Below are 56433 nucleotides of genomic sequence, written 5' to 3'. Positions count from 1 at the left end.
AAACAGAAAGATCAACTGGTAGTAATCCGTACTGAACATATTATACATTATTTTCAGTATAGTTGAGCTTATTATTGACTAGAGTCATGCTCCATCGCGCGGGTTGGCAGTTCCAACTCAGTCTGCCTTAGGGGGCCGGGAACTCTCTTGGATCCCTTGCCCCGGCTCTCCCTGAGAGCTAGAAGGAATGGGCCCCAGAGTCACCGGATGTATTCCTTCAACACGCTGTTGCGGTTGGGGTGGCGCAACTTGCGCAGAGCCTTAGCCTCGATCTGCCGGATTCGCTCACGGGTGACATTAAAGATCTGGCCGATTTCCTCCAGAGTTTTCATGCGGCCATCATCCAAGCCGTAGCGCAACTTCAACACATCCCGTTCGCGGGCGGTGAGGGTTTCCAAAACGCTTTCCAGATCTTCTCTGAGCAAGACTTTGGCCACCCGATCCTCCGGCGTCTCCCCATCCGACTCGATAAAGTCTCCCAGCCGAGAATCCTCTTCCTTGCCGATGGGGGTTTCCAAAGAGATGGGAAGCTGGGCCGACTTGGCGATAAAGCGCAACTTCTCGATGGTGATCTCCATGCGGGTGGCGATCTCCTCTTCGGTGGGCTTGCGGCCCAATTCCTGGGAAAGCAACTTGGTTACCTTTTTGATGCGGGAGATCGTCTCGTAGAGGTGGACAGGCAGGCGAATGGTGCGGGATTGGTCGGCAATGGCGCGGGTGATGGCCTGTCGAATCCACCACGTCGCATAGGTGGAGAACTTGTAGCCCTTCTCGTGGTCGAATTTCTCGGCTGCCCGAATCAGGCCCAGGGATCCCTCCTGAATCAAATCCTGAAAAGACAGGCCCCGGTTCATGTACTTTTTGGCGATGGACACCACCAAACGCAGATTAGACTGCACCATCTTTTCTTTGGCCCGCCGCCCCCGATGCAACCGCCGCCGAAATTCCGGCAAGGACATCTTGACCTCTTCTGCCCAGAGGGTGTCCGGCACCTCTTCTGGGTCTGACCAGAGGCCCATACGCTGAAAAACGGCCTCGCGAGCGCGCTCTAGCTCCAGCAGATCGGCAATTTTTCGGGCCAACTCGATTTCTTCATCGGCCCGCAGCAGCCGAATACGCCCAATTTCCTGTAAGTAGACCCGGATAGAGTCATCGGTGTAGGGCTTTTTCTTACTGGCAGCTTTGCGCTTTGAGCGACCTTTGGCACCGGCGGCGGCAGCCTCTCCATCCTCCTCTGCTGCCTCTTCGTCGTCGTCATCCTCATCAAAAGCATCAGTGTCACCGGTATCCAGTTCGCTCTCGAGGGTATCTGTCTCGGTGTCCAACTCCAGGGTGCCAGAAGGTGGATTTTCCAGATCCGATTCGAGAAGAGCTGTTTGACCAGATTTCACCAATTCCTTTGCTTGAGCCATGCTGAGTTCCTCGTGATCCTAATCACAGACAACTAAAGGTGACTAAGGGAGCTTAGACGCCAAAGGGAGAGGAGCAAGTTGCAGCCCTGCTGCATCCCACAACGCCAGAGTGAGGGAGCCGATATCCGCAAGCCAAAGCCTGAGTTGCCCTAGGCAAGCCTGCCCGCTTCTGGATAACCGATTGCTCGGGTCAATCTGGAAGCAGATATCGCTCATGGGGCTCAACTGAACTGGCGCAAGACCCGTCATCTTGGTGGGCGGAACCTCTCAAGATGGCGAGAGGTGGATCTTTCTCTTCGCCAATCCTGCGACGGGGTGCGAGGCACTTCACTGGGGGGGCGGAACATTCAGCACCTTAACCACTCCAACCCGCGAGGAGAAGATCGCTCTACAGCAGGCGGCAAGTGACCCTGGGAGGAACACTTGCGAGCAACTGTAGCCGTTCACACCAAAACGTCTTCCCTAAATTAGCCCGACCTGGGGGAAACAGCAACGGGGCAGGCAAAGAAAATGTTAAATTCACCTCAACAATGGCCAAGATGGGATCCCTGGCCCCTCGGTCTAGTCCGGGCAAATGGCTCGATGCTAACTTAAATCAGACTCTAGGTCGATGACACCCTGCCTGTCTTTGACTTCTATGACCCATCCCTTCCTGCACTGTCTCCAGGAACGTGTAATTGTCTTCGATGGGGCGATGGGATCCTCCCTCCAGGCCCAGAACCTGACGGCAGCGGATTTTGGTGGGCCGGAACTGGAGGGCTGCAATGAGATGCTGGTGCTGACCAAGCCGGAGGCGGTGGAACAGGTGCACCGGGGCTTTCTGGAGGTGGGGGCAGACGTCATCGAGACCAATACCTTTGGGGCTACCTCCATTGTTTTGGCCGAATATGGGATCCCGGAAAAAGCCTACGAGCTGAACGTGGCGGCGGCGCGACTGGCCAAGCGGGTAGCAGCCGAGTTTGCGACGCCGGAAAAGCCCCGTTTTGTGGCCGGCTCCATTGGCCCCACCACCAAGCTGCCCACCCTGGGGCACATCAGCTTTGATGAGATGCGGGCTGCCTACGAGGAGCAGGTGCAGGGGCTAGTTGACGGTGGGGCGGATCTGCTGATCATCGAGACCTGCCAGGACATTTTGCAGACCAAGGCGGCCCTGGTGGCCGTGCAGCAGGAGTTTGCCCGACGCGGGATCCGCCTGCCGGTGGTGGTGTCCCTGACCTTTGAGGTGCAGGGGACAATGCTGGTGGGCACGGAGATCGGGGCGGCCCTGGCCATCCTGGAGCCCTATCCCATCGATGTGCTGGGCCTCAACTGTGCCACTGGCCCAGACAAGATGGTCGAACACATCCGCTATCTGTCCCGCCATTCTCCTTTCCCCATCTCCTGCATCCCCAACGCTGGCCTGCCGGAAAACATCGGCGGCAAAGCCCACTACAAGCTCACCCCGGAGCAGTTGCGCTTCCACCTGGAGCACTTTGTGCGGGATCTGGGGGTGGCAGTGGTGGGAGGCTGCTGTGGCACCCGTCCGGAGCACATCGCCGCCTTGGTGGAAGCCGTGCAGGGGTTGCGGCCCAAACGTCGTAGCATCGAACGGATCCAGGCTGCTGCCTCGATTTATGCCCCTCAGCCCTACCTGCAGGAGAACTCTTTTTTGATCATCGGCGAGCGGCTGAATGCCAGCGGCTCCAAAAAGATGCGGGAGCTGCTCAACGCCGAAGACTGGGACGGCCTGGTGGCCCTAGCGCGGGAGCAGGTGCGGGAGGGAGCCCACATCCTGGACGTGAATGTGGACTACGTGGGCCGGGATGGCGTGCGGGATATGCGGGAGCTGGTCTCGCGGCTGGTTACCCAAATCCCAATTCCCCTGATGCTGGACTCCACCGATTGGCAAAAGATGGAAGCGGGCCTCAAGGTGGCGGGGGGCAAGTGCCTGCTCAACTCCACCAACTACGAAGACGGGGAAGAGCGCTTCTTCAAGGTGCTGGAGCTAGCTAAAACCTACGGCGCCGGGGTGGTCATCGGCACCATCGACGAAGAGGGCATGGCCCGCACCGCCGACAAGAAGTTCCAGATTGCCGAGCGGGCCTATCGCCAGGCGGTTGAGTACGGGATCCCGCCCTACGAGATTTTCTTTGACCCTTTGGCCTTGCCCATTTCCACCGGCATCGAGGAAGACCGGGCCAACGGGGCAGCCACCCTGGAGGCCATCCGCCGCATCCGCCAGGCTTTCCCGGAGACCCACATTCTCTTGGGCATTTCCAACATCTCCTTTGGGCTCTCGCCGGCAGCCCGCGTGGTGTTGAACTCGGTGTTTTTGCACGAGTGCCGTGAAGCTGGGCTGGATGCCGCCATCGTCAGTGCCGCCAAGATCCTGCCCCTGAACAAGATCCCCGAAGAGCAGCAGCAGGTGTGTCGGGATCTGATCTGGGATCGGCGGCAGTTTAACGCCGTTCGCGTTAGCGGGACGGAGTCCTCGGGCATTTGCACCTACGATCCTCTGGCGCGGCTGACGGAGCTGTTTGCGGGAGTTTCCGGGAAGGAACTGCGCTCTGGCGGATCTTTTGCAGATTTACCCCTGGAGGAGCGGCTGCGGCGGCACATCATCGACGGCGAGCGGATTGGCCTGGAAGAAACCTTGGCAGAGGCGCTGCAGAACTATCCCCCCCTGGAGATCATCAACACCTTTTTGCTGGACGGCATGAAGGAGGTGGGGGAGCTCTTCGGCGCTGGCAAAATGCAACTGCCCTTTGTGCTGCAATCGGCAGAAACCATGAAAGCGGCGGTGAAATACCTGGAGCCCTTCATGGAAAAGGTGGGAGGGGAAGTGTGCAAAGGCACTCTTTTGATTGCCACCGTCAAGGGGGATGTCCACGACATCGGCAAAAACTTGGTGGACATCATCCTCACCAACAACGGCTACAGGGTAATTAACTTGGGCATCAAGCAGCCGGTGGAGAACATCATCGAAGCCTATGAAAAGAGCAAGGCCGACTGCATTGCCATGAGCGGCCTGTTGGTAAAATCCACCGCCTTTATGAAGGAGAACTTGGAGGTGTTTAACGAGCGGGGCATCACGGTTCCCGTCATTTTGGGAGGGGCTGCCCTCACCCGCCGCTTTGTGGAAGAAGACTGCCGCCAGACCTACAAAGGCCAGGTGATCTATGGCCGCGATGCCTTTACTGATCTGAACTTTATGGATCGGCTAATGCAGGCCAAGGCTGCTGGCCGCTGGGATGACCGGCTGGGTTTTCTGGACGACCTAGAGCTGGGATCCCCCTCTGCCAATGGCCAGAAAGAGGCTTCTTGGGTTCCAGAGGAAACGGATCCCAGCCTGCCCCCTGCGGAGACCACCGTGGGAGCTGCTCCCGCCCTCACCCTCTCCGAGTCCCAAGACACCCGCCGCTCTGAAGCCGTTGCCCTGGAGACCGAGCGACCCATCCCGCCTTTCTGGGGATCCAAACTTCTCGCCTCGGATCAGATCCCCTGGCCGGAAGTCTTCTTCTACATCGACAAGCAGGCCCTGGTAGCCGGCCAGTGGCAGATTCGCAAGCCCCGCGACCAGTCGGCGGAGGAGTTTGCCGAGTTTATCGCCACCCAGGTGGAGCCGGTGATCGAGCGCTGGAAAGAGCGGATCCTGGCAGAAGATCTGCTGCACCCCCAGATTGTCTACGGCTATTTCCCGGCGCAGGCGGAAGGAAATACTCTAATCCTGTTCGACCCGGCCAGCTTCCCGGAGCTGTTTGCCCTGGAGCCAGGCTCCACCACCTATTTCCAACTGCCCACGGTGGAGCGCCCGCAACTCTCTCCAGGGGTGCGGGAATTGGCCCGCTTCACCTTCCCCCGCCAAAAGAGCGGCCACCGCTACTGTATCGCCGACTTCTTTGCCGATCGCTCCACTGGCCTAGTAGATGTCTTCCCCATGCAGGCGGTTACGGTGGGCCCAGAGGCCACCGCCTATGCCCAGCGCCTGTTTGCCGAAGGCCAGTACACCGACTACCTGTATTTCCACGGCCTGGCTGTGACCCTGGCGGAAGCCCTGGCGGAATGGTGCCATGCCCGCATCCGGCGGGAGCTGGGGTTCGGCCACGAAGATAGCCCCGACATCCGCAAGATCCTGCACCAGGGCTATCGGGGATCCCGCTACAGCTTCGGCTATCCCGCCTGCCCCAACATCGCCGACCAACGGGTTCTGCTGCAGGTGCTCCAGGCCGAGCGCATTGGCCTCACCATGGACGAAAGCGATCAATTGGATCCGGAACAGTCCACCACCGCCATCGTTGCTTACCATCCGGCAGCCCGCTACTTCAACACTTAGGCTTAGCTTGTCGGGGTGTGGGGGTAGCTAAGCCCCGCACTGTACTCGTAGAGTCAGTGTCGGGATACAGATACCCCCACATGGTGTATGATGGGAGTACTTGCACAAAACGGCTTTTGCCGGAATCTGGTGCAACTACGCGGTAGGGCATTCCGTGTCTGCTCGTGGAGGGTTCTTGCGTAGGCTCCCCGATGAAGCGAGAAGCCCACGCTGTACCCGTAGGGTCAGCGATGGGAGTATGTCACGCCCTCATCTCCAACCTCTCTCAGGGGAAGAGGGGGAACTGTCGAGAACGGCTAGCGGGATCCCAGGCGGGAGCGGCTGTTCGCGTCAGCGGTGCGGAGCACTCCGCAGGGGGAAGCCCACGACCAAGATCAAGGTAACCAGAATGATCAAGGTGGAGAGGGCATTGATTTCCGGGGTAACTCCTCGTCGCGCCGTGCTGTAGATCAAAATTGGCAAGGTCAGGCTCTCCGGCCCACTGGTGAAAAAGGAGATGACGAAATCATCTATCGAAAGCGTAAAAGCTAGCAAAGCGGCAGCCTGGATCCCTGGCATGGCCAAGGGCAAGGTGACATAGCGTAGCTTTTGCCAGGTGTTTGCATAGAGGTCATAGGCGGCTTCCTCCAACGCAGGATCCAAAAGTTGGAGACGGCTGCGCACCACAATAGCCACAAAAGCAATCTGAAACGTAATGTGGGCCAAGATCATCGTCCCCAAGCCCAGCTCAAAGAGGCCCGTGTAAAAGCGCACAAACTGGTAGAACAGCAGCAGCGCGATGGCCATCACAATATCGGGGACGATCACCGGCAACAGCATCAGCCCCTGCAGGATCTTTTTACCGGGGAAGCGATAGCGATATAGCCCATAGCCCAGCAGGGATCCCAGCAGCGTGCTGACCAGGGTGCTGACCAACGCCAGGACGAGGGTATTTTGCGTGGCCTGCCAGACCAGGGCATTCTGAAACAGGGAAAGGTACCAATCGAAGGTAAAACCTGTCCACGCCAGGCCAAAGCGGGCTCGGTTAAAGGAGTAGACGGCGATCAGCAGAATTGGCAGGTAGAGAAAACCATAGATGGCGTAGCTCACGCCCCGCAGCCAGCTAGGTATCCTTGCCAACATTCGCGTGTGCTATCTCAGTTGCGTCTATCCCACTGTAGAGCAGGCTGCCAAAATTGCAGCAACTCCCTAGGCTTTATACACCCGCCTACAACCCTGTCCATCACGCTAAAGTCCGTTATCAATGGGATACGTTATCAATGGGATATCAATGTGAGGTTATCTGTGGCTGGATTTGTTGAATTGATGATGGGATCCCTGAAGCTGTAAAGACGGCAATCAAAGAACGTGAGCCAAACGAAATGTTTTGCTGTTCGCGTTAGGGGGACGGAGTCCTTGCCTTATTCGGGCAACCCGATACCTGTGACTGGGAAATTGGCAGCACAGGCATTCCCCAACGCCGGCAGTGGGCACTTCCGCGAGGATTGCTAAACTTAGGCTCGGAGTGGTGTGAAAAAGCTGCAACCCATGCCCAAAAGCAGTTCTGGTCGTCTTCGAGAAAAACAAAATCCAGAGGAACCGCACGCGAAAACCAAGGGTATGTCTCGGCCTGTCGGTCGCGTCAGCGGGACGGAGTCCAAACCGTTGCGGTGGGGCAATACAGCCTACTGGGAGGCGGTTGGGTTGATGTTGCTAGGGATCCTGCTGATCGTTTATCGCTGGCGGGGCACCCTGCTGATGTTGATCAATCCCGGCTACGTGAATGTGGCGCTGTTGGCTGGGCTATGTCTGTTGGGCTTGGGGATTGGCCGTTGGCGAGGAGCCAAAGTCCCTTCTTCTGAAGTCCATTCCTCGCTACTGGGGCCGCGGCTGGGCGCAGGACTGTTGATCCTGACAGCACTGCTGGGGTTTTGGGTCGAGCCACGACCACTCTCCAGCCAAACTGCCCTCAACCGAGGGGTATCTCCCTATCTGGGAGCATCTCGTAGCCAGCCGCAGGCTTTTCGCCCCAAGCTCGACCCCCGTCAGCGAACTCTGCTGGACTGGGTGCGCACCTTGGATGTCTACCCGGATCCCTACACCTATGAAGACCAGCCGGTGCGGGTGCAGGGGTTCGTCATTCCTGACGAGCGACCCGACCACTTTGTTATTGCTCGGTTTTTGGTTAGCTGCTGTGCTGCCGATGCTTACCCTGTGGGCTTGCCGGTGCGCTGGCCAGAGGCAGAGCAGTTAACTGCCGACAGTTGGCTGCGTCTGGAGGGGCGCATGGCTGTGGAGCAGCGGGATGGATTATCTCAGTTGGTGATCGTTGCCGAGCGGCTGGAGCCGATACCGGTGCCGCCAAACCCCTATGCCGACGAATAAGAGCAGGCGCTTAGATATCGGTTTAGATATCGGTTTCGCTCAGCTTGGCGCTCAGGTAATCGAAGGGCTCGGCCACAAAGCTATAGTCTTCGCCAGAGCCAAGCAGCTCCAGGGTGCGGGTTTTCATGTTTTGAATGCCAATCACCGTCGGGGCGATGGGCACGCCGAGGGAGTTGTAGGTCTCCCGCAAGCCCGCCAACACCCGCTCATCCAGAATACTGTTATCGGCAGCCACCAGCGCGTAGGAAGCGTAGCGCAAGAAGTAGTCCATATCCCGCAAACAGGTGGCATAGCGGCGGGTGGTGTAGGCGTTGCCTCCCGGACGAATGAGATCTGGCACCTGGGCGAACATGGCCGCAGCAGCCGTTTTGACGATATCCACTGAGTTGAGATTGATCACGTTCACGGCCTTGATGCGCCGCAGCCCCGAGTCATAAAAAGCCTTGAGCGCATCCATTGCCTCCCGATCCAAGTAGCGGCCCGTCAGGTCGTAGGTTTTGATCAGTGTGGTTACGGCATCCCGCATATCCCCAGCTCCATTCTTGTGACTTTATTTTGTAAAGTAGCTTGAGATGAAAAAATGAGAAGAGATTTTGCCGGACAACATCCAAAGGTCAACCTTGGAAAATCGAGCCAGAGCCCGGCAACGGCGACGCTTCAGGCTCCCCTTCGCCCTCAGAAGTTTAGCATGCAGGGGTTTCTTTCCCACTTCCCTCTGAGACAATGGCCAATGTTGTTACGAAAATGTAACCTTTCTGCAACACTCTAGGGATCCGGCGACAACACCCGCAGCGGCTTGAGCTGACCTGCCTGACCGTACCCCAAGCCCAAAAACTTGCCCGCCTCGTCCAGCACCCGCAAAGTAGGGGCATCGACAACAGGCCGGTCGAGGAGAATGGCCCGACCCTGCAGCCACTGCTTCGCTTCGGCGGAAGAGAGCTGTACCGCACCCCAATCGGCAAATCCCCACTCGATGGGCAGCAGGGCAGCAGCGGGATCCGCGGATCCCCGCCATTTCTCCAGGGGCAGGCTTTCTGCGATGCGAAAGGGGCCACTTTGCAGCCGTCGCAGCCGGCTCATCAGCCCTCCACAGCCCAATTTTTCCCCCACATCGCGGGCAAGGGCACGAATGTAGGTGCCGGGGCCACAGGCAACTTCCAGATCCACTTCCGGAAAGTCTCCGGCTCGCCAGCCCAGGATGCGCAGTTGCCGAATGACCACCCGTCGGGGTTCCAACTGGAGTTCCGCAGCCTCCACGCCGGCACGGGCCAACTGGTAGAGCTTTTTCCCCTGGCGCTTAAGGGCGCTGTAGAGGGGCGGCACCTGCCAGATCTCGCCGGTAAACTCCCGCAAGCACTGCTCTACCTGCTCGCGACTCAACCCAGGACAAGGGGATCCCACCCGGATCTGCCCTTCGGCATCGTCGGTGTCGCTGCGCTGTCCCAATCGGAAGGTTGCTTGATACACCTTATCCCCCGACAAAAACGACAAAAAGCGTGTTGCCCGTCCCACCGCAATCGGCAAAACCCCCGTTGCCGCCGGATCCAAGGTGCCCCCATGCCCCACCTTGCGGGTGCGCAAGACCCGCCGCACCACTGCCACACAGTCGTGGGAGGTGAGCCCCGCCGGCTTGTCCAGGTTGAGAAAGCCCTCCAGGGATCCCATGCCAGGCATAATATGCATCAACAGTTAAGATTTGTAACTGAGCTGCCCTAGCGCTTAACATGGGGTTAACTTCCGTCTCTGAGTTTGAAGCACCCATGGCTCAGTCTGACCTGTTCTTTCAGCCTATCTGGCAACGCCTCCTGATGATTGCCCCCTTTTTCCTGTGGGGCTCAGCAATGGTGGTGATGCGAGACGCCCTCTCCGAGACCACCCCCCTCTTTATTGCCATTCTGCGGTTGTTGCCGGCAGGGATCCTGGTTCTGGCCTTTCGGCTCTGGCAGGGGCGGGGCTCTGCGGCCTCTCACGCCTGGCATCCCAGAGGGCTGCGCGGCTGGCTATGGGTGTTGGCGTTTGCGCTAGTGGACGGCACTTGTTTTCAGGGATTTTTGGCCCAAGGGCTGAAAGAGACAGGGGCAGGCCTGGGATCCGTGCTAATCGACTCGCAGCCGCTGGCGGTGGCTCTGATGGCCACCTGGTTTTACCGCGAGCGGATGGGATCCCTAGGCTGGCTGAGCTTGGGGCTGGGAGTTTTCGGCATTGGCCTCATCGGCCTATCCGGCGAGGGATCCCTGCAGTTGGGGGCCGGCGTCGTTTGGATGTTGATGGCCTCCCTGTCGATGGCCATCGGCACCGTGATGATGCCCAAGGTGGCGGAGGTGGCGGATCCGGTGCTGGCGACGGGCTGGCACATGGTGTTGGGCAGCCTGCCCTTGATCCTGCTGTCGGGACTGACGGAGACTCAGCAATGGCAACACCTGAGCGGAACCCACTGGCTGGGCCTTCTCTACGCTTCGGTGATGGGGAGCGCCTTGGCCTATGCCCTCTTCTTCTATTTCGCCTCTCAGGAAAACCTCACCGAGTTCAGCTCCCTGACCTTCCTCACCCCCATCTTTGCCCTGCTGTTTGGCAGCACCTTTCTGGGGGAATCGCTGACGCGGCTGCAATGGCTGGGAGTGGGCATCACTCTGGTCTGCGTGTATTTGATTAACCACCGGCAAGAATGGCAGGAGCGCCTCCACCTGGGCTGGAAAGGGATCCTCTCAGAGCTGGGTTTAGACTGGCTGGTGAGCGCCTTGAGCACCGTCGAGATCCGCGATGGCAACCCCGACTGATCAAAGCTTGGGCAGGGCTCCCTTAGGGGGGCAAGAACCCCATGGCCTCTCTCACCCTTTGTAGCGTTTGCTCGGCGATGGCCCGGGCCTTAGCGGCATTCTCCCGTATCAGAACGAGCAGGTGGTCGGGGTTGCTCCACAGTTCCCGGTAGCGCTGCTGAATGGGCTCCAGGGCAGCGATGATGCTGTCGGCAAGGAGGGGCTTGAACTGCCCCCACCCCATCTCGGCACACTCAGCCGCCACCACCTCCTTGCTTTTGCCGGAGGTGAGCATGTAAATCGTCAACAAATTGTGGGCTTCGGGACGAGCCGGATCGTCAAAAGTAATGCCCCGAATGGGGTCGGTCTTGCATTTTTGGATCTTCTTGCGGATGGTATCCGGGTCATCCAGCAGATGAATACGGCTGAAATCCGAGGGATCCGACTTGGACATCTTCCGCGTACCGTCGGTTAAGCTCATCACCCGCGCCCCCTCCGGACGAATCAGGGCCTCTGGGATCGGAAACACCTCTCCAAAACGGTCATTGAAGCGGCGGGCAATATCCCGACACAGCTCAATATGCTGCCGCTGATCCTCCCCCACTGGCACATACTTGGGTTGGTAGAGCAAAATATCCGCCGCCTGCAAAATCGGGTAGCTGAACAAGCCAACGCTGGTCTCCTCTCCCTGTTTTTCTTTCTTCTCCTTGTATTGGATCATGCGCTCCGCCCAGTTCATGGGGGTGATGGTGTTGAACAGCCAGGCCAGCTCCGTATGGGCAGGCACGTGGGACTGGACGAATAGCACGCAATGCTCCAGGCTGAGACCGCAGGCCAAATAAAGGGCAAACAGCGAACGGGTTCGCTCCCTCAGCAGCTTAGGATCCTGAGGAACGGTGATGGCGTGTTGATCGACGATGCAAAAAAAGTTCTCGTAGTGCTCCTGCTCGGCCACCCAGTTTTTAATTGCCCCCAAGTAGTTGCCCAAATGCAGTTCGCCAGAGGGCTGAATGCCAGAGAGGGTGCGCGGCTTGGCCATAGGGAAAGCAAATCTCAAACGCCAACAAGACGGAGGACAAGAGCAAGGAAAGTCTTTTTCAGGATATCAAGAGAGGCGCAACCCGTTGGTTCATGATGGAAAAAAGACGCCCAACCCCACACCATGTTAGACTCAGAACCCGAACTGTTACGTGCTGCCAACCACTATGTGCTGCTGATCCCGGGCTTGCCGGAGCAATTTCTCAGCCCTGAGGAATTGCAGGAGTTTCTCGTGCGGCTGTTGCAGGAACATCCCCACCTGGTGGATGCAGATCTGGCCCGCTATCCCACCCCTCAAGCGCAGGCACAGCGGCTGATCGACACCGCCTGTGAGATCGAAGTTTCCCCCGGCGAAACTGTGCAGTGGCATCCTGTGCGCCTGAGCAAGCGCTCTTCGACACAGTCTTGACAGGTCGGAAGTTCCTTGACAAGGCCGTTTGTGGCCTCGTCGCGACAGCGTTGCAGTTCCCCTGCCGTAGCCTGAGACAGAGCCCTCATGGAGTTGTGTTTCGGATCCCGCCTTGGGCGTGATACAACGCAAGAAAGAAATCCTGAGTTCTAAGTTCTAAAAGAGGTCAGCCATGCCGCGCAGCATGAAGAACGACAACTTCATCGACAAAACCTTCACCGTCATGGCCGATCTGATCCTGAAGCTGCTGCCAGGGGTGAGTTCTGAGCAAAAGAAAGCCTTTGCCTACTACCGGGATGGCATGGCCGCTCAGAGCGAAGGAGAATATGCCGAGGCCCTAGAAAACTACAGAGAAGCCCTTGCCCTGGAGCAAGGGGAAGAAGACCGCAGCTACATCCTCTACAACATGGGCCTGATCTACCAGAGCAACGGCGAACTGGACAAGGCTCTGGAGTACTATCACCAAGCTCTGGAGTTGAACCCAAGACTTTGCTCTGCTCTGAACAACATTGCCGTGCTGCTGCACCACAAGGGCGAGCTGAGCCTGCAAGCCGGGGATGAGGAAACAGCAGAGTCCCTGTTCGACGAGGCTGCCCAGTACTGGATTCGGGCCATTCGCATTGCGCCCAACAACTACATCGAGGCCCAAAACTGGCTGAAAACCACCGGGCGCGCCAACCTGGAAGTGTACTGAGCCTTCCTGCAGAAGGACTCCGTCCCGCTAACGCGAACGGTTGCGCTCAACTACCCTAGACTAAGTTAAGTCGATAACCTGCGAGCCGGAGGAGAGGATGCTGCAACGGGAAGAAGTCCAACATGTTGCTCACTTGGCTCGTCTGGAGCTGACCGAGGAGGAAGAGATCCAGTTCACAGAGCAGCTAGCAGACATCTTGGCCTATGTGGAGCAACTGAAGGAGCTGGACACGGAGGGGGTAGAGCCCACCTTTCACGTCCTGGACATGGAACTGCCCACTCGCCCCGATGAAGTTGAGCCCTACCCGGATATCGAAGGGATCCTGGCCAACGCCCCTGATCGAGCTGACATGTTCTTCAAGGTGCCTCGCATTTTGGAAGAAGAAGACTGACATGGGTCGGCAGGGATTCGAACCCTGGGCCAATCGGTTAAAAGCCGAGTGCTCTACCGCTGAGCTACCGACCCAAGTTTGCAGCTTCGTCATATTAGCAAAGCTTCTGTCACATTCGCAAAGGTTCTGGCCGTATCCCCAAAAATCTTGCTATGCTGGACTCAAGTCAACCCTGGGGCTGTAACGGTTTCGACGGGGTGGCGAACATGGGTTCATGATGCAGGTCGGGATTGAGCTTCTCCCGTTACTACCAGGCTCAAAACAGTACGTGCGAACAACGTCGTACCCTTTGCTCGTAAAGCAGCTGCTTTGGCTGCCTAAGGCTCAGTAACCGAAAACTTACTCTGAGCTCGAGGATCTGCTCACGACCCCGTTAAGTGGGCGGATCACAACCCCAACGGGTGCAGCTCTCTACTCCGGCTCCGTCGAGGGAGAGACCAAGATCAGGCGGAGAACTCCCATCGCCGGGATCCAAACGGCGATTCCCGCCTCGAGGGTCAAAGAGGCTAAACCTGTGAATGAGTGATCCCTCAGTACCCATCTCGGACACGGGTTCGACTCCCGTCAGCTCCATCTCCCAGCAGTTAACTACGAGCCAAAAACTGCCAGCTTTCAGCCATGCCCTAGGAGCAGATCCTGCTCAGTTTCTAAAGGTTTTACGGAGCGTGGGCGAGTTTGATGACAAGGTGCCGGTTTTTGTCCACCGCAACCCAGCCCTGCTGGCGAAAGCGGTTTAGGAGACGGGTAATGGTGACCCGGGTAGTGCCGATGGCATTGGCCAAGTCCTGGTGGGTAAGGCGCACTTGCAGGCGCACCCCTGTTGCAACCGGGGATCCCAGCTCCACAGCCAAAAGGGAGAGCAACTGGCGCAGCCGATCCTCTACCCGCCGCCGTCCGGCCAAGGCGAGCAATGCTTCGGTTTGGCGCAGCCGACGCACCACCTGCTTGAGCAGCCCTTGACTCAGGATCTCTGAGGCTTCCACCTCTGCTGCCGGCAGCCGCAGCACATCAACTGCCGTCAAAGCCTTAGCTTGGTAGGGATCCAGCATCGTCAGAGGGGATCCCAGGGGCATGGAGGGGCCGGCAAACCCCAACAACGCCTCACCGCCATTGGGATAGAGGGTGGTCAACTGTACCACGCCCCGACAGACGATCACCCATTCCTCAGGAAACAGAGGGATAACCTGGCCGGGAGTGTAGGGGGATAAACTGCGGCTTCGGTAGAGGTCTTCCAGCAGTTGGCGCTCCCGTGTGGACAGGCCGGCAGCAAAATGGCTAGGCATTGCTTCAGGCATAAGCTGGCTCCGCTAGGAAAACTGGGCGCACCGGTCGTTGGGCTCCCCCTTGCAAACCAACAGCAATGGGTTGGCCGTCAATGCTGAGGTGGGGGCGAGAGCATGACTCTAGTCAATAATAAGCTCAACTATACTGAAAATAATGAATGTATAATATGTTCAGTACGGATTACTACCAGTTGATCTTTCTGTTTACTTTCGAGTCTGCCAACATGGTAGCCAAAGCAAAGCAGAAAATTGGTAGTAAGACGACACGGAAACTGCGCTTTGGGTATTCTACTCAAAGCTTTGCGGGATACCGCCATTCTGTTTGGACTCCGTCCCGCTAACGCGAATGGAAACAAACAGAATGCTATCGCTGCATAGTTGAACAGTGATGTTCAGCAGTGTTCAGCGTAAATGTATCAGATAAGTGTTCCCGACAACACCTTAGCGCTTGCCTTCCAGCCTGAGGTAAAGGCAAAGTTATGCACAGGTTAAGTGTGGCTGCCTCGAGAGAAGAGACAAAAGGAGAACCCGGCAAAGCTGCAGGGATCCGGATCCGGTAGGATCGGAAGCAGGGTGCTCCGCACCGCCAACGCGAAAGTGTTCAAGCCCTCAGGAGATCTGTCGTGACGCTGATGGTTCGTGTGATTACCCCCGACCGCACGGTTTGGGATGCCCCCAGCGAGGAAGTGATCCTCCCTGCCACTTCGGGCCAATTGGGCATTCTCACTGGGCACGCCCCCCTCTTGACCGCCATCGGCAATGGCGTTATGCGGGTCAAAGCCGATGGAAAGTGGTTGGCCATTGCGGTCATGGGCGGATTTGCAGAAGTCGAAAATAACGAGGTAACCGTCCTGGTCAACCGAGCAGAGCGGGGTGAAAAAGTGGATAAGGCAGCGGCTCAGGCCCTCTTGGACGAAGCAAGCAAAGTTTTGAATACCAGCAGCGACAAGCAAGAGCGCTTGCAAGCCAAGTTGGATCAACAGCGAGCCAGGGCCTTGATCCAAGCTGCCGAGATGGGCAGCAAGACTGGAAGCTGACCCTGTCCCGGCGCGGGATCTGCAGATGGAGCTCAAGCTGCAGGAGAGATGGAGGGGCTGAGGCGCAGCCAGGGGGCCATTTTCGATCTTTGGGGATTGGCTTTGTTAGCTAGACCGCCGGGAAGCCCCGCCCTCCGTTAGTGACTAGTGACTAGTGGCTGGTCACTATCCACTCACCACTATCCAGGGTAAGGGTCGGGATAAAAGGCGAGGACACGATGCTTCGTCCTTACTGGTGCTATGACCGGCGTAGCAGGATTTTATACCCTCATCATGAGAACTGCTTACCAGTATCGCTTACGCCCTACCTCCAGCCAAGTTGCTCTAATGGAGCAATGGCTAGACTTGTTACGCAAGCAGTACAACTACCGCTTGGCAGAGCGCTTTGCGTGGTGGGAACACAATCGCTGTGCTATCAATGCTTGTCCCCTAGTCTGTCATTTGCCCCAGCTGAAAGACAAGCCCGATTTCTACTCCCAGAAACGGGACTTGGTGAGCACGAAAGCCCTGTTTCCGCAGTACAGAGCAGTCCATTCGCAAGTCCTGCAAAACTGCATAGAGCGAGTGCACAAAGCATTCGACCGCTGGCTGAAGGGGGACGGTAACGGCAAGCGGGCAGGGAAACCCAGATTTAAGGGAGTTGGGCGGTATCGCTCCTTCAGTTTCCCCCCGATGCAACAGGACTGCATTTGCGGGCAGTTTATCCATCTGCCCAAAATCGGTGCTGTTCGCATAATTCAGCACCGTCCTTTGCCTGAGGGCTTTGTGATTAAGACCGCTGCCATCACCCGCAAGGCAGACGGGTGGTATGTGACCTTGAGCCTGCAAGATTCATCTGTCCCCGTATTTACCCCTGACCCGCCAACACTGGAGAACACGATGGGGATCGACGTGGGGCTGGACTCCTTTTTGGTGACCGATGCGGGGGAGTCTGTTCCAGTTCCCCAGTACTATCGCAAGGCAGAGCTCAGGCTCAAGAGGTTGCAGCGAGCCTTGTCTCGCGAGAAGAAGGGGTCAAACCGCCTATGGCTAGTGACTAGTGGATAGTGACCAGTGGATAGTGAATAGTGACTATCCACTAACCACTATCTCAGCGCAAAGATTTTCATGACAAAACAGCGAACTGGCTGGTAAGCAAAGGCAAGCATATTGGGTACGAAGCCCTGAATATCAAAGGTATTGCGAGGACCCGACTAGCAAAATCTACCTATGATGCTGGGTGGGGACAATTTCTGCAAATGCTGGCAGTCAAGGCTGAAAGAGCTGGGCTGAGGGCGATTGCAGTGAATCCCAACGGCAGCAGTCAAAACTGCTCTCGGTGCGGTCAAAGAGTACCGAAAGCGATTCAAGACAGGTGGCATTCTTGTTCCCATTGTGGGCTAGAACTAGGGCGCGACCACCATGCGGCCATCAACATCAAGCACAGGGCGGTGGGGCATCCCGTTCTTTTCGCGTCAGCGGGACGTAGTCCTCAAGCGCAGGAAACGTCCTTTTCGCGCTAGCGGCGCGGAGCGCTTTGCGTCAGCATGAGTGCGGGAGTATGTCACAACAGCTCAAGTTGGAATAGAACTGTTTCGTCGCGGTATCCATAGCACCCCTCTCCTTTTGGAAGAAGGGCTGGGAGTGAGGGAGAAAGGCTCAGGTCAAAGGCTGCCAATGGCCCGTTTCAGTTGCACCAAGGCGCGATTGTAGGCGATTACAGCATTGGAAAGGTTGCCACGGGCAGTGGTGAGAGCAGCTTCAGCATTGATCACCTCGGTTTGGGTGCCCACCCCTGCTTGCAAACGCAGCCGGGCCAAGCGCAGGCTCTCTTCTGCCGAGGCAATTGCCACTTTGGCCGAGTCGATCTGTTCACGGCTGGAGCTGAGGGTCAGGAAGGCTTCTTCCACCCCCCGCTGGATTTCGTTGCGGGTGCCGACGAAGTTGCTCACGGCCACCTGCCCGTCGATCTGAGCTTGGCGGGCTTGGGCAGCCGCTTCTCCCCCATCGAACCAAGTCAAGCTGAAATTGGCTCCGACCGAATAGCCAACATCAAAGCTATCGCGGCTGGCGTTGAAATCGTTAACGGCATCGAGGCTGGCGAATAAGCCAATTCGGGGGCCATTGCGGGCCTGTGCTAGGCGCACACGGCTTTGGGCCTGCTCCAATTCTCGGCGTCGGCGCTCCAATTCCTGTCGTTGGGCAAAGGCAGCAATGATGGTCTCTTCCAGGCTGAGATCCCACTCTCCCATCGGCTCGATGCGGTCGCTGGCCAACACGTCGGTGGGGCTGGGGAAATTCAGCAGTTCGGCCAGGCGGCGGCGATTCAGTTGTTGGGTGTTTTGAGCCGCCAGCAAGGTTTGTCGATTGTTGGCCAATTCCGTCTCTGCCTGGAGAATCTCAAAGCGGGTACCCAGCCCGGCCCGTTCTCGGGCTTGAGCATCCCGCAGGGTGGCTTCGGAACTTTCGACGGCAGCTTGGCTGATGGCAACCCTGGCATCTGCGCTTTGCAGATCGTAGTAGGCATTGGCCACAGCTTGTTTGACCGTCTGCAGCGTTTGCTCCAGTTGCAGTTGGGCGATGCGCAGAGCTTCCTGGGCCAGCTTCAGGTTTTGCTCCCTGAGGCCACTGTCAAAGGCGGTATACTCCACCCGCACCACACTGGCCGAGAGGGTGTGGGATTCGCGCCTTGGCCCACCACCAGGAGAGGGAGCCTCACTGTACTGGTAGTTGGCACGGCTGGAGAGGGTGGGAGCAAAGGCAGCTTGAGCTAGAGCTACCCCGGCCTCGGCCCGCTCGACAGTCAGTCTGGCCTGCTGCACAGCCGGGTTCTGGGCAACGGCGATCTCCAGAGCTTCTTCCAAAGACAAGCCCTCCCTTCGCTCGATGCGCACCTGCAAGGGGGATTGGGGCACCACCAATTCTTCAGCCGTCAAAGCCCCCTTTAGAGTCAGGTCAGCCGCAGGGGTGGAGTCAGCAGGGTTGGGGGGAATCGATAGGGTGGGGGGGGGTGGGGGGGTGAGGATTTCGCGGCTGTTGGGCAGAGCAAAGGCAGCAGAGCTGGGAGATTCCGGCTGAGCAAGAGCAGGGACAACCCAGAGCAGGCTCAACAGTAGGCCACAGGGAGCAGAACAGGCAAGGCACAACTGGGATCCCGCCGAGTTTGTCTGCCGTTGAGGAAGTTGAAGCGGATCCCTGGCTCCATTTTGCATCGCCATCGTGCGGTCATTCTCAACATCACCCCTAGCAGTATCGCAAAAGAAAGGACAAAGATAAGACGGTTTTCCGCAGGCTCGCTGGCTGCCCTGTTCGGGCCATTGGAAGGGGATCCCCGCATCATTTGCCCCCGCAGCAACGAGGCCAGTCTGCTTCTGCCGGGATTTGGATCCCTGGGCCCAGGCGAGGCGCCTCTACACCTAGGCAGAGATGTTTTGGAAGGCAACCAATGCATCTACAACGCATCTACACTTGAGTCACAGTCGCCAGACTGCTGAGTTCAAGGCTTACGGCCCGCCCGCGCGAACAGAGCGGTTGACTACCCTGCCGCTGCCTTGAGTCCATCACAAAGTTGTCTTACAGGACAGGGCTTTAGGCCCAGTTTTTTGGTAGATTTTTTGAGGTGGTGCAGCCATTTGTCCGCGATGGCGATGGTGGGTGGTGTGGGTGATGAGAGGGGGCAATGTGGCAGGTTCTCAGAGCAGCAGCGGGCCGGAGTTCATATCGAAGGATGAGGAAATCTCTTCCCGTCGGCCTCGCGCCCCGCGACCGAAAAAAAGCGAGCCGAACCCTCCTGCCCAGCTCCGAGATTTGGGAACTGCGGAAGCAAAAGCGCAGCCAAAACGGCCAGATAACACTCCGTGCCGTGCGGAGCGGGAGCGGCAAGAGCAAGATCAGCCTTCTGGCTTGAACCCGCCCAAAAATCTCTCTATACTGCAGGGAACTTTATCATTTGCTCCCGCTTCTTCATCTCTCCTTCAATCTATGCGTGCTCCCTCTTCAGGTGACTCGGATCCCATCCTTTCAGAGACTCATGCGGGCTGTTCAGCATCCGAACCGGATCCCAGCACGGAGCGCCATTTGGCCCTGAGGCAGCAACAGCCCTTGGAGAGCCGTCTGCTCAAAGCCGAAGCCGAGCTCCAAGAGCGGCGAGTTCTTCAGGAACAACTGCAGGCTTTGCACCAGAAGGTGGCCGAACAAGAGAAGGCGCTGCAGGAGCGGGAGCATCTCTTGCAACAGTTGCAGCAGGCTTTGGCGGATCAGAAAGTCCAGATCTCGGAGCAGGAAGCTCAACTGGCGGCTCGGCAACGCTTAAATGAACGGCAGCGGCAGGATATCGAGGCCCTGCAGGAGCAGATTGAGCAGCTACGCTTGGCCCACGCTCAGGAGCGCCGTCAATGGGAACAGCGCCAGCAGGAGCTGCAGGCCTCTCTGCTGGAAGCCCAGGATGTGGCGGAAAAGCGGGTGGAAATGCTGCAACGCTTTAAGGCAGAGCTTTCTCTGGCCCGCACTCAAATTGCCGAAACTCAGGCGGAGCTGAGCAGCCTGCGGGCTTTGTACAGCGACCAACAGGCAGCCTGGCAGGAGCAACGGGAACACCTCGAGGCCCGTTTGGCGGGCTATGCCGAGACGGAAGCCGAGGCCGAGCAGCGCTGGCGGGAACAACGGCAAGAGCTAGAAGCAGCCCTGGCCGAAGCCCAAGCTCAATTGGCGGCTTTGCAAGCTCAGCAGGAGCATCTGCGCCAGGGATCCCTGGCGCAGCAACAGCTTCAACAGCAGTGGCAAGCCCAGGCCGAAGCGCTGCAAGTGGCCCTCTCCCAAGCCCAAGCAGAAGTTGCCCGTTGGCAGCAAGAGCACCGCCATCTGCAGGAACAGTATGCCCAAGCCCAGCAGCATCTCTCCGCCTTGGAGCAGCAGTTGCAAGCTGCCTTGGAGCAGTTGGCCGCCCAACCCGACTGGCAGCCACAGTTGCGCTCTGCGCAGGCAACCATTCTCCATCTGCAAGAAGAAATTGCAACCTTGTCCACGCAACTGGAGAAGCAAGCAGAGCAGATCAAAGCCCTGCAAGGGGAGCGTGCTGCCCTGTGGGAAGAAAACCGCTCTCTCCGAGAAAAATACGAGCAGCAGCAGATGCATGTGCTGAGCTTGAAGGCGGCTTTGGAACGCAAAGGCTTGGATGTCCCACCTCGGGCCGATACCTCCAGCGCCCTCACGCGAACAGAGTCCCTTGGCCAGGCTCTGTCTCCAACCCCTGCTGCCAAGCCTACAATTCAGCCCCTGGCCCAACCTCTACCGTCTCGGGCAAGCAAGCGGGCGGTCGATCTGCCGAGGTTTCTGCCCCGTCCGTGAGGGATCCCGTGTTGCAGCCTGTTCCTCCCCGCTGGCTGGAAGTGTGGGTGGATCATCCCCATTTGGGGGGTTGCTTTACCTATCGTGTGCCAGAGGGATCCGCGCCAGAAGCGGGCGACCTGCTCAGCGTACCCTTTGGTCAGCAAATGGCGGGGGCAGTGGCCTTGGGTTGGCGCTCCGAGCTGCCGGCAGGGGTGGATCCGCAGTCGGTGCGGGAGATCGAGGCGGTGGTGGCCAAAGGGATCCTGCCCAAGGAGTTCTGGCCCCTGCTGCAGCGGGTGGCCGACTATTACCTCACCCCTCTGGCCCAGGTGGTGCGCACGGTATTGCCCCCCGGCTTGCTCAGCCGTTCTCAGCGGCGTGTCCGCTTGCTCAGGCTCCCTGCCGAAGGGGAGGAATGTTCGCCGGCTGCCCGCACCCTGCTGCAGCTGCTTCAGGCCAAAGGGGGAGAGCTGTCTTGGCGCTATGTGCAACAGCAGGTGCCCACTGCCGCCCTCGCCCTGCGGGAACTGCAGCGACGGGGTTGGGTGGAGAGCTTTTGGCAGGAGCAACAGGGGGGCAGGGTGAAAACCCAGCTGGCCGCCAGTCTGGCCGACGACTCCCCAGAGGGGCTGAGCCTCCCTCAGCAGAAGGCGCTGCAGATCCTCAAGCAGAAGGGGGGAGAGCTGCTGCTCGCCGAGTGGGAGCGCCTGGCAGGAGTGAGCCGAGCGGTTCTGCAGGGGTTGGCCCGCAAAGGCCGTGTCCACCTCTACGAGCGCCCACTGCTGCGGCTGGGAGATGCCAGCCTGCCGGGGTGGCGGGATCCGCCCAGGCCCTTGACGGCCGCCCAGGCCCAGGCGGTAGAGGCGATCCGGCAAGCTTTGGGCCGGTTCCAGCGGTTTTTACTGCACGGGGTCACCGGTTCTGGGAAAACGGAAGTGTACCTGCAGGTGATCGCCCAGGTGCTGCAGCAAGGACGGTCGGCGCTGGTGCTGGTGCCCGAGATCGGCCTTACCCCGCAACTGATGGATCGGTTTCGGGCGCGGCTGGGATCCCAGGTGTGGGCCTACCACAGCGGCCTCTCGGAAGGCGAGCGCTACGACACCTGGCGGCAGATGCTGTCCTCCACCCCCCAAGTGGTGATCGGCACCCGCTCGGCGGTGTTTGCCCCCTTGTCCAAGCTGGGCCTGATCGTCTTGGACGAAGAGCACGACGACAGCTTCAAGCAGGATCAGCCCCAGCCCTGCTACCACGCCCGTCAGGTGGCCGAGTGGCGGGCCGAGCTGGCCGGTTGTCCCCTGGTCCTGGGCAGTGCAACCCCAGCGGTGGAAACCTATGCCGCCCATCTGCAGGATCCGCAACGGTGGATCCGGCTGGCCCTGCCGCAGCGCATCCCCCAAGCTGGGATCCCGGCCACCCTGCCCCAACTGGAGCTGGTGGACATGCGCCAGGAGCTCCAAGCCGGCAACCGCAGCATCCTCAGCCGCCGTCTACACCAGGCCCTGCAGCAGACGCTGGACAGAGGGGAACAGGCCATTCTCTTTGTCCCCCGCCGCGGCCACAGCACCTTCGTCTTGTGCCGGAGCTGCGGGTTTGTCCTCACCTGCGAGCACTGTGATGTTTCTCTCACCTTTCACCTGGCCCATCTTGGCGGACAAGAACTGCGCTGCCACTACTGCGGCGCCCGCCAACCCCATCCGCAGCGCTGCCCCGCCTGTGGATCCCCCTACCTGAAGCACTTCGGCACCGGCACCCAAAAAGTGGTGGAAGTGCTGCACCAGCATTGGCCCCAGCTCTCGATTTTGCGCTACGACAGCGACGCCACCCGCCGCAAGGGATCCCATCGCGATTTGCTGGAGCAGTTTCGCAGCGGCAAGGCCCAGGTGCTGGTGGGCACGCAAATGCTCACCAAAGGGCTGGACATACCCCAGGTGACCTTGGTGGGCGTGATGGCCGCCGATGGGCTGTTGCACCAAGCCGACTATCGCGCCGGCGAGCGCAGCTTTCAACTGCTCACCCAGGTGGCAGGGCGCTCGGGCCGGGGATCCCTGCCAGGACAGGCGATTATCCAGACCTATCTGCCGGAGCACCCGATTTTGAGGGCGGTACTGGCCCAAAATTACGAGGGCTTCTTGCGGGCAGAACTGCAACAACGGCAAGAGGGGGGCTATCCTCCCCATCGAGCCTTGATTTTGATCCGCTTGAGCAGCACCCGCCTGGAAGCCCTGGAGCGCTACTGCTATCGGGTGGCCGAACGCCTACAGGGGATCCCAGCAGAGGTGTTGGGGCCGGGGCCAGCTCAGGTGGAGCGGGTTGCCGGACGCTACCGCTGGCAGATCCTGCTGAAGCAACTGCCCGACCAAGATTGGGATCGCCCGAAGCTGGCTGCGCAGATCCAGGCCGCAATTGGCCATCCCCCCCAAGGGATCCGCGTCAGCCTGGATGTGGATCCCCTGCGGATTCTCTAGGAACAGTTGACCCGGCGCGCGGCAAGCCCGCCGATCCCGCGAGATCTTAAGGTAGTCTGGTTTCGGGGCCACCCGTATCCAACTCAACTCTGGCAAAGCATGGCTGAAAACCGGACTGGTGCGTTTATCGGTGGGCTGTTGCTGGGAACTGCTGTGGGCACCGCCATTGGCCTGCTCTTGGCTCCCCGCAGCGGACGGGAAACGCGGCGACTGCTGAAGAAATCGGCAGAGGCTCTGCCAGAGGTGGCAGAAGATGTGACCAGCAGTCTGCAATATCAATCGGAAAAGTTGTTCGACGCTGCCCAACGCAGTTTGGATGAGGCTCTGCTGCGGCTGCAGCAGGCAGTGGCGGTGGGCAAAGAAGCCATGTTGCAGAAGCGAAGGGAGCTGCTCCAAGCCCAGAACTCGCGTCCCTTTGGCGGGGAAGAAGCTGACCTAGAAGCTCGGGATGGGGAGGAGGCGGCGGGATGAACGACCCGGTCTTTTGGCTCGGCCTCTCGGTAGGCCTGGTGGCAGTGGGCATTTTGGCGGTGATCCTGACCCTGCTGCCCGCCGTCATCCAACTGGGTCGAGCCGCTCAAAGTGTAGAACGCTTTTTCGATACCCTGCTGCGGGAATTGCCGCCCACGCTGGAGGCCCTGCGCCTGACCAGCCTGGAAGTGAGCGAGATTGCCGACAGCCTCGACGAAGGGGTGAAAGGGGCTGGGCAAGTGGTGAAGCAGGTCAACCGCTCCATCGAAGGAGCACGCACCCAAGCCCAGGGCGCCCAAGTCAATATCCGCAGCCTTTGGGCAGGGGTACGGGCAGCCTGGCAGACGCTGTCCGGCGAAGTGCCCCCCACCACTGGCGCGATTCACAACCCGCGGCTGCGCCCATCCGACCCATCCAACCGTTCTTTCTCCGCTGCTTCATCAACACTTCCCCTGGGAGGTGACCGCCCTTTTGCCGGCGGAGCCACACCAGAGGGATCCCAAGCCGCTGCCCAATCTTCCCGACCGGACATCGCCAATCCCTAGGCGTTCCTCAGGATCTTCTGAAAGACAGGCGTAGGAGGCTGGGGCTCTTGCCCGGGGGGAAGCTGGCCCCAAGTCGCATCGGGATCCCAGCGCAGTTGCAGGGTGTCGGTGAGGGAGAACCCCAGTTGCTGCAGGATCTTGAGGCTGAGAGCGGGAATGAGGGGCGAGAGCAGCACTGCCACCCAGCGCACACTTTCCAAAACGGCGTAGAGAATCTGGGCCACCCGTTCGTTTTGCCCTTGCTTGTGCAGCGTCCAAGGAGCCTGCTCATCAAGGTATTTGTTGCTGGCCTGGGCTAAGCTGAGGGCTTTGCGGGCAGCAGAGCTGGGATCCAGCCGCTCGTAGGCGTTGGCCACTGCCGGGGCAAGGCGCTCGGCCAGGGTTTTGAGGGGGTGATCTGCAGGGATCCCGACGGCGGGAATGCGGTAGTCCGGTTGATATTTCTTGAGCATGGTGAGGGTGCGGTTGAGCAGATTGCCCAGATCGTTGGCCAGATCGGCGTTGAGCACGTCAACGAAGCGGCCCTCGCTGAAATCGCCATCCTTGCCCAGCTCGATTTCCGTCAGGAAGTAGTAGCGCACGGCATCGGCGCCGTACTGGCGCACCAGCTCAAAGGGATCCACCGTGTTCCCCAAGCTTTTGCTCATCTTGAGGCCATCTTTGGTGAGAAAGCCGTGGCCAAAGATTTGTTTGGGCAGAGGCAGACCGGCCGACATGAGCATAGCCGGCCAGTAGATGGCATGAAAGCGGACGATGTCCTTGCCCACCAGGTGGACATCCGCAGGCCAGTAGCGGCGTAGGGCATTTGCCAAGGTGGGCTCGTCGTCAGGATCCAGAGCGGCACTGATGTAGTTGATCAGGGCGTCAAACCAGACGTAGAGGGTTTGGCCGGGATCCGCCGGAAAAGGGATCCCCCAGGAGACGCTGGGGCGAGAGATGGAAAAGTCCCGCAGGCCCTGCTTGACAAAGTTAATCACCTCATTGCGGCGGCTTTCTGGTTGGATAAACTCCGGCTGCTCGGCATAGAGGGCTTCCAGCTTTTCCTGGTAGCGGGAGAGGCGAAAAAAGTAGTTTTCCTCGTCTTTCCACTCCACCTTCTTGGTGGGGTGCAGGGGGCAAAACCCACCTTCTAGCAGCTCCGCCTCGTCTTTAAACTCTTCGCAGGCAACGCAGTACCACCCCTGCTGCCGGCCAATGAAAATATCTCCCTGATCCCAGACCCGCTGAAAAAACTCCCGCACAATGGCCTTGTGGCGGGGATCCGTGGTGCGGATGAAGCGGTCGTGGCGGATGTGGAGTAGGTGCCACAGTTTCGCAAACTCGGCAGAAAACTCATCACAGTGCTGCTGCGGCGGAACGCCCCGTTCTTCGGCGGTACGCTGGATCTTCTGGCCGTGCTCGTCAGTTCCCGTCACCATCAGCACATCCTTGCCCCGCAGGCGGTGGTAACGGGCGATGGCATCCGCCACTAGGGTGGTGTAGGCGCTGCCAATATGGGGGGCAGCGTTGACGTAGTAGATGGGGGTGGTGATGACAAAGGTGGAATCCGGCATGAGCATCCGCAAGGCTTTCTCCCATGATAGAGGTTGCCGGAAAGTCCAAAAGGCCAAGCCAGAGCGTGGGTGGGGAGAGGCTCATTCGATGAAACTTCAGGTTAACCTTCCGGGGTGGAGCAGGGTAGCCTTGGGAGCAGGGATCCTGGGCGCCGGAGCGGCTCTGGCCCAGCCCTTGCCGGAAACCCGCACCCCCTGTGAGATCTTCATTGCCGGGGGTGGGCTGGGGGGGGTGGCGGCGGCCTATGACGCGCTGCAACTGGGCCGGCAGGTGTGCATGACGGAGATCACCGATTGGATCGGGGGGCAGGTGAGCGCCCAGGGAGTCTCCGCTTTGGACGAGCGACCCCTGCAACGAGAAAATGACATCTTCCCCAAAGGCTACAGCGAGTTTCGCCGGCGGGTACGGGAAAAATACGGCGGGGATCCCAATCCGGGCAAATGCTGGGTGAGCGTGCTCTGCTTTTCCCCTCAGGTGGGCCACCAGGTGATTCGGGAGATGTTGGATCCCTATCTGCAGTCGGGGCAGTTGCGGCTATTTACGGAGACGGTGGTCAAAGACTTGGAGATTGCGGATTACCAGATCCGCAGTGTGCAGGCCATCCGCAACATCCCCAAACACGCCGGCGTCCAGCCAGAGAATCGAGGGGATCTCTCCAGCTACTTTCTCGATTTTTATCGTCTAGAACCCACCGAGGACTGGGACAAGGAGATCCTGCGCTTTGAGCCGCCGCCAGAACGCCAGGGGAAAACCCTGCCCTGGGTGGTGATCGACGCTACTGAAACCGGCGAGCTGCTGCCCCTGGCGCGGGTGCCCTACCGCCTGGGAACCGATGGCCAAAGCCGCTGGGAACCCAGCTCCAAGCCCTACGTGGATCCCTACTGTACCCAGGGCTTCACCTACACCTTTGTCATGGAGCGCTTCCCCGTGCCGCAGGTGCCGGTCAAGCCGGAGTTCTACAACGATCCCCTGCACGGCCCCTACTACAGTTACGAACACCCTCGCTTCAACTTTGCGCTGATCTTCACCTACCGCCGCATCCGGGGGCAGGTGTTCGGCTTTGGGGAAGAGGCCATTCGGGTGGGGGATCAGTCAATGCAAAACTGGACTTGGGGCAACGACTGGCGCATCACAGGGCCGGATAAGAATTTCATCCTCACCCACGAGCAACTGCAGGCCTCAGGCCAACTGCAGCCGGGCGGCTGGATGGGGGGCTTGCGGGTGGAAGCCCTGCGGCGAGCTGAGCAGCATGCTAAGGGCTTTTTCTACTGGCTGGTGGCGGGAAGGACGGATTTTCTCCTGCAACAGGAGGATCCCAACTTTCAAAAAGACTTCTACTTGCGCTATGCCTACCTACGGGGGCCCAATACCCCCATGGGAACTGCCAGCGGCCTCTCCAAGTACCCTTATATCCGCGAGTCGCGGCGCATCATTGGTCGGCCCAGCCTCTCCTACCCAGAAGGATTTACCATCTACGAGTCGGACATCACCACACGGGAATCGGAGCTAAACCGCGGGCGGCCCTTCATCTTCTACGACTCGGTGGGGGTGGGCCAGTACCCCATCGACTTTCACGATTGCCTGCTGCCGGGTTTTTCCCCGCCCCCCAGCAACAACAAAGACGCGCAGGCCCCCAGCTACCCTTACCAGATCCCCCTGCGGGCGCTGATCCCCCAGCGCATTGACAATCTGCTAGCCGGCAACAAAAATATCGCCACCAGCCGCATTGCCAGTGCCTCCTACCGGGTGCATCCGGTGGAATGGGCCATTGGCACCGCCGCCGGCCACGCGGCCCACTTTGCCCTAGAACGGGATCTGATCCCGGCAGAGATCGTGGAGGAGCCGCTTTTGGATTTGCGGCTGTTGCCGGCTCTCCAGGCCCAAATCCAGAGCTTGGGCAACCCCATTCAATTTCCTGGCACCACCATTACCGCCACCGATTGGGCCCAATCCCGCTAGCCTAGAAAGGCAGGGTTGGGAGTTGACCGGTGGATCCCGTTGGGGTTGGACTTGTGGGCTGGGAGATGCTTCGCCCCTCTTTATGGGCCGCCACGGCTCTGTGGGGCTTGGGACTGATGTGGGGGTTTTCGCCGCTGCATCAAAAGCTGCAGGAGAGCTGGGAAAAGCAATTGCTATGGGATCCCAGTGGAGCTTTGGCTTCCTTGCTGAGCACCCTTCCCTTTTTGCTGGCAGCAGGCTTGGTGGTAGCCCTGACGGAGATCTCCTTGGGCAAAAGCTGGGCCGTCTCCTGCGGCCTGATCGCCTGCGTCGGCGGAGGCCTCTATGAACTGGGCCGGCGGGACAATGCCAGGTAACTCAAGCGCTCCGTGTTGTTAACGCAACTACCCCCAGTCTCCTCCCCTAGGGAGCGGATAAGCAACGCCAAGTTAGAGCGGCTTCAAGCGATGACCCCCCTCCAAGAAGCAGCAGAAGCAGCGGCCAAGCTGCTGGTATTCCGGGACATCTGCACCCACCCCCTAGCCCTAGCCTGGCAGGAGCTAATCCAGCAGTTGATGAGTGGGGATCCCCTGCCGTGCTGGAGGGCCTACGGGCGCTGGTTTGAGCTTTTGGCCCGGCAGGGCCTGAGCTGGCGGCAATGGCTGATCCGGGAGATCCGCTGGGCCGATAACCCCTTTGCCCGTGCAGCGCTGCAGCCCCAAGGGATCCCAGAGCCTCTTATGCAGGCGGCCCGCCACGACCTGCGCTGTCTGCAAACCCTAGCGGACAGTCAGGAGACCATTGCCGAGCAGATGCAGGCGTTGGGGTTGGGGATCCCCTGGCCCGATGGGGAAACCGATAGCGCTGGCTGGGATCCCCGCTCTTTTGCCGATTGGGGCCAGAGCTTGGAGACCTTAATTGCCCACTACCGCCAAAGGGGGGTAGGGCTCTGTGGTCGCTACTGGGCCTTTCGCTGGGGGCCAGCAGGGCTAGAAGGGATCCCTGCTCCCGATCTGTCTGACTGGGAGGAGATCTACGGCTACGAACGGCAGAAACAGCAGTTGGCGGCCAACACCGAAGCCCTGCTGCGGGGGGATCCGGCTTTGCATGTGTTGCTCTACGGGGCGCGGGGCACCGGCAAGTCTTCTCTGGTGAAGGCGTTGTTGCGCCGCTACGGCCTGCAGGGGCTGCGCCTATTGGAGCTGAGGCGAACAGACTTGATTCAGTTGCCGGAAATTTTGGCAGAGCTGCGGGCGCAGGTGTTGCCTTTCATCTTGTTTGTGGACGATCTCTCCTTTGAGGCAGAGGAAACCGAGTTCAAGCAGCTCAAGGTGCTCCTGGAGGGGGATCTCGTTGCGCCGCCCCCCAACGTGCGCCTTTATGCCACCAGCAACCGCCGCCATCTCATCCGCGAGTTTTTTGGCGACCGTCCCAATCCCCAAGATCAAGAAGTCCACGCCTGGGATACAGTCCAGGAAAAGCTGTCGCTGCGGGATCGCTTCGGCCTCACCCTCACCTTCACCCCCTTCACCCAGGGAGATTACCTGGCAACCGTAGAACACTTGGCCCAGCGGCTGGGTTTCACCCAATCTCTGGATGCCCTGCGCCGCCAGGCCTTAATCTGGGCCCAACAGCAAAACGGCTTTTCCGGTCGCACTGCCCGCCAGTTCTTGGATGCCGTTCGGGCAGGGCTGGTGAAAGGCAACGATGGACTTCCGAGCTAGAGGTGGTGACTATTCCAAACTGATACATTTACGCTGAACACTGCTGAACATCACTGTTCAACTATGCAGCGATAGCATTCTGTTTGTTTCCATTCGCGTTAGCGGGACGGAGTCCAAACAGAATGGCGGTATCCCGCAAAGCTTTGAGTAGAATACCCAAAGCGCAGTTTCCGTGTCGTCTTACTACCAATTTTCTGCTTTGCTTTGGCTACCATGTTGGCAGACTCGAAAGTAAACAGAAAGATCAACTGGTAGTAACCGTACTGAACATATTATACATTATTTTCAGTATAGTTGAGCTTATTATTGACTAGAGTCATGCTCAAAAAAAGACAGAAGTTGCTGAGCTACACTCGCTACACGAAGGGGCGCCGGTCAGCCTGTCTCTGCCGTTACAAAAGCCAGGCGTCATAGCCATAGTCCGACCAAGGGCTGGCCCCAGAAGAAGGCAAAAGAAATGCACGATGGAAGCCATGGTCGCATCAGCGTTGGGTAGCAACCTCGATCCGGCCAATCTGGATCAGACGGAAGCAAGCCGCAGCTTGGCCCGCCTGGGGATCGATGTGGGGGGCACCTTTACCGATCTGGTGCTCCTGCGCGACGGCCAGATGCAGACGGCGAAGGTGCTGTCTACCCCCAGCCCTGAGGAGGGAGTCTTTGCGGCGCTGGACAAGCTGGGGGCGCTCCAAGGAGAGCTCCGGGTTGACCTGTTCTGCCATGGCATGACGGTGGCCACCAACGCGCTGCTGGAGCGCAAGGGATCCCCCACCCTGTTTTTGACCACGGCGGGCTTTCGGGATGTGCTGGCCATTGCCCGTCAAAACCGCCCCTCTCTGTATGACCTGACACAGCCCAAGCCGGAGCCGGTGGTGCCCCGCCACCACTGCCTGGAGGTGAAGGAGCGCTGCAGCGTGGGTGGAGTGTTGGAGCCGCTCACCGATGCCGAAATCCGGCGGGTGGTGCAGGAGGTGGGGGAACGGGTGCAGCGGGATGGGATCCGCGCTATTGGGGTGGGGTTTTTGTTTTCTTTTCTCTACCCGGAGCACGAACAGCGGCTGGGGACGGCCTTGCGGCAGGCTTTTCCCGATCTGCACCTTTCCCTGTCTTGCGAGGTGGCGCCGGAGTTCCGAGAATACGAGCGCTTCAGCACCACCGCCATCGATGCCTACCTCAGCCCGGCACTGGCGGGCTACCTGCACCGCTTGGCCCAAGGATGTCGGGAGCGAGGGATCCCCCAGCCCTTGATCATGCAGTCTTCCGGCGGGGTGACCTCCATCCCTCAGGCGGCGGCCCATGCTTCGGTGGCTTTGCTCTCAGGGCCGGCAGGCGGGGTTTATGGGGCGGCCTATCTGGGTCGGCTGAGTGGCTACCCCCACTTGCTCAGCTTCGATATGGGGGGAACCAGCACAGATGTGGCCTTGATCCAAGATGGGATCCCCCAGGTTACTCCCGCAGCGGTGGTGTGTGGCTTGCCCGTGCAACAGCCCCAAATTGATATCCACACCGTCAGTGCCGGCGGCGGATCCCTGGCCTATTTGCTGCCCGGCGGTGGGCTTCAGGTGGGGCCAGAGAGTGCCGGATCCAACCCCGGGCCGGCCTGCTACGGTCGGGGGGGAAGGGCTCCGACGGTTACCGATGCCAACCTCTGGCTGGGGTACCTGCCGGATGGCGGTCGGCTGGGCGACTCGGTGCAGCTACGGCGGGGGCTAGCGGAACAGGCTATTGCCACGCTGGCGGATCCCTTGGGCTTGAGCTTGCAGGAAACTGCCGTTGGCATTCGCACCTTGGCGAATGTCGCCATGTCGCGGGCCCTGCGGGTGATCAGCGTGGAGCGGGGTTTGGATCCCGCCGATTTTGCCCTGTTGGCCTTCGGCGGAGCCGGGCCCATGCATGCCTGTGCTTTGGCAGAAGAGCTGGGCATCCGCACGATCTTGATCCCGGCTGCCTGTGGGGTGCTCTCGGCGCTGGGAATGGCTTTGGCAGATCTGCGGCGAGACTATCGGCGGGCCATCCTCCAACCTCTGCGGCAGCTCACGTCCCCTTCAGGGGGATCCCTGCTGGCCCAATGGGCAGAACCCCTGATCCGCCAGGCGAGAGCCGATCTGCAGGAGCCGGCGTTGCACTTCAGCTTGGACTTGCGCTATCGCGGCCAGTCTTTTGAGTTGGGGATCCCAGTGCGGTTGTCGGATCCGATTGCTCATCTGGAACAGCAGTTTCACCAGGCCCACCAACAACGCTATGGATGGCAAGATTCAGCCCAGCCGGTGGAGGCAATTCAGTTGCGTCTACAGGCGGTGCAGGCCCTACCCACCGTGCCTTTGACTGCACCCCACCCTTTGCCAGGGGATCCCCTCAAGGGTCGGCGAGAGGCATGGTTTGGGGGCAGGATGTGCTCGGTGCCGGTCTACGATCGGCAGCCCATGGATGTGGGGTTTCAACTGCGCGGGCCGGCAATTGTCGAGATGCCGGAGGCAACGGCGGTGATCGAAGCCGATTGGACGGGGGTCATTGACGAAGTGGGAACCCTAATCTTGAGCTGTGTTCGCGATAGCGGGACAAAGTCCTGGTGAGTCCATCCGCAAGCAGAGCGTCATGGTCATTTCGATTCAAACTAGGATGCTGTGCCCACACCCAAAACGTTGCTCGCGTCGGCGTTGCGGAGCAATAATGCAGGGGGCCAGAAGCTCACCCTAACCTGAAAGACCACAGCAGAGCTTGTTTTGAGAGGGAGAGGCAGGTGCTCCAGATCACCTTGACGAATACCTTCACGATTTTTGCGTCCAGATAGGGTGTTGTCTGTTTTCGTTTGTCAGGGTCTAGATAGATGGACTGGCCTCTGCAGCCCTTGCCCTGACTGGATTTTCGCGATTTCCCTCAAGGGCGGACGATGGGACTCGAACCCACGAATGGAGGATCCACAATCCTCTGCCTTAACCGCTTGGCTACGCCCGCCGCGATTCCGGCTATCTAGCTTAGCATGGGAAAAACGGGACTGAACTACAAAGGTCGAAGCGCCTCAAAATGCTACCCAGAGCCGATTTGTTGCAAGGGGCAGAGTATCGAGAAACCTTGGCACGGGTCTTGGATTTGGGAGAGCAAGCCCTCAAGACCTGGCAAGTGGTCTGGAGCGACTTCCTTTCCCCACCCGAAATAGCGGAGGTGCAAGCTCGGCTGCGCAACTTGACCGAACTACAAGTGGGGGCCTGGGGAGGGTACCCCCAAGCAGAACGCCAACGCATAGCCCTGGCCCGCTCTGAGGTGGGCCTAGATGTCCGGGATCCCAAGCCCGACCAAGAAGGGATCCCATTGGCCGCCATTCAGATTCAGGGCAACTTTCTGTTCGACCCGGCCACTCACCGCGATTTTCTGGGAGCCCTGTTGGCGTCCGGCATCGCCCGCGAGAAAGTGGGAGACATCCTTGTGTTGGGAGACTCAGGCGCCCAGGCCATCGTTGTGCCCGAAATGGTGGATTACCTCACCCTAAACCTGACGCAGGTGCGCACAGTGCCTGTCAAAGTAGGCCGGATCCCCCTGAGCCAGTTGAACATTCAACCCCCCCGCGTCAAATCCATCACCAGCGTGGAAGCCTCTTTGCGCCTGGATGCGGTAGCCTCAGCTGGGTTTGGCATCTCCCGCAGCAAGATGGTGGAAGAAATCCAACGGGGGGAAGTGCGGGTCAACTGGAAGCCCATTACCCAAGCCAGCTACACCGTTGGCCCTCAGGATTGGATTGCCATTCGCGGTCGTGGTCGGCTGCAAATCGAAGAGGTAGCCGAAACAAAAAAAGGCCGCTTTCGGGTGCAAATGAGGCGGTATCTCTAGATTTTTTCCTGTCTGAGTTTGGGGAGATCGTTACCTCCAGGAAAATGCTCTAGAAAAAAGAGAAAAAGGCCCAGGGATAAAGCAAATACTCCAAGTAAAACAACTTCCAGATCAGTTGATAATAGCCAACGATCGCATCTCGGCGGTTGAGATCCAGATGAACACCATAGCCCAAGAGGATCCCCAGCCCCAACACATGGCCCACCAACAGCCAGAAGCCGTTGCCCGCAAGGAGAAAGGAGATTCCCACCCCGATAAATCCCAGATAGCAAAAGGCCAAAATGCCGATACAAAACCTTGAGATCCGCTCTGGCCCAAAGCGCAGCGAGAAGGTGGCAATGGCAAACTGGCGATCCCCTTCCATGTCGGGAATATCTTTGAAAAGGGCGATCACCAACCCAAAAATCGACATAAACCCCGTCAGCCAAACAATCGGGGCTGAAAGCTCGACCCTTCCCTGCATCACCTGCTGAAAATGGCTGTAAAGGCCCAAATTGACGATCAAACCCCGCACGCTGTAGATGCAAGCCGAGGCCGCCAGCGGAAAACGCTTCAACCGCAAGGGGGGCAACGAATAGGCCGTGCCGATCCCATTGCTCAAAAGCACCGTCAGCAGCAGGTAGGGGATCCCGGCCATGGCCAGCAGGACGGACGCCACCCCACAACCCACGACGATCCCCACCCCCTGTCGCCAACCCAGGGATCCAGCAGCTAAGGGCAAATGGGGCTTGTTGATGCGGTCGATTTCAACATCCGTCAGTTGATTCAAGCCGACGATGTAGACATTGGCCGCCAGACAGGCCGCCCAAGCCCAGACCAACTGGGGCAGCGCCGAGAGAACCGGTTGCAGGGATCCGGCAGCCACAAACCCCGCCAACAGGTAGAGGCCCACCACGCTGGCGCTGGTGCCGTAGACGGTGTGGGGTCGAGCAAAACGCCAGAGAACTTGTGGGCGCAACATCAAAAAAGCTAGGGAGAGTCTTCCAGGAGAGAAGCTAGGGCTGCCCAGCGGGGATCCGCCGTTGGTGCTGTAGCTTCCACCGCAATGCCCGGACAATCGGGACGGCAGGGCAACTGGCGGGGCATCTCCAAATGCAGGTGCTGGTACATCCAGTCTTCGACATCCAGCTCACCATTGGGGGGCAGGCTCTCCAGCAGATCTTCTTCGTCTTGCAATTCCAGCTCCAAGGGGAGAGGTTCGGGATCCCGAATCAAAATGATCTCCTCAACTTCCAGGTGCAGCCGGTGGTTGAACTGCTGGAGGCAGCGGTGGCAGGTGAGGGTGACAATGGTACGAGCTTCAGCACTCACTTCGAGAAAATGGCCCCGATGGCTGACTTCCAGGGATCCCTCCACAGGGGTCAAACTCTCAAAGCCCGAAAAAAACTGCCTAAACTGCAATTCTTGGGTTTGACCGGGCATCTGCCGCAGATCCGATAGACGAATTGGCCTCAGCATGGCACCCCCCTTCACGCGTTTTGGGTAGCAGGGATCCCTGTCGTCACCGTAGCAAGAGGGCCAACTTGTTCCCAGCCCTCTGCCCACTCTCAAGATGGGGAAGCTGCCCGACGGATAACCAAGCGCCGGTCAGGCTCTTTGCCACGGCTGAAAGTTTCCAGATCGGCATAGGCAGGGTCATTCAAAAGAGTATGAATTTGCCGACGCTCGGCAGCCGAGAGATCGGGAAACTCGTATTCCCGGCCAGTGGCCCTCACCTTTTCCACAGCAGCGGCAACCAAAACCTTCAGCTCCTGCAAACGCCGCTGCCGATAGCCGTCCAAATCCAAAATGTAGGGCTGCTGCTGGTCTTCCGGCTGGTTCAGGTTGAGAAGGGTGTTGGCCAGGTACTGCAACGCATCCAGCACCACGGGGGAGCGATCCTCCTCTTGAGGGGAATCTCTGGAAGATGGAGAGGGCAAGGGGGGGGCTTTCGCCAACAGCAGCTGCTTCTGAGCTGGGGTCAAAGAGTCTGCCTCAATTTCCAGCACCCCCCCCACCACCCGCACCGCCGCTGGGATCCCCATAGCCGCCAGCACCTGCTGTAACCACTGCCTGGCTCGCTCTTGATTGGCCGCAAAGGTGGACTTGTTTGGCGAAGGGGCAACGGTTCCCTCAGATTTCTTAGCAGCAGATCCCGTAGAAGACTTAGGACGGCTCATCCTGGGCAGCTTCCAACTTTGAAGAGGTATCAACACTCAACCACAAGTCCACCCCAACAGCGAGGATCCCCTAGGGCTCAAAGGGCAAGGATTCCCGTCCCTCCTTGGCTGCTCTGGGCTTGGTCGATTTTTGCACTTCCTTGGCCTCCACCGTTATCGTCTGGGCAGCCCGACGACGCTCCTCTTCCACCAACTGCTGTAAGTTCTCCGGCAACGGCTCCCGCGAGAGCAGGAAAGTCTGCACCGTTTGGAAGATATTAGAGACGAGGATGTAGAGCAAAACCCCTGCCGGCAAAGGGAAGAACAGGAACATCGCCGAGAACAGCACAGGGGTGATCCGAGCCATGGAACTTTGGCTGGGATCCTCTTTGCCGGTATCCTGTCCGGCATTGGTTAGGTACTGGTTCAAGTAAATGGACACCCCAAAGATGACGATCATGGCGATGATATCCCAGTGGATGGTGCCATCCTCGTCGAAGGCCCCCACACGGCCCAACTTGTCGATGAACAGAAAGCCGGTGTCAGAGGCCAAACCGGGAATAGACACCTGCACGGTCACATCCCCCGGCTGCAGAGCCAGCAAGGTGCCATCCGGCTTTATCTGGGCACGATCTTCCCCTTTGGTGATCTTCCAGGTGGGCTGTAACAGATTGGGATCCCCGCCCGCTTCGGCCACCAACTGCTCAAAAGGTTTGCCCCCCGGCCCTTGAAGCAAAAATTGCACCTCTTCCCCGACGGCAATCTTGGTGCCTTTGGGTTCCACCAGCACCACCGGCTTGTGAAGAGAGTCGGTGACAAAAATGTTCTTGCTGGGGCTGACGTAGGGAGCTGGCACCACCTCAGCCGCCACTTCCGCCGGCAGGATCTGCAAGTTGACATCGTAGGTTGCTGCCGCAAAAGGGGATCCCCGCAGGGTGGCAAACAGGGCAAACAGTACCGGCATTTGAATGAGCAGTGGCAGGCAGCCCCCCAAAGGATTGGCCCCCAGCTCGCTGTAAAGCTTGGCCTGGGCTTCCCGAAGCTTCTGCGGGTCGTCTCGGTATTTCTCCTGGAGTTCTCGCATCCGCCGCTGCATCACCGGGCTGATCACCTTCATGCGCCGCATGTTGCGGATGGATCCCACATTGAGCGGGTAGAGGGCAAAGCGGATCACCAACGTCAGGAAGATAATGGCCAGTCCATAGCTGGGCACGATCCCATAGAAAAAATCCAGGATCGGCAGCATGACGTTGTTGGAGAGAAATCCGACTCCGAAGTCCATGAGGGGCGCTGGCAAATGTCCGTAACCATTGTAATGGCTTCCGTTCGGTTGACGAGGGCGTTTTCAGGGTTTGTCCCCTGGATCCGTCAGATAGACCTGAGAAAGGCGAGCAATTGAGCAAAATCAAGCCCGCTCCACTGAACAGGGATCCCAAGGCCCAACAAGAACCCCCCGCCGGCAGTTGCCTAGCAGTCCTTTTTTCCCCTATGATGAGAAACGCTTGATCCTCGGTAGCTCAGCGGTAGAGCGGTCGGCTGTTAACCGATTGGTCGCAAGTTCGAATCTTGCCCGGGGAGTATGTCCAAGCTGATCAAAGTCGATCAAAAAAACCGGATCTGGAATCCTCTCCTTCCAAGACAGCTCTGAGCATGCTGAGCGAAAGGAGGAGACAAAAACCAAGTCTCTTGCCGAGGATGGGGCGTCTCCCAGCGTTGAGCCAGACGTGGGTGGAGAGAATGGAAGCTGGCTGAGGATTCCGTCCCGCCGACGTGAACTGTTCCCGGCGAAGTGTCAAGAGTCTCTGTCCTTTGGGGCAAGGAGTATGTCAGAATACCCTCTGGCTGTCTATTCCCAATCCGAGGGTGCTTGCTGTGATCGACCTGTCGCGGATCCCTGCCCAACCCAAGCCCGGCCTGCTCAACCTCTTGATTGAGATTCCCGGCGGCAGCAAAAACAAGTATGAGTTCGACAAAGACATGGGAGCGATGGCGCTGGATCGGGTGCTCTATTCCTCGGTGCAGTACCCTTACGACTACGGCTTTGTGCCCAATACGCTGGCCGGGGATGGGGATCCCTTGGATGGCTTGGTGATCATGGATCAGCCCACCTTCCCAGGGTGTGTGGTCACGGTGCGCCCCTTGGGCATGTTGCAGATGATCGACGGCGGGGATCCGGATGAGAAGCTGCTGTGTGTGCCTGCCAAGGATCCCCGCTATGCTGCAGTGACCAAGCTGGAAGACATCGCCCAGCACCGCCTGGATGAGATTGCGGAGTTTTTCGCCACCTACAAGCGCTTGGAAAAGAAAGAAACCCAGATCTTGGGCTGGAAAGGTTTGGCCGAAACCGAGGCGGTCATTGCCAGCAGCATTGCGGCCTGCAAACAACCCCAATAGACATCTCTAAGGGATGCGAACAGAAAGAGCTTCCTGGCGATGTTGCAACAGTCGCTCTGGGGTGAGGGGCCCTTCGATGTGTTGCCAAGGCAAGGGATCCCCTGGATCCCAGTGGCTGTGCACGTAGTAATCCAGAGGCGGCAGTTGCCCTTTAAGCTCTTTGAAAGCCCGCCGGTAGCTCCCCAAGGATTCCCCAAAGTCCCGCGCCAACTGCAAGACTTTTCCCACCCGCCGATCCCCTCGCGAGATGAGGGCCTGGATCACGGACCAGCTATAGCTTTCCGGGCGAAACTCCACCCCCAGGGGACGCAGATGTTTCTGGAAAAACTGCAGTTTTTTCTCGGCTTGGGGATCCACCCCGTGCCACTGAAAAGGAGTGTGGGCTTTGGGCACAAAGGTGCTGCAACCCAGCGTTAGGCGCAGGCCGGGAGCCGCTTTTTTGAGCTCTTGGAAAAGGGCTACTGTGGCCTCCAGATCTGCCTGGGTTTCCGCCGGGATCCCTACCATGCCGTAGAACTTGATGCCCTTCAGACCTCCAGCCTGGGCGTGGGCTGCTGCTGCCAAGATTTCCGGGTTGCTTAACTTCTTGTTGATGATCTGGCGCAGTTGTTCTGAGCCACTTTCGATGGCCACCGTAATGGACTGGCTGCCCCGGCGGGAGAGTACCTGCGCCAGACGTGGGGTTACGGTAGCGGTGCGCACCGAGGCCAAACTGAGACGCACCTGCTCGAAGCGATCCTGGGCCAAGTGCTCCAGCAACTGCTCGAATTGCGGGTGTTGGGTTACCGAAGCCCCCAGCAACCCAATCCGCTGGGTAACCTGCAGCCCCCGCTCTACCGCCGGGATCAAATGCCCCTCCACATCCGCCACCCGGAAAGGCAACGTTAGGTAGCTGGCCAGGCAAAACCGACACATCTCCGGGCAGCTGCGCACCACCTCCACCATGTAGATGCTCTCCCAGGCCGCTTTGGGGGTGACTACTGTGGAAACCGAGAGGGTGTTGCCGCGGAAGGTGTGTTTGCGAATGGAGCTAGGGATCCCGGCCACTTTGGGGAGCACCTTCTCCACCGGGCCGTCGGGCTCCCGGTATTGGGGTTCATACAAGCCGGGCACATAGATCCCTGGCACCTGCGCTAGCGCCTGCAATTTCTCAGCCCGGGATCCCTGGCGCACCTCCCGATAGACCTCGATCATCTTCTCCAGAAGACCTTCCCCATCCCCCAACAAGATCAGGTCAAAAAACTCGGCAAAGGGCTCAGGGTTGGCTGTCAGTACCGGGCCGCCGCCAAAGACCAAGGGGTGGGCTTCTTCCCGCTCCTCAGATCTGGGAGGGATCCCGTGCCGTTCCAGCAGAGCCAGGATATGGACATAATCCAGCTCCCAGGATAGGGAAAAGCCGAACAGCTCCGGCTCCCGGGGCAGGGGTTCAGCCAGATCTGTAAAGAGGCGGGAGACGGCCACATCTCGGCAGCTGGCCAGCAGACTCCAGATGACTTGATAGCCCAGGCTGGTGATCCCCACTGCGTAGGTGTTGGGGAAGGCGTAGATTACCCGCACTGCGTCGGGGTCAGGCGTGGCCGGGGTAAAGAGCAACTGCTCCAGGGCAAACTCTGGGGTAGCCAAGGGATCCCGCTGTGTTGGATTGAGGTTTGGGTTCCGGCTCGGAAGAGTTTTGATTTGCCTGCCGAACTTTTTTGGCTCCTGCATGCTAACAAAAGCTAGCATCTTTCACCAATGCAGATTGCCGGAACAGGGCAGTTCTGCCCAAGCAGGCAGGAAAACCCCACATGCGCCATTGCGGTCTCGGTGCAACCGCGATCCCCTGCAGCAAAACTCATTCCAAAGCCCAGACTTCCGGCAGAAGCCGCCCTCTACGAGCAAAGTGTACGGGCAAAGTGAGGGTAGAGCGTATATCATTACCCCTTCGGCTGGGCAATGTCGAACTCGGCGTCGTAGTCGAAGTCCTCCTCTTCGTCAGCCCAGTCTTCTTCCAGCCTATCGTCCCCCGCCAGCTCCTCTTCCTCCAGGCGGCGCTTTTCTTCGTATTCCTCATCCTCTAGGCCCAAAGCAGCCCGCTCTGCCCGCCGCCGGAAGCGCTCCAGTGCCGCTGGAGTGATGAAGGGATAGGGCAACCCTTGCGCTTGGGCCTCCTCCAGCGCTGCGCGGTAGCTCTCCACTTCCTTGATGTCGATTTTCCAACCGGTGAGGCGGGCTGCCAGGCGCACATTTTGCCCCTCTTTGCCAATGGCCAAACTGAGCTGGTCGCTGTTGACCAACACATGAGCTTGCTGGATTTCCGGATCCACTAGCCGCACCTCCACCACCTTGGCCGGGCTGAGGGCGTTGGCAATGTAGGTGGCAGGATCCGGCGACCAGCGGATGACATCGATTTTCTCGTTGCGCAGCTCTGCTACCACCGCCTGAATCCGGGATCCCCTCGCGCCAATACAGGCCCCCACTGGATCCACGTCCCGCTCCACCGTATCGACCGCAATCTTGGTACGTGGCCCCACATTTCGGGAAGGGGGGTTGGCCTCCCGCGCCACTGCCACAATCCGCACGATATCCTCTTCAATTTCTGGCACCTCGTTGGCAAACAGGTTCACCACCAAGCCAGCATCGGCCCGGGAAACCAAAAGCTGTGGCCCCCGCCGGGATCCCTCATAGACTTTCTTGAGATAGACCTTCATCACCGCGTTGGGAGTGTAGCGATCGCTGGCCAGCTGTTCCTTCTTGGGCAGTTCTGCTTCCACCTCAGGTTGTCCGAAACCGCTGGATACCGACATGATCACCGTCTGCCGCTCGGTGCGCAGCACCCGTGCCTGCAGTACGGTTTTTTCCAGATCGCGGAACTCTTCCTGAATCAGACGGCGCTGCTGATCCCGTAACTTTTGCGCCAGCACCTGCTTGGTTTGGATGGCCGCCATGCGGCCAAATTCCGCCTGTTGTGGGGTGACATCATCTGTGACTTCCCAGCCTACTTCGGCTTCTGGGTAATCCTGCTGCACATCGTACAGAGAGATCTCGTGATCCGGATCCTGTACCTGCTCAACGATGGCTTTGGTGGCCAAAACGCGAAAGCCTCCTGCCTCCACATCCAACTCCACATCGAAATTGCGGAAGTGGTCTTCTGCAAAGACCACATCTCGCTGGATGGTTTTGCGGTAGCGTTCGTAGCCCTTGAGCAGCGCCTCTCGCAGGGCATCGGTGACCACATGGCGGGGCAAGTTGCGCTCCCGCGAGATCATCTCCACCATTTCCGCCAAACCCGGCAGAGGCACCATCGCCATAACCACTGTCCTCCTGCACAAACTTCGTGAAACTTGCTGTTGCTATTGCTCCACAGCGGGAACTGAACCCGCATCTCTGATGCGAAGGGAGGGCCGCACCACCTGCGGTCAAACGCTCTCTCTATCTCCGGTCTCCTAGTCAGTTTCCGATGAGAGGGCAACCCGCTGCACCGAAGCGCGGGGCAACTGAACTCGCCGCCCCTTGAGGGATAAGGCAACCCTCTCCTCATCCCGACCCAGCAGGTGTCCTGACCAAACGGCTTTGCCCTTGTAGGGTGGATCCAAGGTCACCTCCACCGCAAACCCTTTGAAAACCACAAAGTCGCGATCGCTGGTGAGAAGGTTGCTGATGCCAGGGCTGGACACCTCCAACACGTACTGGCCTGGGATCAGATCCACCCGATCCAGCTCGACTTCTAAGGCTTGGCTCATGGCTTCGCAATCGGCATGGCTGGTTTCTCGGTCGGGATCCAGTGGGCGGATATCCACCCGCAGAACTGGCGGATGCTGGTTGGTGTGGAAAACCATTTGCACCAACTGGTATCCCAGTTGAGCGGCCAAGGGACGGGCCAAGCTCTCCAACTGCGGAATAAGAGGGTGAACCATAACCTACTCGTCACCAACCGGGTGTTGCCGCCAGATCCAAACCCCTTTGAGCCGGAGCTGGCAAAGGGGACAGTAAGCCCCCTCAAAAAGCAAAGAAGTGGGTACCACCCACTCCCCGTTGCTATCGCGGAGCTCCTTGAGGCTCGCCCGGAATCAGTACAGACTTCGAGCGCATCCCCCCTACCTCCTAATTTAGAAGATCTCCTCCGGTTTTGTCATGGGGATCCCCAAAAGGCAACATCTATAATGTGGACAACTGCGGATTTGCCCAGATATCCAGCCGCGTTTTGTGGGGTTTCCTATGACTGTTGCCTTTTCCTACCCGATCTTCGGCCCCAGCATTCAGTGCCCCCACTGTCGGCAAACGATTGCGGCCCTCACCCTGACCGATACCTACCTCTGCCCTCGCCATGGTGCATTTGAGGCGGATGCTGAACAAGAGGAGCTGGTACACCTGCAATCCGGACGGCGCTGGCGCTTTTGGGAAGGTCGCTGGTTTCGTCAGCACACCCACGCCGATGGGATCCGTTTTGAGATTCATGAAGAATTGGATCGGCTGCGCATGCAAGGGATGCGAGCCACTCAGGTGATTGTGGCCGAACGCTACCGCCAGTTGCTCACCCCTTATCTGGAGCAGGGATCCCACCGTCGCCCTGGCCCACCTCGCCTCTATGGCTTGCCCGTCAGCTTCAGCTCCCAAATCCCAGAGGATAGGGGTGGATCCCCTCAGCGCTGGCGGGTGATCAACTTTGAGCTGACCTACGAGATCGACCCGGCCATGCGGCAGCCGCAATCCCGTCTGCAACTGTGTGATTAGACTGTGTGATTAGAAAGGCGAACAGGTAGAGAGCTGTTGGAAAATTGGTGGCTGCTCAAGTCTTCTAGAACTGGAAGTTTCCTTCCGCGGCGGGAAGCGCTATGCCTTGATAGGTGTAGCCAATGAATCTCGGCTGGTCAGGCATATAAAACCGCTCCAGTTGCTCAAACCGAAACCCCGCTCCCTGGATCAACCGAGCCATATCTCGGTTTAGGTTGCAGCCATCTGCGATTACCTTTTGTATAGAGTTAAGACAATTTTGCCATCTTTGCACCTGGGGATCCTCGCTGAGGCCGTGTTCGAGAAAAAACAGCTTTCCCCCTGCTCGCAACACCCGCCGGATCTCTCTCAAAGCCTTGGCCACATTGGGAATGCTGCACAATGTCCAGGTGCTAACCACGCTATCAAAACTCTGGCTTGGAAAAGGCAGTTCCTGGGCATCCGCCACCTGCCAATCAACGGCGATGGGAGAAGAGGCAATGCGCCGACGAGCCAGGGATCCCATGCCGGGATTGGGGTCTACCCCTGTGATCTTGCGAATGTGCTCTGGGTAGCAGGGTAGGTTGAGGCCGGTGCCAAAACCAATCTCCAGAACGGATCCCTGCACATGAGCCAGAAGCTGCCGCCGATAGCGCTCCATCCCTTCCCCCGAGAGGGCCAGATCCAACAGCCGCGGGAAGATTATTCGGCGATAGAGCATGCCTCTAACCCCCAAACCCTGAACTTTGCTGAATTTACTGAGCTTTAGGCGGTTTGGCAAAAGTCATTGAGAGGGATATAGTAGACCAAGTTTCCCCCTGATCCTTGAGTCCACCGCAACGGTTGCCGGGAAGTGAAGGGGGAAAGCGCTCGGGGGGTATTCCTCAGGGCTTTGCGGGATACCGCCTTCCTGTTTGGACTCCGTCCCGCTGACGCGAACAGAGATAGGCAGGATGCGATCGCTTCTTTCCTGAACCATGTTCAGGAGAGTTCAGCGTGAATGTATCAGGTTCATGCAACCATTTCCAGATATTCAGGCATTCATCTTTGAGCAGCTTAAACCGTCTGGACAGGTTGCGGTTGAGCGGTCACCTTCAGGGAGTGGAGGGCATAGCAGGCCAGCAACCAATTGAGCAGGCGGGCCACCACGCGAGCAGTTTGCCGTGTTGCGGATCCCACCGCCACCCCTCCCAGCGAAAGGCCAACCACAGGACGAGCAGCAAAGATGGCCTCACAGGTCTGCAACAGTTGCAACCAACTCACCCCCCCTGGCTCTGGGTGATGCACGGCGGGCGCTAAGGAAGGATCCAGCACACTGCAGTCCACCACCAAAAACACCGGTTGATCCGGCAAAGAGGCCACCACCTGCTGGGGATCCCAGCCATCTTGGGCCCAGAATATTGGGCTGTGGTGGGCTTTCAGCCATGCGTAGGCCCGCGCACTGCCGCTGCGCAATCCCACATGGATCACCGGCAGCTTGTGCTGATAGAGCAACTCCACCCAGGCAGCACTGCCATAGCTTGTATCTTGATCCGGCTGGGTCATCTCTGGGGGCGGCATCAGGTTGGCATGAGCGCTGCAATGCACCACACTCAGAGTTGGGTGGTGCTTCCAGAGGGCACGAATGGCCCCCCAACTGGCGGCCAAGACCGAAGGCAACAGCACCGGCCATTGTTGTCGTCTCCAAGCTTGAGTCACCGCCGCCTCACACATGCCGTAGGGAGGCTCATCCACCAGCCCCGGCAACTGCGCCACCGCCAGCTTATCCACATCGATCCCCAACCTCGGCTCGAAGGCACACAGCTCCGAACCGGCATTGAGAATGGCCATCGGAGCCTGAGTATCGTGGCCAAAGGCGGTGGGAATGAGAATGACCCTAGCATTGGATTGCGAGCTGGGATGGAGTGACCACTGGGCCATGGGCGCTATTCCTTTTCCAGAAAGCTGTGGGTCTCCGGCTTGTTCTATGGTGGCTTACAGGGTGCCTAGGGATCCGTCTGAGGGCCAGCCAGTCTGCTACGAAAGATTACAGTTCCCAGGCGGAACTGGGGCCAAAAATCGAGTCAGTGGTAGATTCAAAGTGCTTCGCGCCGCAAACCGCGGTTTGGACAAGGCAAACCACCGCAAACCACAACGAGTTGAGAAAGGTAGACTATGGCTGTGATGGAAGGCGATCCTCGTCAGGGAGCAAAGCTGCCTCTATTTGGGGGATCCACCGGGGGGCTGTTGAGCGCAGCCGAAACCGAAGAAAAATACGTCATCACCTGGACGGGCAAGCCGGGGCAGGTGTTTGAAATGCCCACTGGCGGCGCTGCTGAGATGGTGGAAGGCAAAAACTTTCTCACCTTTGCCCGCAAAGAGCAGTGTTTGGCGCTGGGTGCCCAGTTGAGATCCGACTACAAGATCAACGACTACCAGATCTTCCGCATTCCGGCGGGTGGAGAGCCTGTGTTGGTGCATCCCAAAGACGGCGTCTTTCCCGAGAAGGTCAACGAAGGCCGTGAGCCCGTCGGCAAAGTGGATCGCAACATCGGCAAAAACAAGGAGCCGATTACCTACAAGTTCACCGGCGGGAAACCCTGGGACTAAGTCCAGCGGCCCTTGTCTTGTCGGATCCCCTGGTCAATTCAGGGGATCTTTATTTGTTCGCGGGCACCTGGTTCTGGAGCGGTTGCCGACGGCCCTCACCCCCAGCCCCTCTGCTGTTGCTTGTCCCTTTTGGGAAGAGTCGGGCTGCCCCTGGCGAAGAAAAGCCCCAGCCCACCCGGGGCTGGAGCCATACCCGAAAAAGCCCGGGATCCCTGAGGCAGGATCTGGGCCAGACTACTTGGCAATCGCCGCGAAGAACTCCTTGGATTTCACTGGGTCGGGGTGCATGGTTTTCTGGCCGGGCTGCCAGTTGGCCGGGCAAACTTCATCGGGGTGAGATTGCACGTATTGGATAGCTTGCAGGGTGCGCAAGGTTTCATCCACACTGCGGCCAAAGGCCAGGTTGTTAATGGTGGCGTGCTGGATGATCCCTTCTTTGTCGATGATGAACAGGCCGCGCAGTGCCACACCCGCTTCCGGATCCAGGACATTGTAGGCAGCGCTGATCTCCTTTTTCAGGTCAGAGACCAGAGGATACCTCAGCTCACCCACCCCTCCAGCCTTGCGGTCGGTTTGAATCCAGGCCAGGTGAGAGTATTCGCTATCCACCGAGACGCCCAGGATCTCGGTATCCAGCTTGGCAAAGTCGTCATAGCGGTCGCTGAAGGCCGTGATCTCCGTTGGGCAGACAAAGGTGAAGTCCAAGGGGTAGAAAAACAACACCACATACTTCTTACCCCTGTAGTCGGAGAGCTTCACCGTCTTGAATTCCATGTCATAGACGGCGGTGGCCGAAAAATCGGGAGCAGCTTGGCCAACCCGCAGACATCCTTCCTGAGACATCAATCCACGCTCCTTGCGGTAAAGTGCAAATGTAAACCAAACCTAACATACCATACTCATAATGACTCTGCCTTAACTCGATAGATAGCGACGGATCCCAACTGCCGGGATCCGGATAATGCCCATTTTTCCATGCTGATCGGTTCGGCTCTGCAAGGGATCCCATGAGAGTGGCGCTGGAGTTCCTCTATCACTTTTGTTGTGACCGCTGTCGGCGGTGGTGGAGCCAGGCCGATGTGGAGCCCCAACCTGGGGATCGCCTGTATTGCCCCTATTGCGGCCATCAAAATTGCGTGGAGCGCATCGATACCTTTCGCGACGCTGCGCGGGGCAGTTGCCTGACCCGTCCCCCCGATGCCCCTTCTCCAGAGCCGCGTCCGCCCTCTGAAAAATCCGGGGATCGGCCTCAGGAGAAGCGATCCCCAATCTAGTTATCCTGGGCAAACCCAGTCCTCTTGCCCCTATGGGGCAGCCAGCCGCTAGAGCCTGTCAACCATTCAACGCATCCGCCAGAGTTCCCCGTTGCGAAGATGACCACAGGTAGAGGTCAACCTCAGGCGAGGAAGAATCCACCAGATAGCGACAGAGGCGGCGCTCTTCCAGGATGGCGGTGGAGCAGCAGCAACTGTAGACTTCCAGATAGTCGTCCGGCTCCGCCTCAAAAATCGCCTGCTGGCCGGGAAAGAGGGTGCGCTCCCAGTGGCCGGGGATCGTTCGGATCACCTGAACCTGTCCGGAACGGTTGACGAAAGCGTATCTTTTCATTGCGTTTTTTTAATTGCGTTAAGAAAAACTTATTGCCCTTAAAATAGGCTACCATCCCTGATCCCCAAGCGACAATAGCGAGCCACCAAGACGGGGATCGCTCTTTCTGTCTAGCTTTGGGGGATTTGTTCTCTCAGCTTATAGGGGTTGAGAGAATCGGATCTCGAGGAGAAGCCTGCCCTGGTAAACTGAGAGGAAGAGTCTGAAGATATCCTTAAGTTGGCCTTCACCATTCCGAGATCAGCAAGGGGGCACATCGTGGACAACAAGTTGGGGCTAGAGATCATCGAAGTCGTGGAGCAGGCTGCCATTGCCGCCGCCTGCTGGATGGGCAAAGGGGACAACAAGACCGCCGACCAGGTGGCTGTAGAGGCCATGCGGGAGAAACTCAACCAGATCCCTATGCGCGGTCGCATCGTCATCGGGGAAGGAACCCGCGATGAGGCCCCAATGCTCTACATCGGCGAAGAGGTGGGCATCTGTACCCGCCCGGATGCTGAGCAGTTCTGCCGCGTGGAAGAGCTGGTGGAGATTGACATCGCTGTGGATCCCTGTGAGGGCACCAACCTGGTGGCCAAAGGCCAAAATGGCTCCATGGCGGTGCTGGCCATCTCTGAGAAAGGTGGCCTTCTCCATGCCCCGGACATCTACATGCAGAAGCTGGCAGCTCCGCCCCAGGCCAAGGGCAAGGTGCACATCGACTATCCGCCAGAGAAAAATCTCAAGATCATCGCCGAAAGCCTGGATCGGGAGATCTCCGATCTGACGGTGGTGGTCATGGATCGCAAGCGCCACCTCGATCTGATTCGCCAAATTCGAGAGGCGGGGGCGCGGGTGAAGCTGATTACCGATGGCGACATCTCGGCGGCTCTCTCGGCAGGCTTCAACGGCACCGGCATTCATGCCCTGATGGGGATCGGGGCTGCTCCTGAGGGAGTGATCTCGGCAGCTGCTCTGCGGTGCTTGGGCGCCCACTTCCAAGGTCGGCTGATCTACGATCCCGAAGTAGTTCAGGCAGGCACCTACTTGCCACCCGTGGAGGAAACGCGACGGGAACTCAAAGAAAAAGGCATCGAGGATCCGGACAAGGTGTGGGAGTGTGAGGAGCTGGCCAGTGGCAAGGAAGTGCTCTTTGCTGCCACCGGGATCACGGATGGCGACTTGATGCGCGGGGTGCGCTTCTTCGGGGGCGGGGCCCGCACCGAGACCTTGGTGATCTCCAGCCAATCCCGCACGGTGCGCTTTGTGGACACCATCCACATGAAAGATGGCCAGCAGCCCCGCGGCCTGCAACTGCGCTGAGGGATCCCCTACCCAACATCCTCGGAGATCGGGGCGGCTTTCCCCTGCTGGAGGTCGCCCTTGCCTTTTTGGGAAAGTTACGAAATCTATCAAGCCCCAACCCGTGAAAACGTAATAACTCTTCAGCAAAATCCGGCAAAACCGGTTCGATACTGGTCTTAGGGTTTAGGTAGGCTGAGAAAAGTTACCTAAGCTTGCTGGAACCGAGTCAAGGGATCCCCCATATCGGTTACAGCTCTTGCTTTCTCTCTGAAACAATATTTGCTTTTGTTCAGAGTTTTTGTTTTTAATAACTTTTGCTGTTGCTGTACAGACGACGGAGAGGCATGTTTATCGCGGTTGTCGGTCTTAGCCATCGCACAGCTCCCGTAGAGATTCGGGAGCGCCTCAGCATCGCGGAGGCGGAGGTGGGAGAGACGATCCAGCAGCTTCGCACCCACCCCCACATTGAGGAGGCTGCGATCCTCAGCACCTGTAACCGGCTGGAGGTCTACATCGTCACCTCAGAAATGGAGAGTGGTGTCCGGCAGACGATGCAGTTCTTGGCTGAGCTGAAAGGGATCCCCTTGCCCCAACTGCGTCCGCACCTGTTTACCCTTCTCTACCAAGATGCCGTAACCCACCTGATGCGGGTGGCTGCCGGGCTAGATAGCTTGGTGCTGGGAGAAGGGCAGATCCTCTCGCAGGTGAAAAAAGCCCAGCAACTGGGCCAAGCCTGCAACGGCATGGATCGCATCCTCAATCGCCTCTTTAAGGCGGCCATTACCGCCGGCAAACGCGTCCGTACCGAAACGGAGATCGGCACCGGCGCCATGTCCATCAGCTCGGCAGCGGTGGAGTTGGCCCTGCAAGAGCAGGGATCCCTCTCTCAGGGCAAAGTTACCGTGGTGGGGGCGGGGAGAATGGCCCGTCTGTTGGTGCAGCACCTGTTGGCCAAAGGGGCAGTCGATATCACGGTGGTGAACCGCTCCCTGGAGCGGGCCGAAGCCCTGGCCAAGCAATTCGAGCAGCCGATCCAGGTGCTGCCTTGGGAGTCGCTGCTGAACAGTGTGGCCGAGTCCAACTTGGTCTTCACCAGCACCGGTGCCACCCAGCCGATCCTCACCTACCAGCAACTGGCAGGGGTGCTGCAGCCAGATCAGCCGCTGTTGTTGGTGGATATCTCTGTGCCCCGCAACATCGATCCCGACGTGGAAAAGCTGAAGGGGGTACAGGTGTTCAATGTGGATCACCTCTCCCGCATCGTGGAAGAAAACCGCGCCCAACGGCAAAAGCTGGCTCTGGCTGCCGAAGCCCTGGTGGAAGAGGAGGTGGATCAATTCATGGAGTGGTGGCGTTCTCTGGAGACGGTGCCCACCATTTCCAGCCTGCGCCACAAGGTGGAGTCTATCCGCGAACAGGAGATGGAAAAAGCTCTCTCCCGCCTGGGCAAGGACTTTGCCGAGAAGCACCTGGAGGTGATCGACGCCTTGACCCGCGGCATCGTCAACAAGATCCTGCACGACCCGATGGTGCAACTGCGGGCCAAACGGGATATTGAGGCGCGGCGGGCAGCCATGCGGATCTTGCAGGAACTGTTCAACCTGGATCCGGTGGTGTTTCAAGCCCAGCAAGAGCGCTAGGGATCCCTTGGCGAAGAGCGCATGACTTGAAGAATTGTAACAGCTCTCCCATCTGGGGTGGAGGGCACCCCTTAGGATACAAAGCGTAAGCCACAGGATCTGGGATTATGTTCGGACAATACGAAGTTTTTGTGCAGTTGGCTCTGCTGGCCTTGATTGTCTTGGCAGGCCCGGCGGTCATCCTAGTGCTTTACCTGCGCGGCGCCGATATGTAGGGGATCCCTCTGGATATTGAGGCAGTCGGGATAACCCTTTGGGAGTGCTGGGGCTAAGCCCAAAGCCAGGAGTGTTTAGCAACGTAACGCTCCTTTGCGTTAGAGCCTTTGCGTTAGAGTTGTAAAGAAATCCCTAAGGCACTCCTGCTTGTAGGGCGACATCCTGCTGGTCTAATATGTCACTCCCCATCCGCAACGTTGCCATCATTGCCCACGTCGACCACGGCAAAACCACCCTCGTGGATGCCCTGTTACGCCAGGCGGGCATCTTTCGGGAGGGGGAAGACATTCCCACCTGTGTGATGGACTGCAACACGCTGGAGCGGGAGCGGGGCATCACCATCTTGGCCAAAAACACAGCCGTCCGCTACGGCGAAACCTTGATCAACATCGTCGATACTCCTGGCCACGCCGACTTTGGGGGCGAGGTGGAGCGGGTGCTGGGGATGGTGGAGGGCTGCCTGTTGATCGTGGATGCCAACGAAGGCCCGATGCCGCAAACCCGCTTTGTGCTGCGCAAAGCCTTGGAGAAGGGCCTGCGCCCAATTGTGGTGGTCAACAAGATTGATCGGCCTCGCGCCGAGCCCTACAAAGCCGTCGACAAGGTGCTGGATTTGTTCTTGGAGCTGGGGGCAGACGAAGACCAGTGCGACTTCCCCTATCTATTTGCCTCTGGGTTGCGCGGCTTTGCCCTGGAAGAAGCCCATCTCAAAGACTTTCTGGAAGGGAAGTACAGCGGATCCCTGGATATGAAGCCTCTTTTCGAGGCCATTCTCAAGCATGTCCCACCTCCCATTGGGGATCCCGGCAAGCCCCTGCAGCTGCAGGTCACCACGCTGGAGTATTCGGAATACCTGGGCCGGATTGTGATCGGCAAGATCCACAACGGCACCATCCGCCTGGGGGATCCATTGGCAGTGGTGAAAGAGGATGGATCCATCGCCAAGGGCAAAGTAACCAAGCTGTTCGGCTTTCAGGGGCTGCAGCGCATCGAGCTGACGGAAGCCACCGCCGGCCACATTGTTGCTGTGGCGGGGTTTGCCGAGGCCAACATTGGCCACACCCTCACCTCTCCCGAGAATCCCCAGGCTTTGCCGCTCATCAAAGTGGACGAGCCCACATTGCAGGTGATGATCTGCGTCAACGACTCCCCCTTCGCCGGCCAGGAGGGTACCTTCGTTACCTCGCGACAGTTGCGGGAGCGCCTGATGCGGGAGCTGGAAACCAACGTGGCGCTGCGGGTGGAAGAAACCGACTCGCCGGATCGCTTTTTGGTGTCGGGGCGAGGCGAGCTGCACCTGGGCATCCTGCTAGAAACCATGCGGCGGGAAGGCTATGAGTTTCAGGTGGGGCAACCGAAGGTAATTTTCCGCGAGGTCAACGGCCAGCCCTATGAGCCCTATGAGTGTTTGGTGCTGGATGTGCCGGAAGCGACAGTGGGGGCCTGCATCGAGCGACTGGGGCAACGGCGGGGAGAAATGCAGAACATGATGGTGGGATCCGATGGTCGGGCTCAGCTGGAGTTTGTCATTCCGGCGCGAGGGCTGATCGGCTTTCGGGGGGAGTTTATCCGCATCACCCGCGGCGAGGGGATCATGAGCCACAGCTTTTTGGAATACCGTCCCCTGACCTCTGAGATGGAAATGCGCCGCAACGGGGTGCTGATTGCTTTTGAAGAAGGGGTGGCCACTACTTATGCCCTCAAGAATGCGGAAGATCGAGGTGTATTCTTTATTACGCCAGGTACCCGCGTTTACAAGGGCATGATCGTGGGCGAGCACAACCGTCCCCAAGACTTGGAGCTGAACGTCTGCAAGACCAAGCAACTGACCAACCACCGGGCTGCGGGCGGGGAGGAGCTGGTGCACTTGCAAGCGCCGGTGGAGATGACCCTGGAGCGGGCTTTGGAATACATCGGCGAGGATGAGCTGGTGGAGATCACGCCCCAGTCGGTGCGCCTGCGCAAGGCACAGTTAACGCCCTCTCGCCGCTAGTTTTCTCAGCCAACTGGAAGAGAGCCTGGCTCACCACCGCCGCAGGTAAGAGGCCAAGTTGGGGAAATAGAACGCCCCCCAAATCCCCAGCAGGATGACTCCCAAGCCGAACACAACCAGCCAAAGGCGCGGTCGGCTGTGCAGCTTATTGGATCCCACCTGGACGTAGGCCAGATCCACCCAAGCAGTATTGCCGCGGCGGAACCAGCCCACCACTTTGACGCGCCGGCCCACCAGGGCGCGGATCCGCTTCAGGCCGGAAAAGACATTGCCCACCGGCCCCAAAGGGGAAGTAAAGCGCACCGGGATCAGCCCTGTGGCCTCTTGCAGCTTCAGCTCTGCCCCCAGTTGATAGCCGGAGGGGCCCAGTCCCACCAACTCCCCCTCCAGCTCCACCCATTGTCCGCGGCAGGGATCCGCGTCGGGATCCGCCAGCAAGCTGAGCACATCCGTCGGCCTTGCCGGCAGGGATCCCCCGTACATCAACCCCGCTTTGGCCCACAAGCCCACCCCGTAGCCCACCACCGCTGCTGCCGCGATCACCTTGGGATCGAGACGGTTTTGCAGCAGCAGGTAGAGGATCAGCCCCACCAGCCAGCCAATGAGGATCCCGACCACTTCGGCAGCATAGATGGCCAGATCCAGCCAAAACCGGCTTTGCAGACGGGCCACATCCAATTTGGACCCGGATCCCAGGCTCAGCTCCGGCAGGAGGCGCAGCCGCTCTCCATATCCCGCCAAGACCTTGAAGCGGTGCCCCGGCAGCGGATGGCTGGAATTGACCTGCATCCAGCGGGCCCAAGGGTTGATTTGATCCCAAAGAAAGACTTGGCCAGCTTGGGAGGGATCCTGGAGGCGGGCGGCAGCACTGGCAGCGGCGATGGTTTTGAAGTCCAAAAAGCTGAACAGGCGGGTGCAGTGCAACAGCGAGGAAGGTCGGCGGTCGTTTTTGTGGGCCTCCTGCAGGCCAGCAGCCGATTTGAGCAGAGCAGCGATCAGCCCGTTCGGGTTGCCGGTTGCCTGTACAGCAAAATGGTCGGCATGGTAGGTGCCCAGGCGGGAGAGGAAAAACAGCGGGTAGGAAAGCACCGTGTAGATGAGGTAGAGCAGCGGGGCCACATGCCCGATGAGATCCCGCCGTTTGCTTCCCAGTTGGCTCACCTGCTCTAGGGCCAGGTAAACCAGTTGAATCGGGGATCCCAGCAGGGTCATGACCAGGATATCTCCATTAACAATTCGCCCCAGGGCCTGGGCGTAGACGGCGGCAATCTCATCCTCAGAAAGCTGCTGCAACAGGGCTTGGGTGACCACAATGCGGCAGCCATCAGAAAAAGTGCCGTAAACAAAGGCCAGCGGCCCGGCATCTGGGATCACCCCCAGTCGGGGCTGTTTTAGCTGGTTTCGGGCACAGATGCGCTGCAGCAGGCGCGCCGTTTCGGGGCTGTGGCGTTCGATTTCGCCAAGCCTGGCCCAACGCAACTTGTGCAGCCGTTGGTGGAGCTGATCCATCAGCCAGGGGGCAAAAAAGAGAAGGCCTACTCCAAAGTTGACCGCCAGGCTGCCGGCCACCAACCACCGCAGGCCATTGCGCAGCCAGGGCAGCAACCCCTGCAAAAACCAAAGCTGCCGCGGAAAACTCAGCCGGCCAAAATCCAGATGGCTGCCTACCAACACAAAGCTCAGCCACCAAAGGAAGACAATGCCCACCCCCAGGGATCCCCACTTGGCCCAATGCAGGGGGCCGGCCCGCTCCGGCAGGGGGATCTTCATACCCAGTTGGGCGGCCCGTTGACGGGTGGACAGGGATCCCGCTCCAGGAGACGGCTCCTCTGGGGGAGCAGAACGCGGTTCGACAGGTTTGGCGGACGGAGCAGCCAGGGACTCTGTTGCAGTGGGCAGGCGAAGCAAGATCTTCTTGGCCCAGCCTTGCGCCTGGGGGTTGGGGTGTTGCAGCAGCTCTAGGCAGAGGGACCGTGCCTTCTCCGTCTGGCCCAACTGGTGGTAGGCCCGCACCAGGTTCATTTGGGCTTCCAGGGCTTCGCCGTCAGATGAGTCTGCCGGGATCCCTAATGCTGCGCTCTGCTGACGGGATTGGGCCAAGTAGCCTTCAAAAAGTTGGATGGCCTCTTGCAGGCGGCCCTGCCGCAGGGCTTCCTTGCCCGCCTGGACGGCATCGGGGATCATCGGCTTGCTCCTTGCCTGGTAGGGTCTGCTTCTGGAGATCGGTTGGATCCATCTGCTCCCCCAGCTTACTCAGGGATCCAACCCCGAGAGACCGGATCCCCCCTAAAGGGGGTAGCAGAGCAAGCGCCGCCGCAAGCGATCCAGAGCCGTCTGGGCGCTCCACCAACGCACCCCCTCTCTGCCGCGCAGGCTGCCAAACCGGTACTCGTGTACTTCCACCTTCCCTTGCGGATCCGCCAAACCCAGATACACAAGACCGACTGGCTTGGTGGCGGTGCCTCCCTCTGGCCCGGCAATGCCGGTGATGCTCAAGGCCCAGTTGGAGCCCAGGACTTGCTTGGCCCCCAGCGCCATTTGGGCGGCCACCGGCTCGCTGACAGCCCCTTGCTGCCGTAGGGTTTCCGGCTTCACCCCCAAAAGCTGTTCCTTGATGCGGTTGTCGTAGGCCACGATCCCCCCCACAAAGTAGCGGGAGCTGCCCGGGATCCCGGTCAACAACTGCCCCAGCAGCCCGCCGGTGCAGGATTCCGCCACTGCCAGAGTTTGCCCCCGCTGCAGCAACAGCTCCCCCACCACACCGGCCAAGGTCGCCTCATCACTGCCGAAGTAGTCTTCTCCAGAAATCTGTAAAATCTGCTCCACCACCGGGGCGATCAAGGCTTGGGCCTCTTCACGACTGGGAGCACGTCCGGTAACCCGCAGGCGTACCTCCCCCTGGCTGGCGTAGGGAGCCACCGTAGGGTTTTCCCCCGCCAACAGGGATCCCAGCCGTTCGGCCAGCGTCGATTCGGGAATGCCCCAATAGCGCAGTACCCGGCTGTAGAACACCTCTTTTCCCCAGCCGATGGAGCGCAGATAAGGCACGGCGGTCTCCCGCCACATGTGTTGCATCTCCCGCGGCACCCCAGGGAAGGTGAGAATGTGCAGGTCGGGCCGGGGCTGCCAGATGAGGCCACAGGCGCTGCCAAGCGGGTTGGGCAACACCCTCGCTCCCCGGGGCAGAAAAGCCTGCTTGCGATTGCTCGGCGAGGGCACAAGGCCCCGCTGCCCGTACTTTTGCAGGATCTCTTCCCACACTTGGGGGTGCTCCACCATCTCCGCCCCAAAAAAGGAAGCCAGCGCCTCATGGGTGAGATCGTCCGGCGTCGGCCCCAAACCCCCGGTGATCAGAATCAAGCTGGAACGACCACAGGCCACCTCCAGCGCGTGGTGAATGCGGGCCTCGTTATCCCCCACCACCGTTTGGTAATAGTGGGGGATCCCCAGTTGCGCCAACTCGGCTGCCAAGTACTGGGCATTGGTATTGGTGATCTCTCCCAAGAGCAATTCCGTGCCAATGCAGAGGATCTCAGCTCCCTGGGGAATAGCGGTTTGCGGTGGGATCATGCTTGGCCTCGAGCTCAGCTCAGCCGCAAGAGAAGTATACAAGCAGGGAGGTCTCGGCCTCCCTGCGCGCCCCCAGATTTTGGGCTTGCAGTTGGCCATTCCAAATGGCGGTGAGACAACCGGCAAGTTTCCATCTCCGGCGCTGGCAAAAAGATTGGGGGACGAGATGTATCCGACAGCACAACAGCGACAGACGCTGCAGCAGTGGTTGGGAACAGCTCGGTTTGTTTATAACCGCACCCTAGATTTTCTGAAGTCTTTAGAAGGCGAGCGTCCACCTGGATGCAAGTAGCTACTCACCACATCTTGCCTTCTCTACCAGATTGGGCGAAGGCAGTCCCGTACCAAACCAGAAAGTGGCAGTCATTGTTTGCGTTGGCCCATTCAAGACTTGCGGGATGAGCGCCAAGGCGGCCAGGTTCTGGGTGGACAACTTTGACATTTATTCTTTGACATTTTCTTTGACATTATTTGACATTGTTTATTGTCTTGGTTTATTGTCTTGCTGCTCAAGTTTCAGACCTCCAAGATAGCGGTCAGAAAGCAGCGCCAGCTACATGCCAAGACGGTGCGCTTGCTACTGGTGGGCGCGTAGTGCGTTCCAGGAACGGCCAGAGGCTGTGGCTGAGCAGTACGGGAAACAAGCATTGACATCCTCCCCGGCCTGAAGGCCGGAGATTCCTACCACGCTACGCATGGATGGCTCCTTGCGCAGTCGTCTCGGCGGGTTCCTGCTTCCGACCGCCCGTGCAGTTCGATCCACAGGCCATCCGGGCTGACACGGGTG

General features: G+C 59.0%; 46 protein-coding genes, 3 tRNA genes, 1 other RNA gene and 2 pseudogenes. 28 read left to right on the top strand and 24 right to left on the bottom strand.

Going from position 1 to position 56433, the window contains the following annotated elements; all coding sequences use genetic code 11:
- Positions 1-200 precede the first annotated feature (200 nt).
- On the bottom strand, positions 201-1412 hold the full coding sequence (gene rpoD, locus ACVWY9_RS11580) for an RNA polymerase sigma factor RpoD (protein ID WP_457388461.1): 1212 nt from the start codon (positions 1410-1412) through the stop codon (positions 201-203).
- Between the two features lie 637 nt (positions 1413-2049).
- Between rpoD and metH the strand changes: the two genes are divergently transcribed.
- Positions 2050-5724 carry a methionine synthase gene (metH, locus tag ACVWY9_RS11575; protein ID WP_457388459.1) on the top strand — a complete coding sequence of 1225 codons (3675 nt, stop codon included), beginning with the start codon at positions 2050-2052 and terminating at the stop codon, positions 5722-5724.
- Positions 5725-6054: 330 nt separating this feature from the next.
- Here metH and ACVWY9_RS11570 read toward each other — a convergent pair whose 3' ends face one another.
- Complete coding sequence (locus tag ACVWY9_RS11570) at positions 6055-6846, bottom strand: ABC transporter permease (protein WP_414355744.1); 792 nt, start codon at positions 6844-6846, stop codon at positions 6055-6057.
- 477 nt (positions 6847-7323) lie between these two features.
- On the opposite strand from ACVWY9_RS11570, the gene ACVWY9_RS11565 reads away from it, so the two are divergent.
- Entirely contained in the window at positions 7324-8088 is a 765-nt protein-coding gene (locus ACVWY9_RS11565) for a TIGR03943 family putative permease subunit (RefSeq protein WP_457388457.1), read from the top strand.
- A gap of 22 nt (positions 8089-8110) precedes the next feature.
- On the opposite strand, the gene apcB is transcribed toward ACVWY9_RS11565, so the two are convergent.
- Positions 8111-8614: an allophycocyanin subunit beta gene (gene apcB / locus ACVWY9_RS11560; RefSeq protein ID WP_011433791.1), complete on the bottom strand. Its 504-nt coding sequence runs from the start codon at positions 8612-8614 to the stop codon at positions 8111-8113.
- A 239-nt stretch (positions 8615-8853) separates the two neighbouring features.
- Positions 8854-9771, bottom strand: coding sequence for a tRNA pseudouridine(55) synthase TruB (gene truB, locus ACVWY9_RS11555; RefSeq protein WP_457388455.1), 918 nt, complete (start codon positions 9769-9771; stop codon positions 8854-8856).
- 77 nt (positions 9772-9848) lie between these two features.
- On the opposite strand from truB, the gene ACVWY9_RS11550 reads away from it, so the two are divergent.
- Entirely contained in the window at positions 9849-10865 is a 1017-nt protein-coding gene (locus tag ACVWY9_RS11550; protein ID WP_414416942.1) for a DMT family transporter, read from the top strand.
- A gap of 22 nt (positions 10866-10887) precedes the next feature.
- Here ACVWY9_RS11550 and trpS read toward each other — a convergent pair whose 3' ends face one another.
- Complete coding sequence (gene trpS, locus ACVWY9_RS11545) at positions 10888-11883, bottom strand: tryptophan--tRNA ligase (protein WP_457388453.1); 996 nt, start codon at positions 11881-11883, stop codon at positions 10888-10890.
- 123 nt (positions 11884-12006) lie between these two features.
- Here trpS and ACVWY9_RS11540 point away from each other — a divergent pair, with 123 nt between their 5' ends.
- The 3 genes from ACVWY9_RS11540 (at position 12007) to gatC (ending at position 13376) form a co-directional block, all read left to right on the top strand.
- Entirely contained in the window at positions 12007-12291 is a 285-nt protein-coding gene (locus tag ACVWY9_RS11540) for a chlororespiratory reduction protein 7 (protein ID WP_011433795.1), read from the top strand.
- A gap of 172 nt (positions 12292-12463) precedes the next feature.
- Positions 12464-12985 (top strand): photosystem I assembly protein Ycf3, encoded by a 522-nt coding sequence (locus ACVWY9_RS11535; RefSeq protein WP_414388507.1) that lies wholly within the window; start codon positions 12464-12466, stop codon positions 12983-12985.
- Positions 12986-13082: 97 nt separating this feature from the next.
- The gene (gatC, locus tag ACVWY9_RS11530) at positions 13083-13376 is read left to right on the top strand and encodes an Asp-tRNA(Asn)/Glu-tRNA(Gln) amidotransferase subunit GatC (protein WP_457388450.1); all 294 of its coding nucleotides are present in this window, start codon (positions 13083-13085) and stop codon (positions 13374-13376) included.
- A 2-nt stretch (positions 13377-13378) separates the two neighbouring features.
- Here the strand turns inward: gatC and ACVWY9_RS11525 are convergent.
- Positions 13379-13450: transfer RNA gene (locus ACVWY9_RS11525), tRNA-Lys, on the bottom strand.
- A 100-nt stretch (positions 13451-13550) separates the two neighbouring features.
- Between ACVWY9_RS11525 and ssrA the strand changes: the two genes are divergently transcribed.
- Positions 13551-13952, top strand: a transfer-messenger RNA (tmRNA) gene (gene ssrA / locus ACVWY9_RS11520).
- A gap of 80 nt (positions 13953-14032) precedes the next feature.
- On the opposite strand, the gene ACVWY9_RS11515 is transcribed toward ssrA, so the two are convergent.
- Positions 14033-14671 carry a Crp/Fnr family transcriptional regulator gene (locus tag ACVWY9_RS11515; RefSeq protein WP_011433798.1) on the bottom strand — a complete coding sequence of 213 codons (639 nt, stop codon included), beginning with the start codon at positions 14669-14671 and terminating at the stop codon, positions 14033-14035.
- A gap of 611 nt (positions 14672-15282) precedes the next feature.
- Here ACVWY9_RS11515 and atpC point away from each other — a divergent pair.
- Positions 15283-15696: an ATP synthase F1 subunit epsilon gene (atpC, locus tag ACVWY9_RS11510; RefSeq protein WP_011433800.1), complete on the top strand. Its 414-nt coding sequence runs from the start codon at positions 15283-15285 to the stop codon at positions 15694-15696.
- A 273-nt stretch (positions 15697-15969) separates the two neighbouring features.
- Positions 15970-17198: pseudogene (locus ACVWY9_RS11505) on the top strand (RNA-guided endonuclease InsQ/TnpB family protein).
- Between the two features lie 141 nt (positions 17199-17339).
- Here the strand turns inward: ACVWY9_RS11505 and ACVWY9_RS11500 are convergent.
- On the bottom strand, positions 17340-18893 hold the full coding sequence (locus ACVWY9_RS11500) for a TolC family protein (RefSeq protein WP_457388448.1): 1554 nt from the start codon (positions 18891-18893) through the stop codon (positions 17340-17342).
- Between the two features lie 763 nt (positions 18894-19656).
- Between ACVWY9_RS11500 and ACVWY9_RS11495 the strand changes: the two genes are divergently transcribed.
- The 4 genes from ACVWY9_RS11495 to ACVWY9_RS11480 all read left to right on the top strand — a co-directional run bounded on the left by ACVWY9_RS11495 (position 19657) and on the right by ACVWY9_RS11480 (position 24484).
- On the top strand, positions 19657-21021 hold the full coding sequence (locus tag ACVWY9_RS11495; RefSeq protein WP_457388446.1) for a hypothetical protein: 1365 nt from the start codon (positions 19657-19659) through the stop codon (positions 21019-21021).
- 8 nt (positions 21022-21029) lie between these two features.
- A complete protein-coding gene (gene priA, locus ACVWY9_RS11490) occupies positions 21030-23468 on the top strand; it encodes a primosomal protein N' (RefSeq protein ID WP_457388444.1) in 2439 nt (812 codons plus the stop codon).
- A gap of 99 nt (positions 23469-23567) precedes the next feature.
- On the top strand, positions 23568-23939 hold the full coding sequence (locus ACVWY9_RS11485) for a YtxH domain-containing protein (RefSeq protein WP_011433806.1): 372 nt from the start codon (positions 23568-23570) through the stop codon (positions 23937-23939).
- Complete coding sequence (locus ACVWY9_RS11480) at positions 23936-24484, top strand: hypothetical protein (RefSeq protein ID WP_457388442.1); 549 nt, start codon at positions 23936-23938, stop codon at positions 24482-24484. Before ACVWY9_RS11485 ends, ACVWY9_RS11480 begins: the two co-directional genes overlap by 4 nt.
- Here the strand turns inward: ACVWY9_RS11480 and metG are convergent.
- Positions 24481-26037, bottom strand: a complete 1557-nt coding sequence (gene metG, locus ACVWY9_RS11475; protein ID WP_457388440.1) for a methionine--tRNA ligase — start codon at positions 26035-26037, stop codon at positions 24481-24483. The two genes, ACVWY9_RS11480 and metG, sit on opposite strands and share 4 nt — an antisense overlap.
- Before the next feature lie 88 nt (positions 26038-26125).
- Between metG and ACVWY9_RS11470 the strand changes: the two genes are divergently transcribed.
- The 3 genes from ACVWY9_RS11470 (at position 26126) to ACVWY9_RS11460 (ending at position 29700) form a co-directional block, all read left to right on the top strand.
- Positions 26126-27997: an FAD-dependent oxidoreductase gene (locus ACVWY9_RS11470; RefSeq protein ID WP_457388438.1), complete on the top strand. Its 1872-nt coding sequence runs from the start codon at positions 26126-26128 to the stop codon at positions 27995-27997.
- Between the two features lie 65 nt (positions 27998-28062).
- Entirely contained in the window at positions 28063-28353 is a 291-nt protein-coding gene (locus tag ACVWY9_RS11465; RefSeq protein WP_011433810.1) for a hypothetical protein, read from the top strand.
- Between the two features lie 90 nt (positions 28354-28443).
- Positions 28444-29700: an ATP-binding protein gene (locus tag ACVWY9_RS11460; RefSeq protein ID WP_011433811.1), complete on the top strand. Its 1257-nt coding sequence runs from the start codon at positions 28444-28446 to the stop codon at positions 29698-29700.
- A gap of 61 nt (positions 29701-29761) precedes the next feature.
- On the opposite strand, the pseudogene ACVWY9_RS11455 reads toward ACVWY9_RS11460, so the two are convergent.
- Positions 29762-29954: pseudogene (locus ACVWY9_RS11455) on the bottom strand (hypothetical protein); the annotation flags it as partial.
- A 219-nt stretch (positions 29955-30173) separates the two neighbouring features.
- Between ACVWY9_RS11455 and ACVWY9_RS11450 the strand changes: the two are divergent.
- Positions 30174-32270 carry a hydantoinase/oxoprolinase family protein gene (locus tag ACVWY9_RS11450; RefSeq protein ID WP_457388435.1) on the top strand — a complete coding sequence of 699 codons (2097 nt, stop codon included), beginning with the start codon at positions 30174-30176 and terminating at the stop codon, positions 32268-32270.
- A gap of 309 nt (positions 32271-32579) precedes the next feature.
- On the opposite strand, the gene ACVWY9_RS11445 is transcribed toward ACVWY9_RS11450, so the two are convergent.
- Positions 32580-32652 (bottom strand) — tRNA-His (locus tag ACVWY9_RS11445).
- A gap of 69 nt (positions 32653-32721) precedes the next feature.
- On the opposite strand from ACVWY9_RS11445, the gene ACVWY9_RS11440 reads away from it, so the two are divergent.
- Complete coding sequence (locus tag ACVWY9_RS11440; RefSeq protein ID WP_457388433.1) at positions 32722-33522, top strand: photosystem II S4 domain protein; 801 nt, start codon at positions 32722-32724, stop codon at positions 33520-33522.
- A 49-nt stretch (positions 33523-33571) separates the two neighbouring features.
- Here the strand turns inward: ACVWY9_RS11440 and ACVWY9_RS11435 are convergent, their stop codons facing one another.
- From ACVWY9_RS11435 to yidC, 4 genes are all read right to left on the bottom strand, one after another.
- Entirely contained in the window at positions 33572-34483 is a 912-nt protein-coding gene (locus ACVWY9_RS11435; RefSeq protein ID WP_457388431.1) for a homogentisate phytyltransferase, read from the bottom strand.
- A gap of 8 nt (positions 34484-34491) precedes the next feature.
- Positions 34492-34980 carry a YceD family protein gene (locus tag ACVWY9_RS11430; protein WP_414381600.1) on the bottom strand — a complete coding sequence of 163 codons (489 nt, stop codon included), beginning with the start codon at positions 34978-34980 and terminating at the stop codon, positions 34492-34494.
- Positions 34981-35069: 89 nt separating this feature from the next.
- Complete coding sequence (locus ACVWY9_RS11425) at positions 35070-35681, bottom strand: Jag family protein (protein ID WP_457388429.1); 612 nt, start codon at positions 35679-35681, stop codon at positions 35070-35072.
- 70 nt (positions 35682-35751) lie between these two features.
- Complete coding sequence (gene yidC, locus ACVWY9_RS11420) at positions 35752-36942, bottom strand: membrane protein insertase YidC (RefSeq protein ID WP_457388427.1); 1191 nt, start codon at positions 36940-36942, stop codon at positions 35752-35754.
- A gap of 224 nt (positions 36943-37166) precedes the next feature.
- Here yidC and ACVWY9_RS11415 point away from each other — a divergent pair.
- Together ACVWY9_RS11415 and ACVWY9_RS11410 are read left to right on the top strand one after the other, a co-directional pair.
- Positions 37167-37238, top strand: a tRNA-Asn gene (locus ACVWY9_RS11415).
- Positions 37239-37535: 297 nt separating this feature from the next.
- Positions 37536-38054, top strand: coding sequence for an inorganic diphosphatase (locus ACVWY9_RS11410; RefSeq protein ID WP_414331173.1), 519 nt, complete (start codon positions 37536-37538; stop codon positions 38052-38054).
- A 6-nt stretch (positions 38055-38060) separates the two neighbouring features.
- Here the strand turns inward: ACVWY9_RS11410 and ACVWY9_RS11405 are convergent, their stop codons facing one another.
- The 3 genes from ACVWY9_RS11405 to rimP form a co-directional block, all read right to left on the bottom strand.
- Positions 38061-39677, bottom strand: coding sequence for a B12-binding domain-containing radical SAM protein (locus ACVWY9_RS11405; protein WP_457388425.1), 1617 nt, complete (start codon positions 39675-39677; stop codon positions 38061-38063).
- A gap of 293 nt (positions 39678-39970) precedes the next feature.
- Positions 39971-41344 (bottom strand): transcription termination factor NusA, encoded by a 1374-nt coding sequence (gene nusA, locus ACVWY9_RS11400; protein WP_414381589.1) that lies wholly within the window; start codon positions 41342-41344, stop codon positions 39971-39973.
- Positions 41345-41479: 135 nt separating this feature from the next.
- Positions 41480-41950 carry a ribosome maturation factor RimP gene (rimP, locus tag ACVWY9_RS11395; protein ID WP_011433822.1) on the bottom strand — a complete coding sequence of 157 codons (471 nt, stop codon included), beginning with the start codon at positions 41948-41950 and terminating at the stop codon, positions 41480-41482.
- 301 nt (positions 41951-42251) lie between these two features.
- Between rimP and ACVWY9_RS11390 the strand changes: the two genes are divergently transcribed.
- The gene (locus ACVWY9_RS11390) at positions 42252-42767 is read left to right on the top strand and encodes a TIGR02652 family protein (protein WP_011433824.1); all 516 of its coding nucleotides are present in this window, start codon (positions 42252-42254) and stop codon (positions 42765-42767) included.
- Between the two features lie 64 nt (positions 42768-42831).
- Here the strand turns inward: ACVWY9_RS11390 and ACVWY9_RS11385 are convergent, their stop codons facing one another.
- Both ACVWY9_RS11385 and ACVWY9_RS11380 read right to left on the bottom strand, forming a co-directional pair.
- Positions 42832-43467: a class I SAM-dependent methyltransferase gene (locus ACVWY9_RS11385; RefSeq protein WP_457388422.1), complete on the bottom strand. Its 636-nt coding sequence runs from the start codon at positions 43465-43467 to the stop codon at positions 42832-42834.
- Between the two features lie 335 nt (positions 43468-43802).
- Positions 43803-44666 carry an arginase family protein gene (locus ACVWY9_RS11380; protein WP_457388420.1) on the bottom strand — a complete coding sequence of 288 codons (864 nt, stop codon included), beginning with the start codon at positions 44664-44666 and terminating at the stop codon, positions 43803-43805.
- Between the two features lie 243 nt (positions 44667-44909).
- Between ACVWY9_RS11380 and ACVWY9_RS11375 the strand changes: the two genes are divergently transcribed.
- Complete coding sequence (locus ACVWY9_RS11375) at positions 44910-45335, top strand: photosystem I reaction center subunit II PsaD (protein ID WP_011433827.1); 426 nt, start codon at positions 44910-44912, stop codon at positions 45333-45335.
- A 234-nt stretch (positions 45336-45569) separates the two neighbouring features.
- Here the strand turns inward: ACVWY9_RS11375 and ACVWY9_RS11370 are convergent, their stop codons facing one another.
- A complete protein-coding gene (locus ACVWY9_RS11370; protein WP_457388418.1) occupies positions 45570-46178 on the bottom strand; it encodes a peroxiredoxin in 609 nt (202 codons plus the stop codon).
- A 164-nt stretch (positions 46179-46342) separates the two neighbouring features.
- On the opposite strand from ACVWY9_RS11370, the gene ACVWY9_RS11365 reads away from it, so the two are divergent.
- Positions 46343-46609, top strand: coding sequence for a hypothetical protein (locus tag ACVWY9_RS11365; RefSeq protein ID WP_457388416.1), 267 nt, complete (start codon positions 46343-46345; stop codon positions 46607-46609).
- 58 nt (positions 46610-46667) lie between these two features.
- Here the strand turns inward: ACVWY9_RS11365 and ACVWY9_RS11360 are convergent, their stop codons facing one another.
- A complete protein-coding gene (locus ACVWY9_RS11360; RefSeq protein ID WP_011433830.1) occupies positions 46668-46943 on the bottom strand; it encodes a DUF1830 domain-containing protein in 276 nt (91 codons plus the stop codon).
- 258 nt (positions 46944-47201) lie between these two features.
- Here ACVWY9_RS11360 and glpX point away from each other — a divergent pair, with 258 nt between their 5' ends.
- The 4 genes from glpX to typA all read left to right on the top strand — a co-directional run bounded on the left by glpX (position 47202) and on the right by typA (position 52076).
- Positions 47202-48245, top strand: a complete 1044-nt coding sequence (glpX, locus tag ACVWY9_RS11355) for a class II fructose-bisphosphatase (protein ID WP_457388414.1) — start codon at positions 47202-47204, stop codon at positions 48243-48245.
- A gap of 326 nt (positions 48246-48571) precedes the next feature.
- Positions 48572-49867, top strand: a complete 1296-nt coding sequence (locus ACVWY9_RS11350; RefSeq protein ID WP_414417709.1) for a glutamyl-tRNA reductase — start codon at positions 48572-48574, stop codon at positions 49865-49867.
- 107 nt (positions 49868-49974) lie between these two features.
- Positions 49975-50082, top strand: coding sequence for a photosystem II reaction center protein Ycf12/Psb30 (gene psb30 / locus ACVWY9_RS11345; RefSeq protein WP_099812430.1), 108 nt, complete (start codon positions 49975-49977; stop codon positions 50080-50082).
- Positions 50083-50258: 176 nt separating this feature from the next.
- Positions 50259-52076: a translational GTPase TypA gene (gene typA / locus ACVWY9_RS11340; protein WP_414381575.1), complete on the top strand. Its 1818-nt coding sequence runs from the start codon at positions 50259-50261 to the stop codon at positions 52074-52076.
- Between the two features lie 30 nt (positions 52077-52106).
- Here typA and ACVWY9_RS11335 read toward each other — a convergent pair whose 3' ends face one another.
- Positions 52107-54260 (bottom strand): M48 family metalloprotease, encoded by a 2154-nt coding sequence (locus ACVWY9_RS11335; protein WP_457388411.1) that lies wholly within the window; start codon positions 54258-54260, stop codon positions 52107-52109.
- A gap of 102 nt (positions 54261-54362) precedes the next feature.
- Positions 54363-55646 (bottom strand): competence/damage-inducible protein A, encoded by a 1284-nt coding sequence (locus tag ACVWY9_RS11330; protein WP_457388409.1) that lies wholly within the window; start codon positions 55644-55646, stop codon positions 54363-54365.
- On the opposite strand from ACVWY9_RS11330, the gene ACVWY9_RS11325 reads away from it, so the two are divergent.
- A complete protein-coding gene (locus tag ACVWY9_RS11325) occupies positions 55597-55938 on the top strand; it encodes a helix-turn-helix domain-containing protein (protein ID WP_414423674.1) in 342 nt (113 codons plus the stop codon). The two genes, ACVWY9_RS11330 and ACVWY9_RS11325, sit on opposite strands and share 50 nt — an antisense overlap.
- Positions 55939-56433 lie beyond the last annotated feature (495 nt).

This window comes from Thermostichus sp. OS-CIW-31, from assembly GCF_054060305.1.
Note: the sequence above shows the minus strand (reverse complement) of the source record. Positions and strands in the feature narration are given on the sequence as shown.

Excerpts from the sequence above, each read along its gene's own strand:
- ACVWY9_RS11425 (WP_457388429.1), bottom strand. The coding sequence starts at position 35,681 with ATGAGCCGTCCTAAGTCTTCTACGGGATCTGCTGCTAAGAAATCTGAG.
- ACVWY9_RS11375 (WP_011433827.1), top strand. The coding sequence starts at position 44,910 with ATGGAAGGCGATCCTCGTCAGGGAGCAAAGCTGCCTCTATTTGGGGGA.
- ACVWY9_RS11500 (WP_457388448.1), bottom strand. The coding sequence starts at position 18,893 with ATGGCGATGCAAAATGGAGCCAGGGATCCGCTTCAACTTCCTCAACGG.
- gatC (WP_457388450.1), top strand. The coding sequence starts at position 13,083 with ATGCTGCAACGGGAAGAAGTCCAACATGTTGCTCACTTGGCTCGTCTG.
- typA (WP_414381575.1), top strand. The coding sequence starts at position 50,259 with ATGTCACTCCCCATCCGCAACGTTGCCATCATTGCCCACGTCGACCAC.
- trpS (WP_457388453.1), bottom strand. The coding sequence starts at position 11,883 with ATGGCCAAGCCGCGCACCCTCTCTGGCATTCAGCCCTCTGGCGAACTG.
- ACVWY9_RS11385 (WP_457388422.1), bottom strand. The coding sequence starts at position 43,467 with ATGCTCTATCGCCGAATAATCTTCCCGCGGCTGTTGGATCTGGCCCTC.
- ACVWY9_RS11550 (WP_414416942.1), top strand. The coding sequence starts at position 9,849 with ATGGCTCAGTCTGACCTGTTCTTTCAGCCTATCTGGCAACGCCTCCTG.
- ACVWY9_RS11440 (WP_457388433.1), top strand. The coding sequence starts at position 32,722 with ATGCTACCCAGAGCCGATTTGTTGCAAGGGGCAGAGTATCGAGAAACC.
- ACVWY9_RS11380 (WP_457388420.1), bottom strand. The coding sequence starts at position 44,666 with ATGGCCCAGTGGTCACTCCATCCCAGCTCGCAATCCAATGCTAGGGTC.
- ACVWY9_RS11390 (WP_011433824.1), top strand. The coding sequence starts at position 42,252 with ATGACTGTTGCCTTTTCCTACCCGATCTTCGGCCCCAGCATTCAGTGC.
- ACVWY9_RS11350 (WP_414417709.1), top strand. The coding sequence starts at position 48,572 with ATGTTTATCGCGGTTGTCGGTCTTAGCCATCGCACAGCTCCCGTAGAG.
- nusA (WP_414381589.1), bottom strand. The coding sequence starts at position 41,344 with ATGGCGATGGTGCCTCTGCCGGGTTTGGCGGAAATGGTGGAGATGATC.
- ACVWY9_RS11365 (WP_457388416.1), top strand. The coding sequence starts at position 46,343 with ATGAGAGTGGCGCTGGAGTTCCTCTATCACTTTTGTTGTGACCGCTGT.
- ACVWY9_RS11430 (WP_414381600.1), bottom strand. The coding sequence starts at position 34,980 with ATGCTGAGGCCAATTCGTCTATCGGATCTGCGGCAGATGCCCGGTCAA.
- ACVWY9_RS11435 (WP_457388431.1), bottom strand. The coding sequence starts at position 34,483 with ATGTTGCGCCCACAAGTTCTCTGGCGTTTTGCTCGACCCCACACCGTC.
- ACVWY9_RS11495 (WP_457388446.1), top strand. The coding sequence starts at position 19,657 with ATGCGTGCTCCCTCTTCAGGTGACTCGGATCCCATCCTTTCAGAGACT.
- ACVWY9_RS11540 (WP_011433795.1), top strand. The coding sequence starts at position 12,007 with ATGTTAGACTCAGAACCCGAACTGTTACGTGCTGCCAACCACTATGTG.
- yidC (WP_457388427.1), bottom strand. The coding sequence starts at position 36,942 with ATGGACTTCGGAGTCGGATTTCTCTCCAACAACGTCATGCTGCCGATC.
- truB (WP_457388455.1), bottom strand. The coding sequence starts at position 9,771 with ATGCATATTATGCCTGGCATGGGATCCCTGGAGGGCTTTCTCAACCTG.
- ACVWY9_RS11330 (WP_457388409.1), bottom strand. The coding sequence starts at position 55,646 with ATGATCCCACCGCAAACCGCTATTCCCCAGGGAGCTGAGATCCTCTGC.
- ACVWY9_RS11485 (WP_011433806.1), top strand. The coding sequence starts at position 23,568 with ATGGCTGAAAACCGGACTGGTGCGTTTATCGGTGGGCTGTTGCTGGGA.
- ACVWY9_RS11460 (WP_011433811.1), top strand. The coding sequence starts at position 28,444 with ATGACCCCCCTCCAAGAAGCAGCAGAAGCAGCGGCCAAGCTGCTGGTA.
- apcB (WP_011433791.1), bottom strand. The coding sequence starts at position 8,614 with ATGCGGGATGCCGTAACCACACTGATCAAAACCTACGACCTGACGGGC.
- ACVWY9_RS11335 (WP_457388411.1), bottom strand. The coding sequence starts at position 54,260 with ATGATCCCCGATGCCGTCCAGGCGGGCAAGGAAGCCCTGCGGCAGGGC.
- rimP (WP_011433822.1), bottom strand. The coding sequence starts at position 41,950 with ATGGTTCACCCTCTTATTCCGCAGTTGGAGAGCTTGGCCCGTCCCTTG.
- ACVWY9_RS11570 (WP_414355744.1), bottom strand. The coding sequence starts at position 6,846 with ATGTTGGCAAGGATACCTAGCTGGCTGCGGGGCGTGAGCTACGCCATC.
- metH (WP_457388459.1), top strand. The coding sequence starts at position 2,050 with ATGACCCATCCCTTCCTGCACTGTCTCCAGGAACGTGTAATTGTCTTC.
- rpoD (WP_457388461.1), bottom strand. The coding sequence starts at position 1,412 with ATGGCTCAAGCAAAGGAATTGGTGAAATCTGGTCAAACAGCTCTTCTC.
- ACVWY9_RS11470 (WP_457388438.1), top strand. The coding sequence starts at position 26,126 with ATGAAACTTCAGGTTAACCTTCCGGGGTGGAGCAGGGTAGCCTTGGGA.
- ACVWY9_RS11450 (WP_457388435.1), top strand. The coding sequence starts at position 30,174 with ATGGTCGCATCAGCGTTGGGTAGCAACCTCGATCCGGCCAATCTGGAT.
- ACVWY9_RS11370 (WP_457388418.1), bottom strand. The coding sequence starts at position 46,178 with ATGTCTCAGGAAGGATGTCTGCGGGTTGGCCAAGCTGCTCCCGATTTT.
- metG (WP_457388440.1), bottom strand. The coding sequence starts at position 26,037 with ATGCCGGATTCCACCTTTGTCATCACCACCCCCATCTACTACGTCAAC.
- ACVWY9_RS11480 (WP_457388442.1), top strand. The coding sequence starts at position 23,936 with ATGAACGACCCGGTCTTTTGGCTCGGCCTCTCGGTAGGCCTGGTGGCA.
- ACVWY9_RS11325 (WP_414423674.1), top strand. The coding sequence starts at position 55,597 with ATGCAGAGGATCTCAGCTCCCTGGGGAATAGCGGTTTGCGGTGGGATC.
- ACVWY9_RS11515 (WP_011433798.1), bottom strand. The coding sequence starts at position 14,671 with ATGCCTGAAGCAATGCCTAGCCATTTTGCTGCCGGCCTGTCCACACGG.
- ACVWY9_RS11360 (WP_011433830.1), bottom strand. The coding sequence starts at position 46,943 with ATGAAAAGATACGCTTTCGTCAACCGTTCCGGACAGGTTCAGGTGATC.
- psb30 (WP_099812430.1), top strand. The coding sequence starts at position 49,975 with ATGTTCGGACAATACGAAGTTTTTGTGCAGTTGGCTCTGCTGGCCTTG.
- ACVWY9_RS11465 (WP_011433810.1), top strand. The coding sequence starts at position 28,063 with ATGCTTCGCCCCTCTTTATGGGCCGCCACGGCTCTGTGGGGCTTGGGA.
- ACVWY9_RS11565 (WP_457388457.1), top strand. The coding sequence starts at position 7,324 with ATGTCTCGGCCTGTCGGTCGCGTCAGCGGGACGGAGTCCAAACCGTTG.
- ACVWY9_RS11535 (WP_414388507.1), top strand. The coding sequence starts at position 12,464 with ATGCCGCGCAGCATGAAGAACGACAACTTCATCGACAAAACCTTCACC.